Origin of the sequence: Treponema zioleckii (assembly GCF_014737315.1) — a bacterium.
Taxonomy (GTDB): domain Bacteria; phylum Spirochaetota; class Spirochaetia; order Treponematales; family Treponemataceae; genus Treponema_D; species Treponema_D zioleckii.
In genome coordinates this window covers 1-48,452 of sequence record NZ_JPUF01000027.1, presented here as the reverse complement: position 1 = coordinate 48,452, position 48,452 = coordinate 1, and the positions used below count along the sequence as shown (strand labels likewise).

Here is a 48,452-nt window from a genome sequence, read left to right as displayed (position 1 = left end):
GGTCGATTTTAACGAATGAAGCACCGAGCGATTTAACCTGCTCTTCAACGACCGGGCGAGTATCGAATGCGTCAACGCGTGCGCCCAAACGTTTTGCAGTAGCGATTGCCTGAAGACCGGCAACGCCAACACCAATAATAAAAACACGAGCCGGATTAATTGTACCAGCCGGAGTAACCATCATAGGAAGGATTTTTGGGAGTTTTGCAGCCGCATTTACAACTGCAACGTAACCCGCAAGAGAAGTCTGAGATGACTGAACGTCCATCTTCTGAGCGAGGGTTGTTCGAGGAATCATTTCCAAAGAAACTGCCTGCAAGCCCTGCGAAGCAAATTTGTTCAAAAGCTCTTTTTCATTGAACGGATCAAGGTAGCTCAAATGAAGCGTGCCTTCTTTTATACCGTCAATCGACTCAGGTTTCATAATGCGCACGATGATTTCTGAATCAGCATAAGCATCTTCTTCTTTTGAAACAATTGTAGCTCCAGCCTTTTTGTAGGCTTCATCGCTAAAACCACTTTTCACACCTGCACCCGAAACGACTTTTATTTCAAAGCCCATCGAGGTAAGTTTCTTCGCGTCATCAGGAATCAAGGCAACACGTGTCTCGCGTTCGTCTTTTTCCTTGCAGACAAGAACCTTTTTCATATTCATCTCCTCTATAAAATTAATAATAGTTCTTTCTATAATAAAGTTAAAAAGACGGATAGGGAATATCTTTTGAGTGCAAAAAGACATCGGTAACTTGAAAATTTGCATAAAAATACAAAAATTCCGACTTTAACACCGTTAATCTCAAAATCAACCTAAAAGCGTCTTAAAAAAAACTTGTCTTAAAATAAATAATCAATCTATAATATTATTTACAAAAAAATTCAAAGAGACTCAAAATCCAAATTATTCGAGTCTCGCAAAAGTAAAAAAATTGTAGGATTTTTATGAAAAAATCAATCACACATGTGGCAAGCATTATCCTCATCGTATTTTCACTCTTGATATGCATAATCCATTATTTTTTTACAAAAAATCAACACAAAAAACAGGAATTAGTCGAGACACTTCTTGCAGATAAAATCTACAACGAACTTTTTGCAGAGCTACAAAACCCAGTCACAGTTTCTAAAACAATGGCAAATGATGAATTCCTGTACAACTTCCTCGAACAAGAATCCGATGACTTAAAAGCCGACGAAGCGGCAATAAAGCCTTATCTCTCACGCCTAAAAGACGGACTCGGCTATGCGCAGGTAACTTTTATCTCAAACAAGACGCGCCGCTACTATCGCGACGACGAAATGCACAAAATCGTTGACCCGTACAAAAATCCGCATGACATTTGGTACGCAAACTTCTCGGACAGCAACGCGAACTTTTTTATCGGAGTTTACAGGCACGCAACAGCTCCAGAAAAATCGACTATGTATCTAAATGTCGCCCTCCGCGATTTCCAAGGTAAATTACTGGGAGTCGCAAGTCCCTCGTTATACGTAACCAACGTAATCAACCGCATAAGAGAATATGAAAGAACTTTCAATGTTAAAATCTGCTTTACAAAAACTGAAGGCCTTGTAGAGCTAACCAGCAATTACAACGACATAGAAACCGCATCGCTCGCCTATCTGCTTCCTTCAACCCCATCGGCCGAATTCCGGCACATCAATTTGTCTTTGATGAATTTTGCGGTAACAAAATATATTGAAGATTTCGGTTGGTATTTTATTCTGACCGGAACTCATCCGCAAACCGAATTCCCAAGTCACCTTTTTTACATTTTGATAATCGTTCTCCTTGCCGCAAGCCTTTGCACGTTGCATTACGCACGCAAGCAATTCCAGGCAAAGAAACCAGTCTTCTATGCGAGCGCCGCACAAAAAGACCCGCTTACAGGACTTCCGAACAGGAATTTCTTTAAGGACATGTTCGGGGAACGAGGTGTATTCAACACGACACGCTACCGCTATCTTGCAGTATTCGACATCGACTTTTTTAAAGAGGCAAACGATACGATGAACGGAGACGAAATCATCGTTTCAGTCGTGAGCAACATGCTCAGCCTACTCAACGAGCGTGGAATGGTTCTTCGCTGGGGCGGGGACGAATTTCTTGTTTTGTTTGAACTTCCACTTGAAAGTTCGTACGCAGTCTGCCGACAATTTGTAAAAGACGTTGAAAGAGACGGTCTCGTAACCGTTTCAGTCGGACTTACAGAAATTCGGCTTTCAGATACAATCAAAAAAAATTATTACAGAGCCGCTCAATATTGCTATCTTGTAAAAGAAATGGGCGGAAACGGTGTAAAAAAGGACTAGATTTAGAAAAACATGAAATCTTTGAAATCAAATTTCAGACTTCTGTTCCTCGGCGGAATTTTGGGAGTTTTTACATTAGCTACATTCGTCGGATTTTATTATCTGCACCAGTCCATAGAATTTCATGCAGGTCAGGCATTGAATTATCTTTCAGAAAAAAAAGTAGACTGATTTGAATATCCGTTTTTCCACAATCGAAGAAACCGCGTACACGCTTGAAGAATTCATAAAAAAAGAATTTGATGCAAATCTCGCAAAAACTGATGTTCAGTATGCAAATTCATTTATGAACAAACTTTCGGAATTCATAAAATACTCAAATTCCATGCATAAATATGCAAAAACAATTTATTTTGTCCTAGACCCAGAAAAATATCCAGAGGCGAACTCCGTTTATTTTATGCAGGCAGGAGTATCGCCGGACTCAAAATACGTGCATAAAACCTGGCTTTTGAACATAAATTTTGACATAAAACAATACAAAAAAGATGATGTCGGGCATGCAGCTTGGTTTTACGAAGCAAAGAGCGCAGGCAAGCCAAAATGGTCAGCTCCTCACCAAAATCATAATATCGAACATGCCGTAGACACGATCTCGTACACGATTCCGATTTTTATAGACCACATGTTTGTCGGCGTTGTGGGACTTGATATGAGCATGGCGGAACTCCGTCTTGTAATCGACAATATCGGCCTTGATGCAAGTTTTGGCTTTTTAATCAGCGATGACGGAAAAACCCTTTTCTATCATAAGGATATTCCCGGAGGCAGGCTCGTAAAATCCCAATTCAATCTGTTCACAAACCTTACGGATTTAACGCCATATTTTTCAGATGAATACATAGGCACTGGCAAAAACTACAAATACGACTGGAAAGGAGTTCACCAGCGACTGATTCTTGACAGACTCAGTTCCGGCATGATTCTTGCAATTTCGGTACCAGAAATGGAACTTTTAAAATTGCAAACACAGATGACAACCAGAATGGTTTATCTTCTCGTCCTGATTTTAATTAGCGCACTCGTTCTCTCGAACATTTTGATTTCAAAAATTGTCGAACCGCTACTTACGCTAACGGAAGAAGCTTCAAGAATCGCACGGGGAGAGCTGAACACAACGATTACTTTTCATTCAAACAACGAAATCGGAAAACTCTCCAATTCGATTCAGAAAATCGCAATCGAATTAAAAGAATACATAGATTACATAAACGCACAAGCCTATTCGGACAGAATGACCGGATGCAAGAACAAATCTGCCTACATCGACAAAGTAAAAATGCTTGAACAGCGTATGCGCGAAAAACTTTCTGATTTTACGGTTTATGTTTTTGATGTTAACGGGCTAAAAAAAATGAACGACACGCTCGGTCACGAATACGGTGACATGCTCATAAAAGACGCGGCGGGAATAATCCGAAGCGTATTCCCGGAAGATTGCATTTACCGTACCGGCGGCGACGAATTTGTTGTAATCGATGAAAAGGTTTCTGACGCAACAATTGCAAAACAATTCGCAACATTCGACAAAAACCTTGAAAAATTCAACAAAGAAAATGAAAACTACACAGTTGAGCTTGCAATCTCAAAAGGTGCGACAAGCTCCGACAGCAACACCGAAAACTCTTACAAAGAAATTTTTGCGCGTGCCGACAAAGCCATGTACGCAAACAAAGAAGAATATTACAAAAAGCACGAAGACTGTCGCCGTCAGTAAATTGAATTTTAAATAATTAGTTTGCTTTATTCAAAATACTTTGCAGGAACACAAATCGCCGGCACAATGCCAACTTCTCCAGAATATGCGCCTGCGGCAAGTGCTGCGTCCCCGTCATCTGAAATATTTCGGGCATCAGTCGCAACGTAAGCCGGAGAGCGAAGCCACCACCAGCCGCCTAATTTTGCTTCTTCATCGCAATTTTCATAGGCACTGCTAGATTTTGCAAAATCTGTTGCCTTGCGGATTCGGCTGTTTGCTTCACCGTATATTTCGTAGGAATCAAAGCCAAAATTCTCGTCAGTAACTTCTTTTTCGCTCAAAAGAAAAACTTTGTCCGTCGTATTCTCACAGGCAAATTCAGGATTTGAATCCAACAAGACAAAAGAATCAACAGCACTCGTCACGCTGTTGTCTATCAAACTATCCGCAATTTTTGAAAGAGCTTTTTTTGTAAATGCAGACTGCAAAAATCCCATGTTCGTGTACACAGAAGATTTTTTGTTCTGCTCGTCAAAATAATCAAGGCCATTCAAGAACGCCCGAATCTGACTGTATTTATAATTATTCTGAAGGATTTTTTCCTCACCGTCGATTGAACGAGTTTTGTCATCATCATCATATTCAAAATACGGTATGCCCGCCGCAATAATATTCTCCGCAAGCAAAAGTACGTTCCCTGAATTATTGTAGTTCATGGTCAAAATCCGCCATTTTATCGGTTCAACCTTAAAAAAGCTCTCTTTCTTTTCGAAATCCGCGGCAGGAACTTCACCGTTGGAATATTTTACTTCTGGAGAATAGCCTTCTTCAAGGCGTTTAACGTAATAATTTTTATCGCTTCCAAGATAGTAAGTGAGCGAGCCGACTTTTTATTTTTTTTGACTCATCGATTTTTACGTCATTTTTTTTGATTGTCTGGGGCCAGTCGCCAAAATAAACGTAACGTGCATTTTTTCCGGCAGAACCGTCCGTTCCGGCTTCAAGGATTTCTATTTCGTTATGAAAAGCAAAAGATTCGTTTGTTTTTTCATCAGAAAGATTTTTTAAAGTGTCAGTTTGACTTGAATTTGATGCACAACCATAAAATCCGAATCCGAACGTAATTGCAAAAACCGATGCCAATCCAAATATTTTTTTCATAATTCATCTCCAAAATGGTATCGTAAACTCCGAGCTGAGTTCACCATAATATAACTGAGCATATTAAAATTAGTTATACTCAAAAATCACAAATAAGCGTAAATAACCGTTTTTTCTTGCAAAAAGGTCTCTAGTATGGAGTTTTTGAAGATTTTTTTCTAGCATTTTTTACAAAAAAATTAGAAAAATTTACTTACATTAAATTTTATAATTCTGTAGAATAGTTGCACTCAATTCGGAATTGCCCATCTTATAGTCACATCTATATGCTCATACGCAAATCTGCGTAGTAAAATCAATTTCCAATTTTTCAATTTCACTTTTTTTTAAGGAGCTAATGATGCCAAAATCATTATTTCAGGAAATCGTCTTTACCATTATGATGGTATTTGTAATGGTCTATGCCATGATTTGCTACAATATTGCGCTTGCAGAAGGCGCTTTAACAAACAGCGTATTCTTAAAGGCATTTCGTGAACTCGTAATCATGGGACCAATAGCATTCATTCTTGATTTTGTGCTTGTCGGTCACATTGCAAAAAAAATCACGTTCAAAATTTTTAATCCACAAAAGGACAATCCGATTTTTATCATCCTCGGAATTTCAATTTGCTCAATCTGGTTTATGTGCCCGCTTATGAGTTTTGCCGCAACTTTGCTTTTTAAAGGCGGATTCCAGACAGAAATGATTTCAATCTGGCTAGAGACAACTGCAAAAAACTACCCGATGGCAACATTCTGGCAACTTTTGTTCGCAGGTCCAATCGTAAGAAAAGTTTTCGGTTTGATTTTCTCAAGAAACTAAAGTAGAATGACCGTTTAAAAAGTCCGAACCAGAATAAACAATAAAACTATCTGCGGTGGTTTCGACAAGATCAACCACCGCATTTTTTATTGAAAGCTAATTGTTGCTTGCAGAAAATACCTGTTCCGTTGCAAGAACGGCATTTTTTACACAGTCGTGGCATTCGCAAAGAACTTTTCCGGTTGTAATTCCCTTTAAATCTTTGCAGGCTACGGCTCCGCACATTTCCTTAAACTTAGCAAGTATTTCGCGGGTATAGCGAGGCGTGCCTTTTCCGTCGGTACGCAAACCTGCAATCATTCCGGCACCAATAAGAGAACCGCAAGTAGCTTCCATGCACCCCATTCCTACGGCAAAGCCCGCCGACATTTTCATCAAAGTTTCTTCATCAACACCGACTGTATCTGCAAATGCACGTGTAACTGCCTGACAACAATTGCACGCTCCGGAAAGTTTTAATTGCGCAGCGTTTTCAGCTCTTTCTTCTACTGTCATTTTTAAACCTCTTTTGTATTTTTATTTTCATTGTACTTTAATTTGCAGATTCCCTGTGTCATCGTTCCCATCGGGCAGAAAGTGCACCAAGAACGAGGTTTGTACAACGCCATTACAATCAAGCCTATCAAAGTTGACGTGAGCATAAGACTGTAAAAACCGTAACTGAACTGAGCAATCCATGCAAGCCCCTCGCCCAAAAAAGCCGGATTGTAAGCCCATTTCCACGGCACTTTGAACGACCAAAAAAGTTTTACGGCTTGCCTCAAATTTTCAGCACCGCTTGCAACCAAATACGTCTGAAAAACCATAGTTCCGAACATCGTCAAGAAAAAAATCAAAAATCCGTATCGGAACCATTTTGAACTTATTGCACGCGGAGTAGTTTTGTTGCGCGAAAGTTTTAGCGAATTTCCAAGAAGATTAAAAAGCTGGCCACGACCGCACATGTTGTTGCAGAACCATTTGTTTCCGCCAAAAATCGCAAAAATCAGCGGGAGCAAAAAGTCTATCATTCCGAGCCATGCAAAAAGAATGTTAAAAAATCCAAGGGCAAAATATAAAATTGACCAAATCCAAAGATAATTGTACCACTTTTTAGCTTTAGCCATTTTCGCCCTCCCTGTTCAAAACCGAAATGCATCCAACAGGACACGTTCTGGCACATAAACCACAACCGACACACAAATCAGTGTTTACGCGGGCAAAACAACCTTGCACAACGCCAATCGCCCCGCGCGGACAAACATTCGCGCACGCGCCGCAGGCAACGCACCGACTCTCTTCAACATGAGCAATTTTTTTTGATTTCATAGTACCTCGTTCAAGAATGCAGCAAACCTGCCCGGAAAGCTAAAGGGCATCTCTAAAAAATGAAGTTTTTAGCGGTCCCTTAAAGTTTTCGAACAGGTAATTTTTGCACCCCATCTGTACATATAAAATACCCCAAGCCACACGACTTGTATGTGACTTTATCACATTAAAAAAAGATTTTGGGTGTCTCGAAAAACTGAAGTTTTTAGAAGTTTCCTTTTTAAAGTCCTCGCGCCCACGGATAAGTGCTCAAATATGGATCAGGCTTGATTGCCGAAGGCGTTGCCCAAATTTCATGAATAAGGCCGTCTTCATTGATTTTTCCAATTCTAACCCGTTTGTAAAGATGCTGATTTCCGCCGTCAATCGTAACGGTTCCTTCCGGAGCCTCAAAGCTAAGTCCTTTCGCCGCCATTCGCACCGATTCAACATCAAAAGTACCAGCTTTTTTGCAAGCTTCAGCCCACAGATAAACAGCGTTATACCCAGCCTCAACAGGATCGCCAGTCATACGTTCGTTGCCATAAGCCGCCTTATAAGCAGAAACAAATTTTTTGTTCTGGGGACTCTCAGTAGTTTCAAAATAATTCCAAGAAACAAGATGACCTTCAAGATTCTTCAAATTCATCTTAGCAATTTCTTCCTCTGAAATCGAAAAACTCATAACAGGAATCACTTCGCTCGTAATTCCGTTTTTTGTAAGTTCCTCAAAAAAAGCCAAATTTGAGTCTCCGTTCAGCGAATTCAAAATGACATCAGGATTCAGTTTTTTTATTTTTCTTACAATCGACGAATAATCAGAGTGGCCCATCGGAGTGTATTCCTCGCCCAAACAAACTCCTCCAATCTCTGCAAGCTGGGCTTTGATTATTCGGTTTGCACTGTGCGGAAAAACATAGTCACTTCCAATCAAAAACATATTCGTTCCGATGTTTTGTGCGCAATATTCAACCGCCGGAATTATCTGCTGATTCGGGGCAGCTCCCATATACATGATGTTAGGGCTTGCTTCCATTCCTTCATACTGAACGGGATACCACAAAAGCCCGAAAAGTTCCTCAAAAATCGGCTTTACAGCCTTTCTCGAATCGCTGGTCCAACAACCAAACACGGTTGCAACTTTATCTTCCTGCAAAAGTTTTCGAGCCTTTTCCGCAAAAATCTGGGCTTTACTTGCCCCATCCTCTTTTACGACTTCAATCTGCTTTCCGAGTACGCCACCAGCTTCATTAATTTCTTTTATTGCCAAAAGTTCCGAATCGTAAACAGAAGTCTCACTTATTGCCATCGTACCAGTAAAAGAATGCAAAAGTCCGACTCGTACCGTTTTATCCTCTGAACTTTTTTCTTTGCAGCCAATAAAAAAAGCACAAAAAACAGCTGCCGTAAATCCAAGACTGATTCTTACGGATTTTCTCATATATTTTGTCCTCCAATTCTCTTAAAACTCGTAGAAAAACTCTGACAGTTTTCTGAAATTCCCTTTATGCCTGACCTTTGTTCCAGACAATTTCATAAGTCGTCATTTCGCCTTTGCCTTTTATGTTGCACAAAATTGATTCTGTAAAAGTTATTCCAGAATCTTTCAAGTGGTCGTGCACAGCTTTCGTAACACGGATTCCGCCAGGAGTGCAGGCAGATTCCATTCGGCTTGCAGTGTTAACGGTGTCGCCCCAAACATCATAAATGAATTTCGTCTTTCCGATTACACCCGCAGTCACAGGACCGCAGTTCAAACCAATTCTGATGTTGAATTTGATTTTGCTTGTCGCGTTGTAATTCGCCAAATCCTCATACATTCCTTTTGCAAATTCCACCATAATTTTGGCATGGTCTTTGTTAGGCGCTGGAAGTCCGCAAGCCGCCATGTACGCGTCTCCAATCGTTTTGATTTTTTCTACGCCTGAACGGCTCGCACGCTCGTCAAATCGGCTGAACAAATCGTTAAGGGCATCAACAATCTCAGACGCCGAATGCTGGCTAGAAGTGTTGGTAAAGCCAACTATGTCAGAGAAAAGCAAAGTCACGTCTTCAAAAGCTTCACCAATCGAATGAACATCGTCCCTAAGTTCATCAGCGATTTTGTCTGGCAAAATTGAACGCAAAAGTCTGTCCGACTTATTTTTTTCTTCGTTAAGTTCAGAAGTTCGCAATTTTACCATGCTTTCAAGTCGCATGTTTTCGAGGTACATCGCACGCTGTTTCATGTAAACAATAAAAATCGTCGTTCCGAGAATAAAGATTCCGCAGGCAATCCAGAACAACGGCATTTGATAAAAATGAGGCTTTTGCACAAAAAGCACCGCCGAAGCCTCTTCGCTTTCAACTCCGTTCGCATTGATTGCTTTTACCAAAAAAGTATGCTTTCCGGGTTTAATGTTCGTGTACGAAACTATACGCCCTTTACTCGGCTCGCTGTATTCATCCTCAAAATTCGTAAGATTGTGAATGAATTGGATTCTTTCAGGAGCATCGTAGCTCAAACCAGTGTATTTTATGTCAACACGCTTCGTTCCAGGTTTTAGGACAATCGGCTCGTCCAGTTTGTTGTATTCAATATTGTCAATTTTTACAGACTCAATATGAACAAGCGGCGTAACAGCATTTTCACTAAGTTTTACAGGGTCGTAAATCGCAACGCCGTCAACCATCGGGAACCAAATTCGGTTGTGCCTGTCGAGAGTCGAAAGAGCCGTAGAAGTTGGGCCGTCCGAATCAAGACCGTCGTTTCGTCCGTAGAACTGAACGTCAATATTTTCCCGATTTCCTACAAGCGTTTCTTTTACGTCTTCAAATTTTGCAGAAGAAATTCCGTAATTGCTCACGAACCAAACCGTTCCGGCTCCGTCTGGAATCAACTGAAAAACGCTGTCCGTTCCGATTCCGTTGTCTGAATTTATGCTAGAAAATCCCGACGGCCGTTCGTGCACAGAATCAAACGGCGGGCAAACAGTAACTCCGCCGCCCGTACAAATCCAATACATTCCGTCCTTATCCTGAAAAATCTTAAAGATTACGTTTCCGCTAAGACCGTCATCCGAAGTGACGTGCGAGATTATAGTCTGATTTTTCATCAGATAGATTCCGCCGCCATCGGTTCCAATCCAAACTATATCGTTCGAATCCTTAAAAAGACACATTATGTATTCGTTTTCAAGACCGTCAATTTGCTTAAAATTCTTAACTTCGCCAGCTTTGTTGATAACGCTAAGTCCTGTCGTTGTTCCAACATACAGCTCGCCAGGCGACGTTTCGATTGCAACACGAACTTTGTTTCCAGAAAGACCGTTATCCATCGTCCAGCTTTCCACACCGCCTGTTTTAGTGTCATACCTAAGCTGACCTGGTTTCGTATAACAACTCACAAGAATTTTTCCGTCATGTGTAACTCCAATATGCCGAATTCTCACACCCAGCGTAAACTCCGTAAGTCCGTTAAAAATTTCAGTGTAATCGTCAAAACAGCGAACGCCAGTGTCCGTTCCCACCCAAATTCGCCCGTCCAAATCCTCGGCAATTGCATTTGCAGTAATTCCAAATTTTTTTACCTTGAATTTTCCGTGATTCAACTTGCCAACTCCGAATCGGTCTGTAGCAAGCCAAATATTTCCTTCGCGGTCAGCAGTAATCTTATTTATGTTCGACGTTCCTAAATCGTTACCGTTGTATTCGTAAAAATTTCCGTTGGACTGCACGGCAAGCCCACGCTCCGTACCAAACCAAATCGTTCCATCTGGAGCCGAGTAAATTGAAGAAGTTGGAACCCTATCGAGAATAGTTCCTGTATGAACTTGCTGAACATTGCCATTTCGCATGCGAAGAATACCGTCATTTCCGAGTCCAATCCAAAAATTTCCCTGCAAATCTTGCGCGATTGCGGTCACAAAATAATTTCCGAATTTTTCGAGTTCTGGCAACGTGTGAAAGATTCCGTCTCTAAAAACAAAAAGGCCCTTTTCGCTCGCAGTAATAAGCCAAATCCGTCCGCCAGTGTCGCAATAAAGCTTTGAGGCAATAATTCCTTTTGAAACCGTTCCAGATTCAAACTGAGGCGTAAAGAGCTGACCTTTTGGGCTAAGATAAACAATTCCAGAAGCAGTGCCAATCCAAATGTTTCCGTCCCGGTCTTCGGCAAGCGCACGCACGGAATTGTTCGGAAGCCCGTTCTGCATAGTATAAACTTTATTTCCGTCCGGACTGATTTTTTGAAGACCTTCGTCATTTGAGCCGAGCCACAAATTCTTTTTGGAATCCTCAAGAATTGCACGCACGGAAGAAAATTTTAAATCATTGTCATGCCGGCCTTTTATTGTCTTAAAATCAATTCCGTCAAAACGGACAAGACCTTCATAAGTGCCAATATTCAAATAACCATCATTCGTCTGCACTATGTCAGTTGCAGTTGTTCCTGTAAGTCCTCCAAAGGAACTCCACATACGACAAATATAATTATCAAAAAAAATTTGCCTGCGCAAAAGCCATAGAAAATGAAAATAAAAAAATAGCAATCAAGAAAAACTTTTTTTTCATTCCATAATTATAAAGGATGTTTTAAGTAAAATAAACTTTAAAATCAAAATCTTGCAATTTTGCAAAGAAAACATCAAACTCTCTATCATGCTTTGGATTTTACTTGTTTTGGCATACGGACTTTTAAAAGGCTTCCGCGAAATCGCAAAGAAAAAAGCCATGATAAAAAATACCGTCATGGAAGTCCTTGTTGCCTATACCGCTCTTTCTTTTGTTTTTGTGCTTCCGCAGGCACCAAAAGCAACTGGTCTTGAATCAAGATTTTACTTTTATATCGCCTTAAAATCGCTCGCAGTTTTTCTCGCATGGATTTGCAGTTTTCATTCATTAAAAAAGCTGCCTGTAAGCGTTTTTGGAATCCTTGACCTCTCGCGAGTCCTTTTTGCTACCGCGTTCGGACTTTTTCTTCTCGGCGAAACGTTAAATCTTACCCAATTTGCGGGACTTGCAACAGTTTGTGCAGGTCTGCTTCTTCTAAAATTCAGATTGCCGTTTTTTGATAAAATCTTCCATAAAAATAAGATTGATAAAAAAGATTCAGATGATTCAACTGATTCAAAAAATTCAGAAATCGCTCATCCGCAAACAGAATCGATTGGAACGATTTACGTAATTCTTGCGCTCGCATCCTGCCTTCTGAACGCAATTTCTGGATACATGGACAAAGTTCTGATGCGGGACATCACAAGTTCCCAGCTGCAATTTTGGTACACATTGTTTATGATGGGCTATTATGCCCTTTACGTTCTTTTTACCCGCACAAAAATCGGTCTTTCGGTCTGGAAAAACAAATGGATTTGGCTTTTGGCAATAATGTTCATCATCGGTGACAAAGCCCTTTTTATTGCGAACGGAATTCCAGAAAGTCGCATTACAGTTATGACGCTCATAAAACAAAGCGGTTGCCTAGTGACTATTTTGGGCGGTCATTTTATTTTTAAGGAAAAAGACACAGCCTACCGACTTTTCTGTGCAACGATTATTATCTTAGGAATTTTAATCGGACTTCTGTAAAAAAATTCTGTCATGCCAAACTCCTTTCGACTCTACGATTCGGCATGACAATTTAAAAATTTATCCTCTTGGAATCTCTAATCAAAAACGAGCAAAAATCTAAATTTTAGATAGTTATAAAAAAATCCTTAATTTATCTTAATTTATTACAAAAAAAACTATTGAAAAATAACACGATAACTATAAAATATTAGCGATGAGCGTATCTTTACTTCTGATTGACCCACAAAATGATTTTTGTTCTCCAGGCGGTGCACTTTATATAAAAGATGCTGACAAAGATTTAGACAGATTATCTAATTTTGTAAAAAACAATATTTCAAAAATAGATGATGTTCATGTCACATTGGATTGCCATCCCTTTTTTCATATTGCCCATCCATGTTTTTGGAAAGATGCAAACGGAAATGACGTTCCTTTGTACACCACCATTTCTTATGCAGACTTCGCCGAAGGAAAATACACCCCATCAGTTTTGGCGTTGCGCCCGCGCGTCGAAGAATATCTGATTGCACTCGAAAATCAGGGGAAATATCAGCTCAGAATTTGGCCGCCTCATTGTATTTTAGGCACATCCGGATTCAGTGTTTATGATGCCCTGTGGCAGTCTTTAAATGACTGGGAACGCTTTCGCCCAGGAAATATGGTTGATTATGTCGTAAAGTCAAAAAATCCGCTCACAGAACATTACAGCGCAATTCGGGCCGAAGTTCCAGACCCGTCCGATGTCTCAACAAGAACAAATTTTACGCTCATCGACAAGCTCAAACAAGCGGATACCATTTACGTTGCAGGCGAAGCGCTTTCGCACTGCGTCGCAAATACGCTCAGAGATTTGTTCATTTATATTTCGCCAAGAAAAATAACGCTTCTCAGAGATTGCACTTCAACATTAAAACCTTTTGAGCAGCAAGCAGAAGATTTTATTCAGGAATTCACAGCCAAAGGCATGAATGTTATCGATTCCAATAGCAAAATAATCTAATTTTCATCTTTAAATAGCACAAAATTGCACGGATTTTCTTGCGGTTGACAGCTAATATTTATTAGCCTAAAATATACGCATTTCTATCGGAGTTTATTTTTTTAATGCGTAAGATTATATCCTTTATAGCTTTATCCCTTTTTTTATTCAGTATTTACGGGCAAGAAATCAAATCCGAAGAAACAGAATTTGAATCAAAAGAAGAAAAACTTTCTCCTGCAGAAGGGGCATCAGAAAGCACCGAAAATGAATATTTCTTTGAAAAAGCAAAAGCTAACGTCCGTAACGTAGCAATAACAACAGGTGTCGTTTTTTTGCAAAATGTTTTTGTGAACCAAATGGACCGCTTCGTTTTAGGAAAAGAATACGCAATCGTAGGCCCTGCCTCGTTTTACGCAAATTTGACTGGTGACTGGTGGTGGGACATTGACGATTTTCCTACGAACCAATTCGGGCACCCGTACCAAGGCTCAATGTACTTTACCGCCGGCCGTGCAAACGGTCTTGATTTCTGGCACTCATTTTTAGTAGCAGGAATCGGCTCGCTTTTATGGGAAGAATTCGGCGAAATTGACGCTCCATCAAAAAACGACATACTCACTACCCCGTTTTGCGGCTCAATTTTTGGAGAAGTTTTTCACAGGCTTTACCTTGACGCAATGCAGGTTTGCAGCCCAATCGCTTGGATTATAAGCCCTATTGACGCACTTTCGAGAATTTTTTATGACGAGTTGCCAACAGTCAGCGGTCAGACGCAGGAAATAGATTTTATTTTTCATGGCGGCGCAGAATTTTTTAACATGAATTACGATGACTCAACACCTTCAGCCGATTCAAAAAATTTTTTGGGCGGAACGTCAGTGCATATTCAATACGGAAAACCTTACGCACACAAAACCGTTGAACCATACGATTTATTCACTGTTGATTTTAACGCAAATTTGATGTCAGAACTGGACTATGAAATCAGTTTTTTGGTTGACGGATATTTGCATTCAAACCCGACTTATTTTGAACTCAGCAAAGGAACTTACGGAATCAATTTGCTTTACGAAGCTTCTTATTCCGAAGACAAATGCTTTTCAAATCTCGGAGTGGGATTTAAATATCAGCAAGAAACTCCTTTTTCTGAAAGCGACAAAAGATTAACTTTCTACACCACTTTTGACGGTATTCTGCTAGGAACTCGGAGCCTGTACCCGCTCTTTTACAAATATTCCCAGAACCGGTCATGGGTAAGCCCATCCCGAAAGTACAACTTTGGCTACGGTCTGCTTTCAAAATTCGGACTTTCATTTGAACATCCAAAACTCGGTGATTTTTATCTCGACACTTCGGCAAGCACACTTTTCGTACTCGAAGAATCACAAATTACTTCTGCCGAATGGACGAAAAATTTCATGCTTAACGCAAAACTTCGATACGAAAAAAGGCTCGCAAAAAACTTTAAGCTCGGAGTGCAAGACGAACTATTATGGGAAAAGGACTTTTATAATCACGACTCAAACCCGGTTCAATTTACGAACCGCATGAGTCTGTACACAAAATTCGATTTTTCACGTAATTAGTTCGTTTTGACTGATTCCCCGTTTCCCTTAAAGCGCAGAACTATGGCAGTAAGGTCGTCTTTTACTTCGGTCCCTCCAAGGAATTTCTTAAAATCCTTGATTATATATTCAAGAATCAATTTTGAATCTTTAATCGGAGAAAGAGCAAATGCCCGCTGAATCCGCTCAAAACCATAGTCATCGCCCTGAACGTTTCTGGACTCGTTAAGACAATCCGTGTACAAAAGAATGCAATCATCTTTTTGCATGTTAAAATTAATAGTCTTGAACTCAGGGTTAAGCCCGTCAATCCCTATGATTCCGCTGCTCCCCTCCCCGCCTTTTAAGGCAATAGGAGCAACTTTTCCGGTTCGGGCGTTCCTAAAGTACACCGCAGGATGACCTGCATTTATGAACTTGACTTTGTTCCCCTCCATGCGCATAAGAACGCCGGTAAGATAATTTTCAATGTCGCCTTTTTCCGCGATAAGCTGACTGTTAATCTCCGAAAAAACCTGACTAAAAGGCTTACTACGCCCATCTCTGAATTTTCTGTCAATCACAGCCTTTGCAAGCATCGTAACAAGCCCGGACGCGATTCCGTGCCCAGAAACATCAAAAAGCCCAACAACTTCCAAAACATTGCCTTCGTAAAAAAAGTCGTACAAATCACCGGAAACTCCGGCAGCCGGCTGAAAAATATACGCCACATCCCAGTCCTTAAATTTAGGAATCATTCCGCTGTAAAAACTTTTTTGAACCGAAACTGCAAGTCTCATATCCCGCTCAGATTTTTTCTGGGCCTCCGCAAGAAGCACGTTTTTTTCTTCAAGAGCTGAATTCATAACAGAAAGCTTGTCATTGGCCTCTTTTAAACTTGCCGTGCGTTTTTCAACCTTGCTTTCAAGATTTTTATTCAAATCCTCTACTTGCTGCTTTGAATTTACGAACCGGTTCGCCATTATAAAAAGAAAAACGACAATAACGACCTGCCAGCCCGACGACGAAAGATACGGAAAATCATAAACCGCAAAAACTTCATGAATCAGCAAATCCAGGAGAACAAAACCAACGAGCGGAGAAAATCCCAAAAGAAGGATTTTTGCATCGTTTTTTCCCTTTGCCATCGCACGGACCAAAACAAAAATTATGTAAAACAACGGCGGAACCAAGAAAATCTGAATCCAGCGCATTGAGCGCAAAACGAGATAAGATGGCGAAAGCATTACAAGCACAATCGGAAGCACTAAAAACGCAAGCCGAACATAAAAAATCCAGCGAGTCTGTTTTTCTTTCAAGAAAGTTTTTATAAAAAGTGCAATCAGGAACGGAAAAACAAACGGCAATCCGCTCGAAAAAACTTTCTGAAATGTAAGGAACGACATAAAATTGCCAAGACAAAAAGGCAAATCCGAATAAAAGAAAACTGAAAGATAAAATACCGAAAGCAAATTTATGAGCGCAAAAGTAAGATTTTCTGTCTCGGCCCGGCTTTTTATCCAAATCATAAAATGATAGCCAGCGATAATCAGCATAAGGAACGCGAACAAAAGATTCAGCCTGCTGTTCCAAAAATTTTCTCTGTCCGCGGCATTTTTCGCATCTGCATCAATTCCTATAAAAGGATTCGAAACGATAGAACCTTCGCCGTCAACCCAAATTTTTACGAGCAAAACATTCTCGCCATTTTTTAGCAAACTTTTTGGCATGCGGTAATATCTTGCAGAGTTCCATGCACTGAATTCTTCAGGAGGAAAGCGCCCTTCCCCGCCGATAAAATTGCCATTCAAAAACGTTTCGTCCACAAGCGTTATGCGGCCCAAATAAATTGCCAGCGTTTCATCGCACAGTTTTTCGTTTAACTCAAAAGTTTTTTTTAGCCAAATAAATCCGCGACCGTTTTCAACAAGCGGCATAAAATTCAATAAATAAGAATCGTCGAGAACCTTAAAGTTTCCAGAACTGGCATCATCCTCGCTGAGCGCATACTCCCATCCGCTTGAAAGACTTATCCTGCCGTCAGAAACAGAACCGTTCGTGCATACCAAAAAAAAACAAAAAATACAAAGTCGACCAAAAAAAGAACGGTCTTGCACTTTTTTTTCATAAGAACCCCCTACTTTTTTACTTACAATTGATAGTATATCTATCACTATGATATCATAACTTTCACTGATAGACAAAATTTTTTCTTTCTTAAAAATGGGGAAAATAAAAATAAATGTGATAAAAAATAAGGGAATTTCTTAGAAATAAATGTAAAAACAAATTTTTAATTTGAAAAAAAATTAGTTTGGCAGTATTATCCTTCTAGCTTGTAAAAAGCAGAAAAACTCTCTCCGATTGCCGTAGCTCAGTTTGGGCTACGGCTTTTTTTATAGAAAAATTTTATTCTTTTACTTCAATCTCACAGTTCTCAACGTCTGCATCATCAATCTCTATGGATTCAATTTTTTTCTCAAAATATTCAGTGAACAAATCATAATATTTTGAAACTGCGTCGAGAGTTTTAAAATGCATAACAAGATTGTGAGTTCCAAAAATAAATCGCAGGCACATTGGCGTGTTTCTTGCCATGTACATACAATTTCTCAGATTAAAGCAATATTGATCAGCTTCGCCATAAGGGTCATCAACAAACATCGAAAAAGTGTTGTTAATAGTCATAAGAATCCTCCAGAGTATTTGTTGTGAATTAAGACACTAGAGGCATCTCAAAAAACTTTTAAATTTTTAGAGATACCCTAGATATTATACACCACTTTTTTAAAATGTGCTGATTTAATGCATTCAGAACATAACAGTGTTTCTGAACAAGTTATGCTACAATTGACACTCCAGATGAAGTTCCGATTCTTGACGCACCAGCTTCAACCATCTTTACGGCTTCATCATAGCTTCTAACGCCACCGCTCGCCTTTACGCCAAGTCTGTCACCAACAGTTTTGCGCATAAGGGCTACGGCATGCTCTGTAGCTCCGTTCGGGAGAAGTTTTCCGTCCTTGTCTTTAAGAATTGCAAATCCTGTTGAAGTTTTAACAAAATCCGCACCAGCCTTTTCTGCACACTCGCAGCATTTTACGATTTCTTCGTCATTAAGATAGCAAGTCTCAAGGATTACCTTTATTATAACTTCGCGGTCAGGGTTCTGTTTGTCAGCAGCGGCAGTTTCGCGCGAAGCCTCAACAACAGCATAAATATCCTCAAACACATCGTCCCATTCGCCATCTTTTACAAGCCCAAGATTTACGACCATATCAATTTCGTCGGCTCCTTCATCAACCGCAACAGCGGCACTGGCAGCCTTGTTGTCAATTGTGTCAGCACCCAACGGGAATCCGATTACGGTGCAAACTTTAACGTCGCTGTCTTTGAGCTGCTCGTAAGCAAAGCTTACATAAGACGGATTTACACAAACGGATGCAAATGAATATTTTTTAGCCTCGTCACAAAGTTTCTGAATGTCCTTTTTTGTCGCACACGCATTCAAATTTGTGTGGTCAATCATTTTTCCGATTTCTTGTTTTGTCATTTTATCCTCCATAAAAAGCCTTATTTAATTAGGGCACCTGAAAACTCACATTTTCGAATGCCCGTCAGACAATTTTTTAATATCTTACTGCATTGGAATCAGAATAATCTTTAAAAAGCTTGAGACAGTCTTCCCTTCCGTATTCTTCTTGCTTCAGAATGTCTGTCTTGCCATGAAAGAAATCATAGAATTTTTCGTCCCTAAAGCCAATCGAATCTGTATCACGCTGATTACAGCCATAATAAACATGATTTATGTTTGACCAAAGGATTCCGCCAAGACACATAGGACAAGGTTCCGCAGTGGTGTAAAGCTCACAGCCCGACAAATCATGCGTGCCAAGATTTTTACATGCGTCACGGATAGCTTCCATTTCGCCGTGGCAAGTCGGGTCTTTATTCAGAAGAACTCTGTTATGTCCCCTGCCGACTACAACGCCATCTTTGACGACCACCGAGCCAAACGGACCACCTTCCTTATTTTTGATTCCGTCATAGGCTTCGCCAATCGCCTGCTTCATAAAATCCATATAAATTTTAACCTCTTAGAATTTTTATTTTTTCTCTAAGCTCTGCCTTGAATTCGGCCGTTGTAAAAGCCGCATCCACAGAATTCAAAAGCATTCGCTTTTCATCATCTTCATTTATCCCAAACTTTTCCTTGACGTATTTTAGCTCATTTTGCAAATCAGTTCTGCAAATCGCAGGGTCATCCGTATTCAGGGTGACTTTTACGCCAGCTTCCAGAAATTTTTTTATCGGATACTCGTCCATATTTTTTACGGCACGAGTCTGCCTGTTGCTGGTAGGACAAACTTCAAGCGTAACACCGTTCTTAACGACCAAATCGACGATTGAAGGATAATCCGCAATGCGCACCCCGTGACCAATCCTCTTTATGCCGTTTTCGACCGCAAAACGCACGTTTTCGGCACTGCCAGCTTCCCCAGCATGAACAGTCATAGGAATATTGAATCCACGGATTTTTTTCATTTCCTCTGCAAACATTTCTGTCGGATACGGGAATTCGTCGCCAGCCAAATCAACAGCCACAATTCCCTCGTCCGCGACGAGATATTTTTCGGCAAGTTCTATAGTTTCCATGTTACGCGAGATTTGGGCTTTTGTCCGCTCGCCTCGCATAAGACACAAAATCAAGTTCGTATGCAAATCATCTTTTTCAAGACCATCCAAAGCCGCAAGAACAACGTCTTCCTGCGAAAGACCTTTCTGGCAATGGAGCTGAGGGGCAAACCTTAACTCAAGATACAAAATTCCCTGTTTTTTCATGTGTTCCTGAACAAGCTTTACGGCCGCAGAAATCGATTCTTTTGTCTGCAAGAGCGAAAGCGGGAATTCAAAACAACGCAAAAATTCGTTTAAATCAGAACAGTCACCGTCAAGCGAAATCAGATTATCAAATTCTTCGTCAGTATAATTTGAAACATCAATGTCCTGCATCGACGCAAGTTTTTTCGCAATATCCTTTGTAATGGCACCGTCCAAATGGCAATGTAAATCAATCATAAAAACCTCTCAAAAAATTTGCTGATTTCCCATGTAATATAATAGAATCAAATTGGAAAAAACTCTACAGTGTAGCTTGCAGAAAAAATCACCGTAAAGCTGTAAAAAGCACAATCAATTGGAGAAAATATGATTTTTAACATTTTGGCACAGACGCTGGGCTTTATAGGAGCACTCTGTCTACTCCTCTTCGGAATGAGTATGCTTTCCGACGGAATTCAAAAAGGTGCGGGAAAAGAACTCCAGCGGCTTCTCGGAAAAATCGCAGGAAACCGTTTTACGGCACTTCTTACCGGAATCGGCATTACTGCAATCGTCCAGTCTTCTGGTGCAACAACTGTAATGGTAGTAAGTTTCGTAAACGCGGAAATTCTTACACTTAATCAGGCGATAGGCGTAATTTTCGGCGCGAATATCGGAACCACGGTAACAGCGTGGATTGTGTCCTTCTTTGGATTTTCGTTCTCGATTTCTGCCGCCGCAATCCCGATTTTTGGAATCGGATATCTAATAAAAAAATTCAAGCGACTGAAAATTCATAACTTTGCAGATTGTTTTATGGGCTTTGCCCTCCTTTTTATGGGACTCGACCTTCTAAAAGCTTCACTTTCGTTAAATCCTTCTTCCGCAGAAATTCTAAAAAATCTTTCATCACTAAAAACTTTTGGACTTTTTGTTGGCGTATTAATCGGTGCTTTCATAACCGCATTAATCCATTCATCATCCGCAACTACGGCAATCGTACTCACAATGGCGGCAAACGGCTCGCTTAGCTGGGAACTGTCCGCCTCGCTCGTGCTCGGAAGCAACATCGGCTCAACGATTGATGCCGTAATGTCCGCAATAGGGGCCTCTACAAACGCAAAACGCACCGCCCTTGTCCATGTTGGATTCAACACGGCAGGCACGTTTATTATCCTGTGCTTCTTTAAACCGTTTTTGGCCCTCGTTGACTCAATCGTTCCAGGCACGCCAGAAACTGCCATCACGACGCACATTGCAATGCTGCACACGATTTTCAATTTCCTTGCAACGCTGATTTTTCTTCCGTTCGTTAACCAGATTGCAAGTCTTAACAAAAAAAATAATAAAAGATTCGGAAAAAGAAGCGGACGCACACTACACGCTTCCAGCCATTTTGCCATCAAATCGCGCAAACGCAGAAATTTACACCTTCCAGATTCAGAAGGAGATTTCAAAAATGAGCGTGCGCGTAATGGAAATGATGGACATGATAAGCATTCCTTTTGCTTCGCAAGACAATGCCGGCGAAAAAACACTGGAAGTCGTGGACAAAATAAAAGCCTCGGAAAATTATATAGATGAAATGAATGAATCAATCACAAACTTTCTTCAAAAAGTTTACAATCTTCCGAACGCAACTTCCGAAGAACGCAAGAAATTCTCAAATCTTATAGCCATAACAGACACGCTCGAAAACTTGAGCGACGAATGTGATGCCATCATGCACAATCTTACAAAATATCTCTCAAAAGCTTCTCAAAAAGATTCTGCGATGCGACTCACCGAGGTTTCTGAATATTTTGCCAGCGTAAAACTTTTCTTTGAACAAGTCTGCATTTATTACGCAACGGGAATTAGCGAAAGCCAAAAAGATCACGGCAAAGACTTTGAAAGCAAAATCAACAAAAACAAGAAAAGCCTCAAAAAAGCTTCGAGAAAGCGCATAGAAAGTGGTTCTGACGTAAAAGCGGAGCTTGCCTACATTGATTTGGTTCGTAAAATCGAAAAAGCCGGTGACTGCGTTTACACTCTGATTCGAGAACTTTAATTTTAAGTAACAGATTTTCAACGCAATTTGATTTTTTCTATTCAAAAACTGACGCGCGTTGAAAATCTGTTACTCACTTAAGCAAAAATATTCAAAATTCTAAAAATTATCTAAATCTATCCAAAAATTCTTCCGATAAAGCACAAATCTTTCGTTGTGCAAGTTTTCTTGAAATTCTGTGGAAAACTAAGTAACATTTATTCAACGATTCTTATTTTTGGTAACAAGATTGCAACGTTTTTTCACAAAGTCACATTTTTACAACGCTTGTCAACAATTTTTTGTGGAAAACATCGATTTTAGGTAACAAAAAAACAACAACGTGGATAATTATATTTCCTTATTCTATAAGGACTTACATAGTTCTCAAAATATAGCGTCACATTTTCTCAACGACTAAGTAACACTTTTCTTACTTTCTTCTATATAAACAAATAGAATTCAAATAGTTTTTAAAACCAAATAGTAAGTCCGAAACAAATGATGATAAACGTTGTCTTTCTGTTACTCACTTGTTTCAGACTTTTGAATTTAGAGTGTTGAAGTTACAAGAACATATCTTGTATCATTCTCCAAAATTACAGGCTCAGACTTTGAAATTGTAATTCCAGAATTGTCCTGGGCAATTGAAACATTAAGATTCTGATAATACTTCTTTTTTATAAGATTTATTTGTTCTTTTATTGTGTTCCAATTAACTCGCTCTTCTGACTCATAATTGTTTTCTTTTAGTGGCAAAAACTGATTCACCAATGCACTTCGCTGAATAAAAACAGGTTCATCGGTAAGCGAATTGTTTTTGTAAACGAACCAAGCATACAAATCCTTTCCGACTGCGCTGCTAATTTCTTTGTAAGCGGTGTAATCAATTGGTACTGAATGGACTTGAGAAAGCTGCCTGAATTTTTCAGAAAGAATTATTGTAATTCCAACGCTCTTTCGGTCACGGCCCTTTTCCTTCAAATCAATGTATTGCATTGACTCAAAAAAAGGTACGATTCCCGTAGTGAACTGAGTTGCAGTCACTTCACCGTCCATTTTTTCGCCGTCCTCATAAAAATCTTTGAACAAAAGTTTTTGAGTCACTTTAGTTCGCTTTTCCTTAAAGACGAACGATGCTCCGGCAAAACATTCTAGCTGCTCTTTTATATCTTTTCCGCGCTGCTTTGGAAGCTGCAATTCATCAAGAAGTTCCTGGAGTGTTCTGTACGTCAAAGTTACAGGTCCGTCATTCTTGGAATTTTTTTCGATTACTGCGTGAGTCGTCAGAATCGAAAGCAAAAGCCTTCCATACCGCCCAAAAGGAACTTTTGAGTCGCTTGTGAGACGAAGGATGATATTGTTGTATTTTCGCTCAAAAACAGGTTTATTAACGTCTTTGAGCGGAAGTGCCGCCGCAATAAACGGGCTTGCAAGATAACCCCGGAATCTTGGTTTTACTTCCTCGTGCTGTTCCATAAGTTCTGGGAACAGTGTGTTTTCTGTACTCATAAAAATCCGCCTTAGTTGCTCTGCCGCTTGTAGCCGTGAGGCGTTAGTACAACATTGCCGTTTTCCACTTCTTCTTTAAAATAATCCATCGCGCAGATAACAAAGTGGTTCATCGAAACTTGCTTTAGAGCGCAGAAAGATTTGAACAATGCTCGTTCACCTTTTGCCATCGTAATGATGAATCGTTCTTTTGTGTCCTTTACGTTGTCTTTTGGAAGCTCTTTTGAATTTTGCGTTGTCTGGGCGGAAGTTGCAGAAACTTTTTTTGGCGTTTCCACGGCTGCCGCAGGTTGACTCGTTTCTTCACGCTTGAAGTTTCCGCTGATTGCGTCTGCTAAAGGGTCTTTTTTTGTTGCGCCGGTATTAAAATTTAATGGTGCTTTCATTTAGTCATTTCCTGAATAATGATATTTAAAGAATCTTGGGTTTCTTTTCTAGGCGGCATGTCCTGTACGCTCTTTTTTAGAATTTGAGCTTTTACGAATGCCGTATCGGTCGGTACCGTAAGGAACTGAGTGTCGTCAAAATTCTTCATGAAATTCTCTGCGAAGAGAGACTGAAATTTCATTCGTTTGTCCTGCTGGTTCAAAATGACGAACGAGATTTTTTCGAGAAGGTCGTCGCATCGAATGTCTTTTGTGGTTGTCATAAGATTTTCGATGAGTGTCTGGAATCCGTCTGCCGAGAACTGGTCAAGTTTTAGTACAGGGATGATTACGCTCGCACTGTTTGCGATTCCCTTTTACAAAATCACCGAAGGCCGGCGACGTGTCAAAAATTACGAATTCAAAGTCATTCAGTTTCGGAAAGATTTCGTCAACGAAGGCGTAGTAATTTCGCGTGTTTGAGGCATAGCCCTGCAAGCTTCCGTTGATTGCGAAAGTTGGCATTACAAAAAGATTTTCTGTGATTGACGGAGTGATGCAGTCTTCTACACTCACCTTTTTGTTAAGAACGTCTGCGATTTCATATTTAAAATCCTTTGCAAGCCAAGCTGAAGAATTTCCCTGTGGGTCACAGTCTATCAACAAAGTTTTGTGACCTTTTTTTGCAAGTTCAATGGCGCAAGAAACACTTATAGAAGTTTTTCCGGTTCCGCCTTTTCGATTAAGAAAAACGAAAGATTTTCTCATAGTTTTCTCCTTTTTGAAAAAAATGTCATTTTTTAATTTTAGGATTTGAACATTTTTCCATAATGATATAAAGATATTTTGATATTGAAAATGATGTAAAATATAATATCAATATATCATAAATTATATCGTAAATTATATCAAATATGATGTTTAATTAGATATATATATATCAATATGTGTAAAATGATATAATGATATATAGAAAATCGATTTTAAGCGATTTTCTAATTTTTTGCCATGATGTATGTCGGGGAAGTCGTTTTGCATCGATTCTGGGCAATTTTTGAATTTTTTTTAGGTTTTTGAGACCTTTATTGGTAGACAGAATAAAATCGATGATTTTGAAGTTTTTTTAGCCGAATTGTTATTCTGTCTACCGTTGAAAAACTGTTACTTTATGTTTTTGGAGGCGGAGTTTAGGCACACTTTACGTTGAAAAAGTGTTACTCAAATTTTGGGGTGTTCTCAAAAACTCTTTTATATCGGCTCGACGGAAAAATTCTTTCGGCATCATTTTTGTCACCGTTTATGATTTTTTGGCTACCGTCGGAAAAATCGATTTTGCAGCTTGGACTTCCGTCATCATTTTTAATTTCTTCTATATTTATGATAGATTTTTTGCTTGGACGTCCGCCTTTTTTTCCGTTCTCCCGGACTGCCGAAACTTTTGCTGCACTTTTTGATTGGCCGCCGAATTTTTGTCCAATATATGCCATGTTTGAAGCCGAGTCGATTTTGTAGGCAACGTCTGAAATCGAGTTTGCGATTTGAAGAAGATTTTCTTTTAGGTTTTCAGGATTTTTACTTACGGCTATCGCATGGATTTTTGTTACTGCGTCATCAAGAATTGATTTGCATTCTTCGAGTGTCGGTGTTATTTTCATGAATGCATTATAACCTATCTGCTTTGGTTGTGATAGATTTCGATGTTACTGAAATCCGAATGAGGACAATTTAAAAATCTGTTCAGTATGATTATAATGTTTTTGGGCGGTAAAGCTTTTGAAGTTTATATTTATATCAAAAGTGATATAAATATATCATTTTTGATATGTTTGCAATGAGGTGTGATATGACTCAGGACGAAAACGTAAAAATCCCGGCAGAAATGCGAGATAAAATTATTATCCAAACTAGTTTGGTTGGTATTGCCATGAATGTCTTTTTGGCAGGTTTTAAAGCCGCGGTCGGATTTTTTTCTAATTCAATTGCGGTGATTCTTGATGCGGTGAATAATTTTTCTGATGCGCTTTCTTCGCTCGTGACTATAATCGGAACAAAACTTTCTTCAAAGGCTCCTGATAAAAAACATCCTTTGGGATATGGCCGAATCGAATATCTTAGCGCGATGATTGTTTCTGCAATCGTGCTTTATGCGGGAATTACGAGCGCGGTTGAATCTGTAAAAAAAATCATACATCCTGAAACTGCCTCATATTCAGTTTCATCACTAATCATAATTGCCGCCGCAGTTTTTGTAAAAATCTTTCTTGGACTTTTTGTAAAATCCCGGGGAAAGAAAACTTCTTCGGGTGCGCTCGTCGCTTCTGGCGCGGACGCTCTTTTTGACGCGATTCTTTCGGCTTCTGTTCTTGCCTCTGCGTTGGTTTATAAATTCGCTTCAATTTCGCTTGAATCGTACGTTGGCGTTTTGATTTCGGTTTTTATCATTAAGTCTGGTTTTGAGATGATGATTGAAACGCTGGATGATATTTTGGGACGGCGTGCGGACAAAGCGACTGTTCTGAAAATCAAAAAATTGATTGCCTCGGAAGAGGGCGTGCGCGGTGCTTTTGATTTGATTTTGAATAATTACGGACCTGACAAAAATTATGCCTCGGTTCACATTGAGCTTCCAGATTCTATGACTGTAAGCGAGGTTGACGTTCTTACCCGAAAAATAGAGGCGAAGGTTTATAGGGAAACGGGTGTGATTCTTACTGGCGTGGGAGTTTATTCCTATAACACAAAAAATGATTTTTGTGCGTCAATCAGAAATGATGTCCAAAAAATCGTTCTTTCGCATGACTGGGCTTTGCAGATGCACGGATTTTTTATTGACCAGGAACAAAAATCAATGCGTTTTGATGTAGTTTTTAGTTTTTCTATTGAGGCGGGGGAGGGGCTAAAAATTCTAAAAGCTGCTCTCAAAGAAAAATTCCCTGATTATCAGTTTGAAATTGCGGCTGACGTTGACATTTCCGATTAACCCGCTTAAAAGATGAATAAAATTTATTTTCGTTGAAAAAGTGTTACCTAAATTTTGTAGCACTTTTTTATACGCTTGATTTTAAGTAACAGAAAATCAACGAAAAAAAACTCTTGTTGAAAATGTGGAGAGTTTTCTTGTTTGTTTGTAAAAAATATTTCTGTTGATGAATGTATTATAGAAGAAAATATTGAGCTTTGTGTGCAAGGGGCTGAACATGGCTTTTCAGTAAAAAGCGATTTTGAATTGAAAAAAATAAAAAAAATTAGTTTTTTTTCAATTTTTTATTGACAATAATTTGTTTGTTCTATAATATAAATCTCACCTTCTAACGAGAGGTTGTGAATGTCTCCTTCGTCTAGTGGTTAGGACATCGGGTTTTCATCCCGACAACAGCAGTTCAATTCTGCTAGGAGATGTAAAGGCTTGAGCCAAAAATTGGTTCAAGCCTTTTTTTTGTCTGCCTGTATTTTTATTGTTAGAATATGCTAACTTCTTTTCTTTATTTAGACTATATGATATATTGAATTTATATTTAAAACTTCCAGGGGGAATTTTATGAACAAAAATTATTTTGATTTGAAAGGCCAGGTAGCTTTGGTAACTGGCTGTTCTACAGGTCTTGGCGTTCAAATGGCAAAAGCCCTTGCAAGTCAGGGGGCGAAAATTGTTGCGCTGGCCCGACGAAAAGAAAAAATTGATGCCGTTGCAGCTGAAATCACAAAAGATTATGGAGTTGAGACTCTTGCTGTTCAGTGCGACATTACAGATACAGAGCGTGTAAATGCCGCTGTTGATGAAGTTATGGCAAAGTTCGGAAGAATTGACATTCTTATAAACAATGCTGGAACTGGTGCGGTTGCTCCTGCAGAAGACATTACCGACGAGCAGTTCAACGGCGAGATGAACGTTGATCTTGCAGGAACGTTCAAGGTTGCACGGGCAGTTGCAAAAAAGGCAATGATTCCTGCAAAATACGGAAGAGTTATCAACATTGCGTCAATGTATGGTCTTGTCGGAAATAAAATCGCGGGGTCTGCGCCGTATCATGCTGCGAAGGGCGGTGTAGTAAATCTTACGCGTGCGCTTGCTGCTGAATGGGGAAAATATAAAATCACTGTAAATTCCATTTGTCCTGGATATTTCTACACTCCGCTTACAAAAGAAACGTTGGATTCAGATTTCTTCCAGCAGAATGCGCGCACGATGATTCCTATGGAGAGATACGGCAATGAAGGGGAACTTGACAGCGCTGCAATTTTCCTTGCAAGTCCGGCTTCAAGCTATGTTACTGGCGTAAACTTGCCGGTTGATGGCGGATACACTTGCATGTAATTTTTTATAATTTTCTTGAATAAAGATTTTAGGCACGGAAAGTTGATTCTTATCTTCTTCCGTGTCTTTTTTTTAAATTTTCATTGTTTTTTTGTAAGCGGATATTAACAAAAGTTAGAATAAAATATAGAATAGTTCCCGAAAATAATAAAAGTTAAATATAGCTAATAAAAGTTGTTTATCTATTATTTACAAGGAGTTGGGTTTGATTCCGTTGGTATTTTCGAAGATTGGGGAAGACCAAATTATAAGAAAAATCGGAGGAAATGCAGATGTCAAAAGGCATTTGGAAAATCTCGGATTTGTGGTAGGAGGGACCGTTACGGTCATAAATTCTCTTGCAGGAAACGTAATCGTAAAAGTAAAAGAAAGCCGTGTTGCCATTAATGAGGATATGGCGCGTCACATAATGGTTTGAAAAATAATATGGAGGTACAAAATAAATGAAAACATTGCGTGAATCAAAGATTGGCGAGACTGTCAAAGTTGTGAAAATTCACGGTGAAGGTGCTGTAAAACGCCGCATTATGGATATGGGCGTTACAAAAGGTGTTGAGATTTATGTGCGAAAAGTGGCTCCTCTCGGTGACCCGATTGAGGTTACTGTTCGCGGTTATGAGCTTTCTCTTCGCAAGGCTGATTCAGAAATAATTGAGGTGGAATAGGAAAAACTGTCCTTCCGAATTCGAGTCGGAATCTATGCTTTGACTTCGTTCAGCAACCAAAATGGTGAGATAAAGTCAGCATGACTAAAATTATAGGAGAATAAAAAAATAATGTCAGAAAATATTCGTATTGCACTTGCAGGAAATCCGAATGCAGGAAAAACCACGCTTTTTAATGCGCTTACAGGCTCGAATCAGTTTGTTGGAAACTGGCCTGGAGTTACTGTAGAAAAAAAAGAAGGCAAACTCAAAAAACATGACGGAGTAGTCGTAACTGACTTGCCAGGAATCTATTCGCTTTCGCCATACACGCTCGAAGAAGTTGTTGCGCGAAATTATTTGGTTGGTGAGCGACCTGACGTAATTTTGAATATAGTTGACGCTACGAATCTCGAAAGAAACTTGTATCTTACGACGCAACTCGTGGAACTTGGAATTCCTGTTGTAATCGCGCTGAATATGATGGATTTGGTAAAAAAGTCGGGCGATAAAATCAACACCGAGGAACTTTCTCGTCAGCTTGGCTGTAAAATTGTAGAGATTTCGGCTCTTAAAGGAACTGGTGTAATGGAAGCTGCCGAAGAGGCGATTAAGGCTGCGGGCGAGATAAAAACTGTTCCTCAGCACACGTTCTCTGGTCCTGTTGAGCACGCGATTGCTCACATTGAAGAAGCTGTGGTTCATTCTCTTCCAGACGAACAGCAGCGCTGGTACGCGATTAAGGTTTTTGAGCGCGATGACAAGGTTCTTGAATCGCTCAAACTTGACAAGGCTTCGCTTGAACACATTGAGACTGATATAAAATCTGCTGAGAAAGAACTTGATGATGATGCCGAAAGCATTATCACTAATGAGCGATATGTTTACATTGCGGGAATATTGAAGTCAAGTTACAAAAAACATGATTCGGGTATTCTTTCACAGTCAGATAAAATTGACCGAATCGTAACGAACCGCTGGCTTGGTCTTCCGATTTTTGCGGTGATTATGTTCTTTGTTTATTGGCTTTCGATGGTTGGAATTGGTGCTAGTGCAACAGATTGGGCTAACGACGGACTTTTTGGTGATGGCTGGCATTTGTTTGGAATAGGTTCTTCAGCTTACGAGGAGGCCGCTGAAGAATACGGCGACACACCTGCTATTCTTGAAGCTCTTGAAGCTGGCGAAAAAACTTATGTTACCGTTGATGATGAAACACTTGAGACTTCTGACCCGATTGAAATTACCGACGAAGTTGCAGCTGAAGCAAAATCGATGGCAGAAAAATATGGCGAAGAAGGACCGGATCCTGCTTCTTACGGTGTGTGGGTTCCAGGAATTCCGGTTTTGGTTGGAAATCTTCTTGAAAAACTTGGAACTTCTGAATGGCTGAGCGGACTTATCCTTGACGGAATTGTTGCCGGCGTTGGTGCGGTTTTGGGATTCGTTCCTCAAATGCTCGTTTTGTTCCTTTTGCTTGCGTTCCTTGAAGCTTGTGGTTACATGGCTCGAATCGCTTTCGTCCTTGACCGAATCTTTAGAAAATTTGGATTGTCTGGAAAATCATTCATTCCGATGCTCGTTGGCACTGGTTGTGGCGTTCCTGGAATTATGGCGAGCCGAACAATCGAAAATGAGCGTGACCGCCGAATGACTATTATGACGACTACATTCATTCCGTGCGGTGCTAAGGTTCCGTTCATTGCAATGATTTCTGGTGCGATTTTTGGAGGCTCTGCTTGGGTTTCAACATCAGCGTATTTTATTGGAATGGCTGCGATTATTATTTCTGGAATCATGCTCAAAAAAACAAAGATGTTCTCTGGAAATCCAGCGCCGTTCGTAATGGAATTGCCTAGCTATCACTTGCCGACAGTTGGAAATGTTCTTCGTTCAATGTGGGAACGTGGTTGGTCGTTCATCAAAAAGGCGGGATCAATCATTCTTCTTTCGACAATCGTTGTTTGGTTCACAAGTTTCTTTGGATGGACTGAAGAAGGATTTGGAATGCTTGCAGAAGACCAGCTTGATTCATCAATCCTTGCAAAAATCGGTTCTTGCATTGCATGGATTTTTGCTCCGTTGGGCTGGGGAAACTGGCAGGCAGCTGTAGCTTCGATTACAGGTCTTGTTGCAAAAGAGAATATTGTTGGTACGATGGGTATTTTGTACGGAAGCGGCGAACTTACTGCTTATCAGGCATTGGCTCAGGCATTCACAACTGTTACAGGATTCTCGTTCCTTGTATTCAATCTTTTGTGTGCACCTTGTTTTGCTGCAATTGGTGCGATTAAACGCGAGATGAACAACGCAAAGTGGACTTGGTTTGCAATCTGCTATCAGTGTGGTTTTGCATATTTGATTTCGCTCATTGTGACTCAGTTCGGAAATCTTTTTGCCGGAAACGTAAATGTTGTGGGATTGGTTTTTGCAATCGCTTCTGTTTGTGTGATTTTTTACATGCTTTTCTTTAAGAAATACAGCGAGGCTACAAAACTTACTGCGAATGTCGTAAAATAACTTTAGGAGGGAAAAATGGGAAATATCATTGTTGGAGCCATTTTGTTGGCTGTTGTTTGTGCCATCATCTTTAGGCTTGTAAAGAACAAGAAGACCGGAAAGTCGTCTTGTGGTTGCGGTTGTTCAGACTGTGGTTCGGCATGTAATTGCCACAAGGACTAATGTGATTGTGAAGATTATCGGGGAAGCCCCCGATAATGACATTTTTTAGATGACAGTGCAAAACAGACTTTTTGTGTGATCATTGAACCTGTTGAAATGACATTATTCGCTAAAAATAGTGGTTTCGACAGGCTCAACCATCTTTGTTAAAAGTTCCTTTTGCTCTGACTTTCAAAAATTGGATGCTCTGTGCAGACAATAAAATGCCTTCTTAAATCCGTAGCAGTGCTTGTTGCTGCGGATTTAAAAGCGCCTGCAAGATGCCCCACCAAAGGATAGTTTTTCTTCCGGAAAAAATTGCAGGGAACGCTAAAATAAAATTTGAAGCTTCAAAGTTGCATTGTGGCATTCCTGAACGTTTTTTTTAGTGAAGCGCGAGGTTTTTCGATAGAAAAAATCGCGGGAAACGCTAAAATAAAATTTGAAGCTTCAAAAGGTGCTTTGTAGCGTTCCTGACGTTTTTTAGTGAAGCGCGAGGTTTTTCGATAGAAAAAATCGTGGGAAACGCTAAAATAAAATTAAAACTTTCAAAGTTGACTTATAGCGTTTCCCTTAGTTCCCTTTCGCAGGGAATTCTGCTTGAATCTTTGCGATGTCTGCTTCGGTTGCTTTTACCCAATACTGAAAAACTTTGATTGGACCGAATGTTCCTGCCATTGCGAGGGTAGGTGCTTTGGCGGTGAATCCTTTGTTTTTCTGCCCTGGAGCCAAATATTTTATGATGCAGCCGTAATCTTTTCCGCTGCCTGGGTCAATAATTGTTCCCTTGCTCCAGTTTCCGTCTGATTCTTTTTTCATGTTGTAAATCCATGGGGTTCCGACAGTCTTCATTTTGCTTACATCTCCGGCAACAGGAAAGCCCTTGTAGCTTTTTTTGCAAGCCCACGCGGTTACGTCTTGCGGATTGTCAACAACGGCGGCGATTGTTCCGTAGAGAACGTTGTTTTTTTCGTAGATTCTCCAAACGGCCGTGGTTTTTCCAGTTTTGTCGTCAACGCTCTTCCAAAGACCAGTTGCAGGGTCTGCGGCAAAAATGCATCCCATCGTAACGAATAATGCAGCTACTGCTGCCAAAAACTTTTTCATAAAAGCCTCCATAGTTTTATTTGATAGTATCACTATCAGTATGGTATAGCTTATATCATCTGTCAATGTTTTTTTCCTTTTCATACCACCTGCTTGTCGTTTTGTAAGTGACAATTTCTCTGGCAAACTGTGCTATAATTTTCATATTGACATATCTAAATAAAAAAAGGGGATTTTATGGGAAGAATAGAAAATATTGCGGTTTTTGAGGATTCTGTAAATTTGTGCGAAAAGACTCCGCGGCTTATTGAAAGCATAAAAAATTCTAGAAAAAGTCAAATTTTTATTGGCGAAAATGACTCCGTGCCGGACGGAAGCAATACTGCTCGTTTTGAAAGCGAAGCAAAAATCATTGTGAGTAAAAAACGCACTTTTGAGGCGGCTCAGAATTATGCAGGCAAGGGCGACAAAGTCTGCGTCTTGAATTTTGCGTCCGCTTCGAATCCTGGTGGTGGGGTTGTGAACGGTTCTGGTGCGCAAGAAGAATGTCTTTGCCGTGTTTCAACTCTTTACTTTACGCTTGATACCGACGAAAACTGGAAGCGATTTTACATGCCACACAGGCAGAGCCGAAATCCGCTTCACAACGACGACATTCTTTACACGAGCGACGTTATTGTTTTTAAGACTGACGAGCGGGAGCCTGAGACAATGGATGAAAGCGATTGGTACGATGTTGATGTTCTTACCTGCGCGGCACCGAATCTTCGCGAGCGGCCGAGCAATTCATTCAATTCGGGCGATGGCGACGTGCATTTGATTCTTAATGATTCTGAACTTGAAAAACTGCACGAAAAACGCGATTCAAGGATTTTTGACGTTGCCGTTCAGCAAGGCGTGGACGTGCTTGTTTTGGGAGCGTTCGGCTGCGGTGCGTTCTGCAACAACCCGGCTGTAGTTGCCCGCGTGATGATGGCACTCTCAAAAAAATACTCCCGCGCGTTCAAGGTGATTGAATTCGCCGTGTACTGCCCACCTTACGACGACTCGAATTACAAAGAATTCGCAAAACAGGAATAGAATTTTTTGGATGGATTTTGCGGAGAGTTAAAGTGTGATTTGAAATAATCAAGAACAGCTTTTGTACAAACCAATTTATATGTTGCCTTTTGTTTTTGAGGATTTTTTATAATGAACAATGAAAACTTTCACCTATTTTTTTGACATCGACTGCGTGTTGAGCGTAAACGGCGAGTGAGCCAAAAAAAACGGTGGCTTTTGCCACCGTGCAAATGTTAGAAATTTGTTTTTGAGACTTCAAAGAAACTCTGCGGATGCTTGCAGACTGGGCAGACATTCGGAGCTTTCTTTCCGATTACGATGTGACCGCAGTTTCGGCATTCCCAGATTGTGTCGCCGTCTTTGCTGAATACCAAATCCTTTGTTACGTTGTCAAGGAGTTTTCGGTAACGTTCTTCGTGACGTTTTTCAATGGCTGCGACCATTTTGAAAAGCCCTGCGATTCGGTCAAAACCTTCTTCTTTTGCGACTTTTGCAAAATTTTCGTACATGTCTGTCCATTCGTAATTCTCGCCGTCGGCTGCATCTTTTAGGTTGTCAGCGGTAGAAGGAACTTCTCCGCCGTGCAGTTCTTTGAACCAAAGTTTTGCATGTTCTTTTTCGTTTGCAGCAGTTTCTTCAAAAATTGCTGCGATTTGTTCAAATCCATCTTTTCGGGCTTTGCTAGCATAGTAAGTGTATTTGTTTCTAGCCTGAGATTCTCCAGCAAATGCTGCTAGCAAGTTTTTTTCTGTTTGAGTACCTTTCAATTCCTTTTCCATTGACAGCTCCTTGAAATAATCTTATTCAAGCATATTGGGGTAAAATTAAAAAAGCAAATAAAAAATTGTTACCGAAGGAAGACGTTAGATTTTTTATTGACTCAAAATATAAATTACGGTAAATTAACTTTCGATGACAACGAGGTCACAGAAAATCCTAGGTTTCTGTGACCTTTTTTTATTCTCGAATAATGGCAAAGGCGTCAATTTTTAGGTGCGGTGGTTTCCGTGTCTAGAGTTGACGCCTTTTTATTTTTGCGGAGGTTTATATGAAAAATGTGCCGGAACTTTTTGGAAGTATGGTTTTTAATCAGAGCGTAATGAAAGAAAGACTTCCAAAAGAAACTTTTAAAGCTCTCAAAAAAACACTCGACGACGGAGAGCCGCTTAAAATCGATGTTGCGAACGTTGTTGCCCACGCAATGAAGGAATGGGCAATCGAAAAGGGCGCAACGCATTACACTCATTGGTTCCAGCCGCTTACGGGAATCACTGCCGAAAAACATGATTCATTCATAAATCCGCAGGATGACGGAACTGTTATTATGAGTTTTAGCGGAAAAGAGCTTGTAAAAGGTGAGCCGGACGCTTCTTCATTCCCTTCGGGCGGACATAGAGCGACTTTTGAGGCGCGCGGATATACTGTCTGGGATCCAACATCATATCCGTTCATCAAAGAGCACACTCTCTGTATTCCGACTGCATTCTGCTCGTACACGGGCGAAGCTCTGGACAAAAAGACTCCGCTTTTGCGTTCAATGGAAGCGCTCGACTTTCAGGCAAAGAGAATCCTAAAACTTTTCGGAAAGACCGTTAGCCACGTTGCAACGACGGTTGGCCCGGAGCAGGAATATTTTATTGTTGACCATGATTTGTGGGCACAGCGAAAAGACCTTAGAATGACCGGAAGAACCCTTTTTGGTGCAAAACCGCCAAAAGGTCAGGAGATGGACGACCAGTATTTTGCGGCATTGAATCCGAGAATCGTAAAATACATGGAAGATTTGAACGATACACTCTGGAAGTACGGAATTCTTTCTAAGACAGAACACAACGAAGTTGCTCCTGCACAGCACGAGATGGCTCCGATTTTCTCTACGACAAACCTTGCCGTTGACCAGAATCAGCTCACCATGGAAGTTATGAAGAAAGTTGCTAAGCGCCACGGTCTTGAATGCCTTCTTCACGAAAAACCATTTGCCGGACTCAACGGAAGCGGAAAGCACAACAACTGGTCAATGAGCACGAATGCCGGCGAGAACCTCTTGGAGCCTGGAAAAACCCCTGAGTCTAACGCACAGTTCCTTTTGTTCCTCACCGCAATTTTGAAGGCAGTTGACGAGAATCAGGATTTGCTCCGAATTTCTGTAGCTTCTGCAGGAAACGACCACCGACTCGGAGCAAACGAAGCACCGCCTGCAATTATTTCTGTTTACTTGGGAGACGAACTTTTTAAAGTCCTGGAATCTATTAAAGACGGAACACCTTACGCTGCCGAGAAAAAAGAAAAAATGACAATCGGCGCGGACGTTCTTCCGCCAATTCCGAAGGATTCAACAGACCGAAACAGAACTTCGCCTTTTGCATTCACAGGAAACAAATTTGAATTCCGCTCATGCGGTTCTGCGCTCTCAATCGCGACTCCAAACACCACGCTCGACGCAATCGTTGCAGATGTTTTGAAGACTTTTGCAGACGAACTTGAAAAGGCAAGTGATTTTGAATCTGCATTGAATTCGCTCATCGCGCGCGAAGTAAAAGCTCACTGGCGAATCGTATTCAACGGAAACGGTTACGACGAGTCTTGGAAGACAGAAGCTCACAAACGTGGACTTTTGGAACTTAAAACTACTCCAGACGCAGTCGCTCATTATCTTGACGAAAAGAACGTTCGGCTCTTTACAGAACTTGGCGTTTACACAAAAGAGGAGATGGAAGCTCACTACGAAATCAAGCTCGAAAAATACTCGCAGATGCTGAACATTGAAGTGAACACAATGGTGGAGATGATTTACAAAGATATTCTTCCAGCAAGCTACAAGTACATCGGCAAGGTTTCAAAGACCGTTATGGATTTGAAGGCTGTTGTTCCGTCTGCAAGCGGATATGCGCAGGGCGTTGTTCTTGCAAAACTCGACTCGCTCACCGAAAGCCTTTCTAAGAAGACTGACGAACTTGCAAAAGTTCATGCGGAGGCTGAAAATGCCGGAGATGCAATGGCAGTTGCAAAGGCTTATGCCGACAAAGTGATTCCGGTTATGGAAGAGGCAAGAAAAATCGCGGATGAGATTGAGCCACTTTTGGGCGAGGAATACAAACCATTCCCGTCTTACGAGGATTTGTTGTTTAAAGTTTAATTCCCTAAAAATTAGATAAAACCTATTTCAGTATTTTGGAGGAAAAAATTCATGCCATCACTTTATTCACCGACATTCGAGCACGATTCATGCGGAATCGGGGCTGTGGTCAGCATTGACGGAAAAAGGACTCATCGCGTCGTAGACAACGCTTTAAGCATCGTTGAAAAACTTGAGCACAGGGCGGGAAAAGACGCGACCGGCGAAACTGGCGACGGGGTGGGAATTCTCGTTCAGATAAGCCATGAGTTTTTTACCAAAGCTGCCAGAGAATGTGGAATCACCCTTTTTGAGGAAGGTGATTATGGTGTTGGCATGTTTTTTCTCCCTCGCGAAAAAAATTTGCAGAATCTTGCAAAGGAACTTTTTGAGAAAAAATGCGAGGACCACAATCTTACGTTCCTTGGCTGGCGAAGCGTTCCTGTAAACGAAAAAGTTCTCGGAAAAAAAGCCCTTGAGTGTATGCCTAAAATTGAGCAGGCTTTCGTTCAGCGACCAGAAAACGTTCAAAAAGGAATTGATTTTGACAAAAAACTTTACGTTCTGAGGCGAGATTTTGAAAAAGAATCAGAAAAAATCGTAAAGAATTACGTGGCTTCCCTTTCGAGCAGAACGATTGTTTACAAAGGAATGTTCCTTGTTCATCAGCTCAGGACTTTTTACAAGGATTTGACTTCTGAGGATTACAGTTCGGCTCTCGCAATCGTGCACTCGCGATTCTCCACGAACACGAACCCAAGCTGGGAGCGCGCTCACCCGAACAGGCTCATCGCGCACAACGGCGAGATAAACACAATCCGCGGAAACGCAGACCGAATGACCGGCAGAGCGGTGGAAATCAATCTTTTGGGCTCGGATTCCGCAATGCTCGACAACACTCTCGAATATCTTATGATGAACGGACTTCCGCTTCCGCTCGCGATTATGATTTGTATTCCTGAGCCGTGGAAGCACAACGAGGCAATGGAAAGCTCCAAGCGGGATTTTTATCATTATTGGGCAACGATGATGGAAGAATGGGACGGTCCTGCCGCGATTCTGTTCAGTGACGGCGAACTTTTTGGCGCGACTCTCGACCGCAACGGTTTGCGCCCGTGCCGATATTACGTTACGGACGACAACATGCTCATTCTTTCAAGCGAAGTTGGCGTTTTGGAAATCGACGAAAAATCAATCGTCAAAAAAAGCAGGCTTGAACCTGGAAAAATTCTTCTTGTAGACACAAAAGAAAAACGAATAATCAGCGACGAAGAATGCAAGTCATTTTATGCAAAGCAGTACCCTTACGGCGAATGGCTTGATTTGAATCTTCTTCACCTTGCGGACATAAAAGTTCCGAACAAGAAAATTGACGTGAGCACACAGGAAGAGCGGGACAAACTTTACCGTTCCTTCGGATGGGCACTTGAAGACGTGAATGACATGATTCTTCCGATGGCAAAAAACGGTGTTGAGCCGACTGCCTCAATGGGAATCGACACGCCTCTTGCAATCCTTTCAGAAAAGCATCCGCCTCTTTATTCATATTTTAAGCAGCTTTTCGCTCAGGTTACGAATCCGCCGATAGATTCGCTTCGCGAAAAAATCATTACCGACCCGACGGTTTACGTTGGTACTGACGGAAATCTTCTTGAACCGAAAAGCTCAAACTGCAAAATCCTCGAAATTAACAACCCTGTTCTTACGGGCGTTGACGTTTTAAAAATAAAGTCACTGGACAAAGACGGATTCAGGGCAAGAACGATTCCGCTTGTATTTGAACTTTTTGCCGAAGAGAAAAAAAAGATTGACTTGAAGGCCGAACTTGACTCGCTCTTCAAAAAAATTGATTTGGCTTACGAAGAAAAATGCAATATTCTGATTCTTTCTGACCGTGGAGTTGATGAAAAACACGCGGCAATCCCGTCGCTTCTGGCGGTGTCTGCCGTTGAGCAGTATCTTATCCGCACGCACAGACGCACTCAAATTTCAATAATCATCGAAAGCGGCGAGATTCGTGATGTTCATCAGGTGGCGATGTGTCTGGGCTATGGTGCGCGTGCCGTAAATCCGTATCTTGCTCACGAGTGCATTGCGGAGCTTATCGACAAAAAACTTCTCGACAAGGATTATCACACTGCAATCGACGACTACAACAAGGCTCTTTTGAACGGCGTTATAAAAGTTGCGGCCAAAATGGGAATTTCTACGATTCAGTCGTATCAGTCCGCACAGATTTTTGAAGCTGTTGGAATTTCAAAGGAACTTATTGACGAATATTTTACGAACACCACGAGCCGAGTTGGCGGAATCACGCTCAAAGAAATTGAAGAAGACATTGCTTATCATCACGAGGAAGCATATTCAAAGCAGCAGAAAAAACTTTCGACTGCCATAAAACTTGAGCCGAACGGATTCCACAAATTCAAACCGAACGAGCAGAGCGAAGACCACATCATAACTCCAAAAGTGATTGCGGCTTTGCAGGATTCAACCCAGAGCGGAAATTACGAAAAGTTCAAAGAATATGCGGCCTTGGTCGATGATTTTGACCATCCGCACACTTTGCGCGCTCTTCTTGATTTTGACTACGAGAACGCAAAGGCAATTCCGATTTCTGAAGTTGAGAGCGAAGAAAGCATTGTTCAGCGATTCAAAACTGGTGCGATGAGTTACGGTTCAATTTCGGAAGAAGCCCATAAATGCCTTGCCGAAGCGATGAATCATCTTCACGCAAAATCAAATTCTGGTGAGGGCGGCGAAAACCCGGAGAGATTCGGAACAAAATTCAACAGCGCAATAAAACAGGTTGCTTCTGGACGATTTGGTGTGACGGAAGAATATCTTTTGAGCGCGAAAGAAATTCAGATTAAGCTCGCGCAAGGAGCGAAACCGGGCGAGGGCGGCCATCTTCCGGGCAAAAAAGTTCATCCGTGGATTGCAAAGGAGCGTTACAGCCAGCCGGGCGTTTCGCTAATTTCTCCTCCACCGCATCACGATATTTATTCTATAGAAGATTTGGCACAGTTGATTTACGACTTAAAAAACGCGAACCGCGATGCAGATATTTCCGTTAAGCTTGTAAGCGAAGCCGGAGTCGGAACGATTGCGGCGGGTGTTGCAAAAGCCGACGCGCAAACGATTTTGATTTCTGGTCATGACGGCGGAACTGGCGCGGCACCGATAAGCTCGATTCATCACGCGGGACTTCCGTGGGAACTTGGTCTTACTGAGACGCATCAGACGCTCGTGATGAACGGACTTCGTTCTAGAGTGCGGCTTGAAACCGACGGAAAACTTATGACGGGACGCGACGTTGCTATTGCGGCGATTTTGGGAGCCGAGGAATTCGGATTTGCCACCGCGCCTCTGATTTCTATGGGCTGCCGAATGCTCAGAGTTTGTAACCTTGACACTTGTCCTTTTGGAATTGCAACGCAGAATCCGGATTTGCGTAAAAAATTCCCGGGAAAGCCTGAATACGTTGAGAATTTTATGATTTTTACGGCAAGGAATTTGCGTGAAATTATGGCAAAACTTGGAATCAGGACGCTGGACGAGATGATTGGAAAAACCGAGCTTTTAAAACTCAAAAAAGAGCCTCCGTCTTCTCGTGCGAGCCTTTTGGACGTTAGCGGGCTGATTGGATTCAAATTGCCAAAAAATGCTAAAACTCGATTTGACAAAAATGATGTCTTTAATTTTTCGCTCAATCAAAAAAAAGACATTCAGGATTTGCTCCCGCTTTTTGGCACCGTTCCTTTGCAGGCTGCGAACGAAATTTCTTGCGAATTCAGAAATGAATTCAAAATTGACTGTACCGACAGAACTCTCGGAACGATTTTGGGAAGCGAAATTCAAAAAACTTACGGCTCAAAACTTCAAGATGATTCCTTTGCGGTGCACTTTAAAGGCGGGGCAGGGCAGTCTTTTGGTGCGTTTGCTCCGAAGGGGCTCTCACTTATTCTTGAAGGCGACGCGAACGATTACGTTGGAAAAGGCTTGAGCGGCGGAAAAATCGTTATCTTCCGACCAAAAAAGGCACAGTATGCAGCTGAAGAAAATATAATCGTCGGAAACGTGGCTCTTTACGGCGCGACCAGCGGAAAGATTTTTATAAACGGCAAAGCCGGCGAACGATTCTGCGTAAGAAATTCTGGAGCAACTGCCGTTGTTGAAGGCTGCGGCGACCACGGACTTGAATACATGACTGGCGGAACTGCCGTGATTCTCGGTTCGACTGGCAAAAATCTTTGTGCCGGCATGAGCGGCGGAAAAGCTTTCGTTTTGGACAGCGAACACACTCTTTACAAAAAGCTCAACAAGGAACTTGTGGAAATGCACGAACTTGAGAGCGAGGAAGACAAGACCGAACTCAAAAATCTGATTTTCCAGCACGAGCGCGAAACTGACAGCGCAAAGGCGAAAGTGCTGCTTGCCGACTTTGAATCCCACGTAAAGGATTTTAAGGTCATCACTGCAAGAAAAGCCTAACTTCTTTGGTTTTAAATGCCACCGGCGGCATTTAATATATTGCCCCATTCTGCACTCAGTAACTCCGCAGAATGGGGTTTTTTTATTAATTCAGCACGAAAGCGGTGTATTCTAGAATAATAACGGAATTTTTGATTAAAATAGAATAAAAATTGAAACTGCATTCTGACAGGATAAAACGGAGTTTTTATGTTTAAGACAATTATTATTTTTATTTTGCTTGGGATAATTTTTTACCTGATTTTGGACAAAAAGAACGTAAAAAAGAATGATGTAAAATCTTTTTTGAATATGTTGGCTAGAAAAATTAAAGATGTGATAAACAGTTTTTGTGATTCACTAGACTCGCTGTTAAACTCCATAAAAGAAAGGACGCGGCGACTTAAAATTGCAAGAAGTTCAGCTGGTGAAAATAAGAATCAAAACAATTCATTTGCTTCTAGAAAAAAAATTTAAATTACACGACGGATTTTTAACAGGATTTTTGATTGCAATTTTTGTTGGCTGTTTTGAACTTATAGGCTTTGTCGTAAAACTTCTTGCCAAGTTGATTTTTTTGATTTTAATCATTGTCATTGCCGCTTTTGCATATAAAAAGATGATGCTGGATTTTGACGGAACTTATGCGAGTGAGAGAATCGTTTATACTCAAAAATATGGATTTTGCAAGTTGATAACCTACTATCCGGATTATCAGACAGGAAATGCGAAAGGATTCGCAATAACAAATATTTCGTTTGGGGCGTTGTTTACAGAAAAAGTTCAGGCGAATAAAAACGGAACTGACCCTGCCGATTCAAAAGAAATGCTGGACGCATATCAACTGCGGGCAACTTTGGGCGATAATATTTGGGTGGATTCCATTGACAAAAACTTTGCTGGACGTAAAAAAAGGCACGAAGAGTTTTAACATCGAAAATTATGGAAAATATTTTATTTTCGATGCAAAAGATGTTGGTTTTGAAAATCCGTATTACTAGTAATGACAAAAAATGGGAGAAAATGAATGAAAATCTTGGTTTTGAACGGAAGTCCGCACGAAAACGGAAATGTCGGAAATGCGATTAAAAATCTGCTTTTAAAATATGATTCGGGTGAGAACGAAATTTTCTATCACAACGTGCACGAACTCAATTTTGATTTTTGCCGGGGATGCATGGCTTGCCGAAAAACCGGAAAGTGCGTTTTGAAGGATGACGACGCACACAAAATTGCCGGCGAAATAAACTGGTGCGATATGATAATCGTCGGAACGCCAGTTTACTGGGGCAACATGAGCGGAAAACTCAAATCGCTTTTTGACAGACTTGTAGGCGTTCTTATGACAGAATCGAGCCGAGGAATCCCGAAGCCACTCCAGAAAGGCAAAAAAGCGGTAATCGTCACTTCTTGCCGGACACCGTTCCCGTTCAACTACATTTTTGGGCAATCGACCGGGGCTGAGCGAGCCTTAAAAGAAATCCTAAAATATTCAGGATTCAAAATCATAAAGAAAATTCATTTGGCGGGTCAATAGTAAGCAAGGCCTTTGCATTGTTACATGCAGACAATTTTTTGCACCAGTATCATAATCAGAATCTGCAAAGTCTGTCATTCGTTGGCGCGACTTACCGCGGTTCTGAAAATGACAGGCTTTGCAGAAAATTCGCAATTCGCTCTATTTGAATATGTAATAGAAGCTAATTGTCGTTTTGTAGGTTTGACCGTTTTTTGTGTAGACGAAAGTTGGTTTTACGATAATCGTGTCGCCTGCATTGTTGAATCCTGGAAGATGACCGTAAGTCAGTTTTGCGTTTTTTGGGTCATATTCAAAGAATACGTTGCTTTTTGCGCCCCAATTCTGAACGTAGCCATTTTTGTCGCACCAAAATCCCGTGGTCGCTGTTGGCGTTAGGTTCAAGTTGCCGTTTGGTTCGGTAAGCGCAAGGATTATTTTGCCTTCCTGAGGATAAATCGTTTTACCTGCCTGCGGCTGGATTATGCAGTTTTTTACTTCTTGTTCAGAAAGATTGAAATTTACGGCAAGTTTTTTTATCACTTCGATTGCCGAAAAATCAAGTTCGCCCAAAACGTAGTCCTTTTTTTGAGGATTGCAGTAAACTCCAAAAGCAACGTTTCCGTCATTTGGGTTTGCGAACGGGGCAGTGTTCTCAAAGTAAAGCTCGTAAGGCCATTGCAAGTCGTCGGCTTCGGTGTCGTTCCAAAAGTGGTGTGTGTAGTTTTGCGGTGAAGCGAGCACGACCAAATAGAATTCATCAAAATCTTCGGTTACGTCCATGAATGCCTGTGCCGATTTGCCTTTTGCCATTTCGCCGTAAACTGGTTTTGAATTTTTGATTCCCACGAATCCGAGTCTAAAATTTGAATCTGTGTGTTTTACACCGTTTTCAATGTTGTTGTTGTAGTTTCTGGTTGTTCCGATAACTTTTCCGTCGCTGTTAACGACTTCGCCCTTGTCGTTTGCGCAAAGCTCGCTACCGACTGCGAGTGCGTCAAGGTTTGCTGTAACGCGAGTATTTTTTGCAGGATTCTTGAGTTTTATGATGTTGAATCCAGAAGTTGAAGGGCAGCTTGAATATGCCGGGCGGAATTTTTTGTTCAACTGAATCAAATTTGTGTTGTAGGTCGCGAATCGTTTTTGGAAGTTTGCGTTGATTTTTCCAAAATCGTAAGTGACTGCATGACTTGCGTACTCGTAGTAATCATTCCATGTTCGCTCCCAGTTCCCGTTGCAGATGAGTCTTGTGTAGGCTTCGAGCGGGTCTTCCGGGAATGAGCTGTATTTCCACAAGTTGCTGAATGATTCGATTCCGTATTTGTTCGTAAAATAATACATGAACCAGAAACTTTGGTAGCGCATTGATTCGTCGTTAAAGTGACGGTGAGTGTTTTTTGTAAAAAGATAGTAGTTCTGCTCAAAAGCCTGCTGCGGGTAGAGCTGATATGCCTGGAATTGTGCCGACTGTTCCCAGAATCCGTTTCCGCCGCTTCCGTTTGGTCCGAATCCGTATCGCCAGCCATATTTATAGTTGTTTGCGGCTCCTGTTAAAAGTCGGTCGCAGTAAATCTGATACTGGAACGTGTGTCCGATTTCGTGCGCGATGGTTTTTCCCACCGGTTTGCAGGTTGACGGATTGACCCAAAGTGCGCCGATTACATTGTCGTAGCCTGAGCCTGTCGCAAGCCACTCTTTTTGGTATACAAGATAAATCTGGAGCTTGTACTTGTCGAGGTTCGAAATTCCGTAGCCTGTAGTGCACATTTTGAGCGTGTTCACGTTAAGATTGTAGAATTCCTCAGCTTTTGCAAGAAGGTCGTCAACGTCTACGCGCATTTCGTAAGGCAGGCTTGAAGAATTCGGGTTTGAGCCAAAAGGTTTTTCCCAGAATACAAAAAAATGTTCGCTCTGTTTAAAACGATGCCAAGAGTATTTTGAGTTCGCATTGAACATGTCAAAATTGAATGATGCTGGCTTGTAGTATTTGCCGTAATCTTGAATGTCTGCCGGTGAATTTACCCTTGCTGGATTTGAGTAGACTTTAAAAGATGGGGATGTGATTCCCAAATCAACTTGCGAGAGCTCTGATTCATTTTCAGATTCGTTCTCGTTCTGAATCGTAAAACTGCAGCCACAAAAAAGCACTGCTGCAAAAACAAAGTATTTAAAATTTGTAATTTTCATAGTGGCGGAATTATGATTTTAAAATCTTGCACTGTCTATCAAAATATTGTCATTTTGATGTAATTCTTTTCTGTGCCAAAAAAAAATATTTTCACATTGGAGATTTTAAATTAATTAATTTAACTTGTAATTTTGAAAATTTCTGTTTTTCGAGGTACCATAAATGCTTTTTACGAATCAGAGTTTGGCGGTATAATATTCAAAAATTAGAAAATTCAGAGAATTGAGGAGTAAAAAATGGCTTGCACAACAATTTTGGTCGGAAAAGATGCTTCTTACAACGGTGCGACTTTTATTGCGCGGAACGAGGACAGTCCTTCGGGACAGTTCTGCGAGAAGAAATTCGTCGTTGTTTTGCCGAAAGACCAGCCTTTAAAATACAAAACGATACTTTCCCATCAGGAAATCGACTTGCCTGAAAATCCGCTTCGCTACACATCCACACCGAACGCGAATAAAAAAGATGGAATTTGGGCGGCTCATGGAGTTAACTCGGCGAATGTTGGAATGACCGCGACCGAGACAATCACTTCCAACGAGCGCGTTTTGGGTGCCGACCCGCTTTTGAAAAAGGGCGGAATCGGGGAAGAAGATTTGAACGTAATCGTTCTTCCGTACATAAAAACTGCCCGCGAGGGAGTTCTGCGGTTGGGCAGCCTGCTCGAAAAATACGGAACTTACGAGATGAACGGAATCGCTTTTTCAGACGAGAACGAAATCTGGTGGCTCGAATCAATTGGCGGGCATCACTGGATGGCCAAGCGCGTGCCTGATGATTCTTACGTTGTTATGCCGAATCAGCTCGGAATCGACAGCTTTGATTTTGATGATACCTTCGGCGCGAAAAAAAATCATCTCTGCTCGGCAGATTTGAAGGAATTTATCGCGGAAAATCATCTGGATTTGACTTTGCCGGGCAAAAAATTCAACCCGCGGGAGGCGTTCGGAAGCCACGATGATGCTGACCATGTTTACAACACGCCTCGCGCGTGGTACATTGAGCGTTTTTTGAATCCGAAAACCGCAAAATGGGACGGAGATGACGCGGATTATACGCCGTCTTCCGACGATATTCCGTGGAGCATGGTTCCTGAGAGAAAAATTACCGTGGAGGACATAAAATATCTGCTTTCGTCACACTACAACGGCACAAAATACGACCCTTATGGTTCTTACGGCGAAAAGAATATGCGGGGAGCTTTCCGCTCAATCGGAATCAACCGCAACGATTCTCTTGCGATTATCGAAATCCGCAAAGAAATGCCAGCAAACTGCAAGTCAATTCAGTGGATGGCATTCGCCTCAAATGCTTTCAATGTTATTGCACCGTTTTATACGAATATCGAAAAAACTCCACGATATTTGTCCTATGTTCCGAGAAGCGTTTCAACCGAAAGTTTTTACTGGTGCGCCCGCTTGATTGCTGCCCTGAGCGATGCCGGCTACGCAAAATGCCTGAACCACATTGAGCATTATCAGTTTGCCGTCGGTTCAAAAAGTCACGAGATTCTAAAAAAATACGACAAAATCATTGCTGCCGCGGCGGAAAGCGAAGCCATATCTCTTTGCGAAAAAGCGAATGCCGAAGTTGCCCAAATGCTAAAAGAGGAAACCCAAAAGACGCTGGACAAAGTTCTTTATGAAACAAGCTGCCTGATGAAAAACTCATACGCAAGAAGCGACGCGTAAAAAACTGTTGCCATGCGGAGCAATCTGCATGGCGACTTTTTATTTGTGATAATGTGTTCCGCACTGCAAGATTTCTACATAAGACTTATCTCCGTCTTCTATAATTCTGTAGACAATGCGGTTAAAGTCATCAATTCGTCGGCTCCAATAGCCTGTAAAATCATCTTTTAGAGGTTCTGGTTTCCCGATTCCAGTGTAGCCGTTACGGTCAATATCTTTTAAAAGGGCTTCAAGTTTCTTTACAAGTCGTTTGTCAGAATGAAGGTTCAGAAAATCTTCCCATGCTTCATCAGTCCAAAGTTTATCCATCAATTAACCTCGTCGATTTCGTGCTTGGTTAGTTTTCCTTGCTTTGCGTGTTCAAGAGAGGTTCTGAGTCTTTTTTGATTTTCTTCGCTCCAAAATGGGTCTGCTTTAATTTCGAACGGAATGCGGTTTTCTCGCAGGCAGGCGTTCATAAACATGTTTACGGCAGCGGTTACACTGATTCCAATTGAGTCGCAGAATCCTTCAAAAGAATATTTGCGCTCATCATTCGTTCTAATGCTCATTGTTGCCATAAAAACACCTCCTAAAGTGTTATTTTATAACACAATGTAACACAATAGGCTGCATTCTGTCAAATTTTCAAAATTTTTCGAAAAAAAATTTGTGTAGGGTACCCTACACAAAGGGATTGACTAAAGCCCTTTGTGCGAAATCTCGCTTCGCTCGATTTCGCACAAAATATAAATTCTTTGGAGGATTTTATGAAAAAAATTCTTTCTCTTATCTCTTTTGGATTGCTCCTTGCATCAGGAACAATGGGACTCATGTCTTGCTCTGACGACGAGGACAGCGGTGAATATACCTATACGGACAACAGTTCTGTTGAGTACAAGAATGACAAAAAGTGAATCTTCTACACAAACGGATTCCAGAAGCGGCTTCCGTTGCTGTATGTAACGGCTAGGGCGGTGGCAGAAAAAACAATGCTGAAAGTGATTGTAAGATAATCGCTTTTTTTTCAGTTCTTTTGCTGAATACCATGTGCGTGTTTTGTGCTTGCCGAATCCGCGCAGTTCCATCGCATTCGTTACGGAATCAATTTTTTCCATGCTCGTGAAAACCAGCGGAAAAAGGATTGCGCCCATGTTTTTGATTCTTGAAAAAATGTTTGCCTTGGAAGACATTTCGATTCCGCGTGCTTCCTGTGCGTTTTTAATCCTGCTGAACTCCGTCTGAACGTCTGGAACGTAGCGCAGCGAGATTGCGACCGAATAGCTGGCGGTGTAGGGGAGCTTGATTCTGTTCAGGCTTGCCGCAAATTCGCTTGGGTTTGTGGAAGTGATGAACATAAAAACAGACGGAATTATGCTAAAATATTTTAGAACCACGTTCAGCTCATAAAAAAGCTGCTGCGAAGTGATTGTATATCTTTGCGAAATCCTGAACAAATCCGTGCGCGAACCATAAATCTTGCAGCCTTCGTATGGCGAGAACAAAAAGATTGCGAGCACATTTATTGAAAGAAAAACTGCAATCAGCAAGAACAGCGAGCGAACTTCTGACCATTCAGTTTTTGAAAATTTGAAAATCACAAAACTGAGCACAATCATTACGCCGAGGACTCTTGTGTCGTAGCTGAGCATTGTTGTGAGCGTACCACAAAATAAAAAAACAAGTTTGGTCAGACCGC

At 41.0% G+C, this 48,452-nt stretch carries 46 protein-coding genes and 1 tRNA gene; 23 read left to right on the top strand and 24 right to left on the bottom strand.

What is annotated here, in order from left to right; genetic code table 11:
• Positions 1-649 (bottom strand): Rossmann-fold NAD(P)-binding domain-containing protein (locus JI65_RS08745; RefSeq protein ID WP_479694089.1); only part of this gene is annotated, 649 nt, incomplete at its 3' end.
• 290 nt (positions 650-939) lie between these two features.
• Here JI65_RS08745 and JI65_RS08740 point away from each other — a divergent pair.
• From JI65_RS08740 to JI65_RS08730, 3 genes are read left to right on the top strand one after another with little or no spacing between them, the layout of a single operon-like run.
• Positions 940-2,310, top strand: coding sequence for a GGDEF domain-containing protein (locus tag JI65_RS08740; protein ID WP_191015320.1), 1,371 nt, complete (start codon positions 940-942; stop codon positions 2,308-2,310).
• Positions 2,311-2,322: 12 nt separating this feature from the next.
• A complete protein-coding gene (locus JI65_RS08735) occupies positions 2,323-2,481 on the top strand; it encodes a hypothetical protein (RefSeq protein WP_191015317.1) in 159 nt (52 codons plus the stop codon).
• A 1-nt stretch (position 2,482) separates the two neighbouring features.
• Complete coding sequence (locus JI65_RS08730; protein WP_191015316.1) at positions 2,483-4,027, top strand: sensor domain-containing diguanylate cyclase; 1,545 nt, start codon at positions 2,483-2,485, stop codon at positions 4,025-4,027.
• 26 nt (positions 4,028-4,053) lie between these two features.
• Here the strand turns inward: JI65_RS08730 and JI65_RS08725 are convergent, their stop codons facing one another.
• Positions 4,054-4,725: a DUF6273 domain-containing protein gene (locus tag JI65_RS08725; protein ID WP_191015313.1), complete on the bottom strand. Its 672-nt coding sequence runs from the start codon at positions 4,723-4,725 to the stop codon at positions 4,054-4,056.
• A gap of 136 nt (positions 4,726-4,861) precedes the next feature.
• Positions 4,862-5,170 carry a hypothetical protein gene (locus tag JI65_RS08720; protein ID WP_191015311.1) on the bottom strand — a complete coding sequence of 103 codons (309 nt, stop codon included), beginning with the start codon at positions 5,168-5,170 and terminating at the stop codon, positions 4,862-4,864.
• A gap of 340 nt (positions 5,171-5,510) precedes the next feature.
• Between JI65_RS08720 and JI65_RS08715 the strand changes: the two genes are divergently transcribed.
• Complete coding sequence (locus tag JI65_RS08715) at positions 5,511-5,975, top strand: DUF2798 domain-containing protein (protein WP_191015309.1); 465 nt, start codon at positions 5,511-5,513, stop codon at positions 5,973-5,975.
• Positions 5,976-6,071: 96 nt separating this feature from the next.
• On the opposite strand, the gene JI65_RS08710 is transcribed toward JI65_RS08715, so the two are convergent.
• From JI65_RS08710 to JI65_RS08690, 5 genes are all read right to left on the bottom strand, one after another.
• Complete coding sequence (locus JI65_RS08710) at positions 6,072-6,470, bottom strand: C-GCAxxG-C-C family protein (protein ID WP_191015307.1); 399 nt, start codon at positions 6,468-6,470, stop codon at positions 6,072-6,074.
• 2 nt (positions 6,471-6,472) lie between these two features.
• Positions 6,473-7,081: a 4Fe-4S binding protein gene (locus JI65_RS08705; protein ID WP_191015304.1), complete on the bottom strand. Its 609-nt coding sequence runs from the start codon at positions 7,079-7,081 to the stop codon at positions 6,473-6,475.
• Entirely contained in the window at positions 7,074-7,283 is a 210-nt protein-coding gene (locus JI65_RS08700; protein WP_191015302.1) for a 4Fe-4S binding protein, read from the bottom strand. Before JI65_RS08700 ends, JI65_RS08705 begins: the two co-directional genes overlap by 8 nt.
• 220 nt (positions 7,284-7,503) lie before the next feature.
• On the bottom strand, positions 7,504-8,703 hold the full coding sequence (urtA, locus tag JI65_RS08695) for an urea ABC transporter substrate-binding protein (RefSeq protein ID WP_191015300.1): 1,200 nt from the start codon (positions 8,701-8,703) through the stop codon (positions 7,504-7,506).
• Between the two features lie 64 nt (positions 8,704-8,767).
• On the bottom strand, positions 8,768-11,719 hold the full coding sequence (locus JI65_RS08690; RefSeq protein WP_191015297.1) for an adenylate/guanylate cyclase domain-containing protein: 2,952 nt from the start codon (positions 11,717-11,719) through the stop codon (positions 8,768-8,770).
• A 181-nt stretch (positions 11,720-11,900) separates the two neighbouring features.
• On the opposite strand from JI65_RS08690, the gene JI65_RS08685 reads away from it, so the two are divergent.
• From JI65_RS08685 to JI65_RS08675, 3 genes are all read left to right on the top strand, one after another.
• Complete coding sequence (locus tag JI65_RS08685; protein WP_340138435.1) at positions 11,901-12,827, top strand: EamA family transporter; 927 nt, start codon at positions 11,901-11,903, stop codon at positions 12,825-12,827.
• Between the two features lie 196 nt (positions 12,828-13,023).
• A complete protein-coding gene (locus tag JI65_RS08680) occupies positions 13,024-13,812 on the top strand; it encodes a cysteine hydrolase family protein (protein WP_191015292.1) in 789 nt (262 codons plus the stop codon).
• Between the two features lie 104 nt (positions 13,813-13,916).
• Positions 13,917-15,380: a DUF3943 domain-containing protein gene (locus tag JI65_RS08675; RefSeq protein ID WP_191015289.1), complete on the top strand. Its 1,464-nt coding sequence runs from the start codon at positions 13,917-13,919 to the stop codon at positions 15,378-15,380.
• Here JI65_RS08675 and JI65_RS08670 read toward each other — a convergent pair.
• From JI65_RS08670 to add, 5 genes are all read right to left on the bottom strand, one after another.
• The gene (locus JI65_RS08670) at positions 15,377-17,407 is read right to left on the bottom strand and encodes a PP2C family protein-serine/threonine phosphatase (RefSeq protein ID WP_191015286.1); all 2,031 of its coding nucleotides are present in this window, start codon (positions 17,405-17,407) and stop codon (positions 15,377-15,379) included. The genes JI65_RS08675 and JI65_RS08670 overlap by 4 nt on opposite strands.
• A gap of 340 nt (positions 17,408-17,747) precedes the next feature.
• Positions 17,748-18,026, bottom strand: coding sequence for a hypothetical protein (locus JI65_RS08665; RefSeq protein WP_191015284.1), 279 nt, complete (start codon positions 18,024-18,026; stop codon positions 17,748-17,750).
• A gap of 151 nt (positions 18,027-18,177) precedes the next feature.
• Positions 18,178-18,891, bottom strand: coding sequence for a deoxyribose-phosphate aldolase (gene deoC, locus JI65_RS08660; protein ID WP_191015282.1), 714 nt, complete (start codon positions 18,889-18,891; stop codon positions 18,178-18,180).
• A 76-nt stretch (positions 18,892-18,967) separates the two neighbouring features.
• A complete protein-coding gene (locus tag JI65_RS08655) occupies positions 18,968-19,420 on the bottom strand; it encodes a nucleoside deaminase (protein ID WP_197971927.1) in 453 nt (150 codons plus the stop codon).
• A gap of 7 nt (positions 19,421-19,427) precedes the next feature.
• Complete coding sequence (add, locus tag JI65_RS08650) at positions 19,428-20,417, bottom strand: adenosine deaminase (RefSeq protein ID WP_191015279.1); 990 nt, start codon at positions 20,415-20,417, stop codon at positions 19,428-19,430.
• A 129-nt stretch (positions 20,418-20,546) separates the two neighbouring features.
• Between add and JI65_RS08645 the strand changes: the two genes are divergently transcribed.
• Positions 20,547-21,743, top strand: coding sequence for a Na/Pi cotransporter family protein (locus tag JI65_RS08645; RefSeq protein WP_242457201.1), 1,197 nt, complete (start codon positions 20,547-20,549; stop codon positions 21,741-21,743).
• 1 nt (position 21,744) lies between these two features.
• Positions 21,745-22,209, top strand: coding sequence for a hypothetical protein (locus JI65_RS17380; RefSeq protein ID WP_242457200.1), 465 nt, complete (start codon positions 21,745-21,747; stop codon positions 22,207-22,209).
• A gap of 531 nt (positions 22,210-22,740) precedes the next feature.
• Here the strand turns inward: JI65_RS17380 and JI65_RS08640 are convergent.
• The 5 genes from JI65_RS08640 to JI65_RS08620 form a co-directional block, all read right to left on the bottom strand.
• On the bottom strand, positions 22,741-23,700 hold the full coding sequence (locus JI65_RS08640) for a replication protein RepA (protein WP_191015277.1): 960 nt from the start codon (positions 23,698-23,700) through the stop codon (positions 22,741-22,743).
• 11 nt (positions 23,701-23,711) lie between these two features.
• Positions 23,712-24,086: a hypothetical protein gene (locus tag JI65_RS08635; protein WP_191015275.1), complete on the bottom strand. Its 375-nt coding sequence runs from the start codon at positions 24,084-24,086 to the stop codon at positions 23,712-23,714.
• A complete protein-coding gene (locus JI65_RS08630; protein WP_191015272.1) occupies positions 24,083-24,349 on the bottom strand; it encodes a hypothetical protein in 267 nt (88 codons plus the stop codon). The genes JI65_RS08635 and JI65_RS08630 overlap by 4 nt, the downstream gene beginning before the upstream one ends.
• 43 nt (positions 24,350-24,392) lie before the next feature.
• Entirely contained in the window at positions 24,393-24,833 is a 441-nt protein-coding gene (locus JI65_RS08625; protein ID WP_191015270.1) for a ParA family protein, read from the bottom strand.
• 446 nt (positions 24,834-25,279) lie between these two features.
• Positions 25,280-25,720, bottom strand: a complete 441-nt coding sequence (locus tag JI65_RS08620; RefSeq protein WP_191015267.1) for a hypothetical protein — start codon at positions 25,718-25,720, stop codon at positions 25,280-25,282.
• A gap of 188 nt (positions 25,721-25,908) precedes the next feature.
• Between JI65_RS08620 and JI65_RS08615 the strand changes: the two genes are divergently transcribed.
• The 8 genes from JI65_RS08615 to JI65_RS08580 all read left to right on the top strand — a co-directional run bounded on the left by JI65_RS08615 (position 25,909) and on the right by JI65_RS08580 (position 31,706).
• On the top strand, positions 25,909-27,045 hold the full coding sequence (locus JI65_RS08615; RefSeq protein WP_191015265.1) for a cation diffusion facilitator family transporter: 1,137 nt from the start codon (positions 25,909-25,911) through the stop codon (positions 27,043-27,045).
• A 141-nt stretch (positions 27,046-27,186) separates the two neighbouring features.
• Entirely contained in the window at positions 27,187-27,336 is a 150-nt protein-coding gene (locus JI65_RS08610) for a hypothetical protein (RefSeq protein WP_191015262.1), read from the top strand.
• A 56-nt stretch (positions 27,337-27,392) separates the two neighbouring features.
• A tRNA-Glu gene (locus JI65_RS08605) sits at positions 27,393-27,464 on the top strand.
• Between the two features lie 139 nt (positions 27,465-27,603).
• Positions 27,604-28,380, top strand: a complete 777-nt coding sequence (locus tag JI65_RS08600; RefSeq protein ID WP_191015260.1) for an SDR family oxidoreductase — start codon at positions 27,604-27,606, stop codon at positions 28,378-28,380.
• Positions 28,381-28,585: 205 nt separating this feature from the next.
• On the top strand, positions 28,586-28,798 hold the full coding sequence (locus JI65_RS08595) for a FeoA family protein (RefSeq protein WP_191015258.1): 213 nt from the start codon (positions 28,586-28,588) through the stop codon (positions 28,796-28,798).
• Between the two features lie 25 nt (positions 28,799-28,823).
• Positions 28,824-29,045 carry a FeoA family protein gene (locus tag JI65_RS08590; protein WP_191015255.1) on the top strand — a complete coding sequence of 74 codons (222 nt, stop codon included), beginning with the start codon at positions 28,824-28,826 and terminating at the stop codon, positions 29,043-29,045.
• A gap of 111 nt (positions 29,046-29,156) precedes the next feature.
• On the top strand, positions 29,157-31,544 hold the full coding sequence (gene feoB, locus JI65_RS08585) for a ferrous iron transport protein B (protein WP_191015253.1): 2,388 nt from the start codon (positions 29,157-29,159) through the stop codon (positions 31,542-31,544).
• A gap of 15 nt (positions 31,545-31,559) precedes the next feature.
• Positions 31,560-31,706, top strand: a complete 147-nt coding sequence (locus tag JI65_RS08580) for a FeoB-associated Cys-rich membrane protein (RefSeq protein WP_191015250.1) — start codon at positions 31,560-31,562, stop codon at positions 31,704-31,706.
• A 552-nt stretch (positions 31,707-32,258) separates the two neighbouring features.
• Here the strand turns inward: JI65_RS08580 and JI65_RS08575 are convergent.
• Complete coding sequence (locus tag JI65_RS08575) at positions 32,259-32,792, bottom strand: DUF2147 domain-containing protein (protein WP_191015248.1); 534 nt, start codon at positions 32,790-32,792, stop codon at positions 32,259-32,261.
• A 177-nt stretch (positions 32,793-32,969) separates the two neighbouring features.
• On the opposite strand from JI65_RS08575, the gene JI65_RS08570 reads away from it, so the two are divergent.
• Positions 32,970-33,812, top strand: coding sequence for a TIGR02452 family protein (locus tag JI65_RS08570; protein ID WP_191015245.1), 843 nt, complete (start codon positions 32,970-32,972; stop codon positions 33,810-33,812).
• Between the two features lie 215 nt (positions 33,813-34,027).
• On the opposite strand, the gene rbr is transcribed toward JI65_RS08570, so the two are convergent.
• Entirely contained in the window at positions 34,028-34,573 is a 546-nt protein-coding gene (gene rbr / locus JI65_RS08565; RefSeq protein ID WP_191015242.1) for a rubrerythrin, read from the bottom strand.
• 269 nt (positions 34,574-34,842) lie between these two features.
• Between rbr and JI65_RS08560 the strand changes: the two genes are divergently transcribed.
• The 4 genes from JI65_RS08560 (at position 34,843) to JI65_RS08545 (ending at position 42,919) form a co-directional block, all read left to right on the top strand.
• A complete protein-coding gene (locus JI65_RS08560) occupies positions 34,843-36,930 on the top strand; it encodes a glutamine synthetase III family protein (protein WP_191015240.1) in 2,088 nt (695 codons plus the stop codon).
• 51 nt (positions 36,931-36,981) lie between these two features.
• The gene (gene gltB / locus JI65_RS08555; protein WP_191015237.1) at positions 36,982-41,403 is read left to right on the top strand and encodes a glutamate synthase large subunit; all 4,422 of its coding nucleotides are present in this window, start codon (positions 36,982-36,984) and stop codon (positions 41,401-41,403) included.
• A 484-nt stretch (positions 41,404-41,887) separates the two neighbouring features.
• The gene (locus tag JI65_RS08550) at positions 41,888-42,313 is read left to right on the top strand and encodes a hypothetical protein (protein WP_191015235.1); all 426 of its coding nucleotides are present in this window, start codon (positions 41,888-41,890) and stop codon (positions 42,311-42,313) included.
• Between the two features lie 96 nt (positions 42,314-42,409).
• On the top strand, positions 42,410-42,919 hold the full coding sequence (locus JI65_RS08545; protein ID WP_191015233.1) for a flavodoxin family protein: 510 nt from the start codon (positions 42,410-42,412) through the stop codon (positions 42,917-42,919).
• Between the two features lie 141 nt (positions 42,920-43,060).
• Here the strand turns inward: JI65_RS08545 and JI65_RS08540 are convergent, their stop codons facing one another.
• Positions 43,061-45,085, bottom strand: a complete 2,025-nt coding sequence (locus JI65_RS08540; protein ID WP_191015231.1) for a DUF6055 domain-containing protein — start codon at positions 45,083-45,085, stop codon at positions 43,061-43,063.
• Positions 45,086-45,322: 237 nt separating this feature from the next.
• Here JI65_RS08540 and JI65_RS08535 point away from each other — a divergent pair, with 237 nt between their 5' ends.
• Positions 45,323-46,774, top strand: a complete 1,452-nt coding sequence (locus tag JI65_RS08535) for a C69 family dipeptidase (protein WP_191015229.1) — start codon at positions 45,323-45,325, stop codon at positions 46,772-46,774.
• A 39-nt stretch (positions 46,775-46,813) separates the two neighbouring features.
• Here the strand turns inward: JI65_RS08535 and JI65_RS08530 are convergent, their stop codons facing one another.
• From JI65_RS08530 to JI65_RS08515, 3 genes are all read right to left on the bottom strand, one after another.
• Positions 46,814-47,083 carry a Txe/YoeB family addiction module toxin gene (locus JI65_RS08530; RefSeq protein WP_191015226.1) on the bottom strand — a complete coding sequence of 90 codons (270 nt, stop codon included), beginning with the start codon at positions 47,081-47,083 and terminating at the stop codon, positions 46,814-46,816.
• Positions 47,083-47,334 (bottom strand): type II toxin-antitoxin system RelB/DinJ family antitoxin, encoded by a 252-nt coding sequence (locus JI65_RS08525; RefSeq protein ID WP_191015224.1) that lies wholly within the window; start codon positions 47,332-47,334, stop codon positions 47,083-47,085. Before JI65_RS08525 ends, JI65_RS08530 begins: the two co-directional genes overlap by 1 nt.
• Positions 47,335-47,568: 234 nt before the next feature.
• On the bottom strand, positions 47,569-48,452 hold an 884-nt coding region (locus JI65_RS08515; RefSeq protein WP_197971926.1), incomplete at its 5' end, for an energy-coupling factor transporter transmembrane component T family protein.

Bases quoted from the DNA above. Each gene is read 5' to 3' on its own strand.
- deoC (WP_191015282.1), bottom strand. From the start codon at position 18,891: ATGACAAAACAAGAAATCGGAAAAATGATTGACCACACAAATTTGAAT.
- JI65_RS08640 (WP_191015277.1), bottom strand. From the start codon at position 23,700: ATGAGTACAGAAAACACACTGTTCCCAGAACTTATGGAACAGCACGAG.
- JI65_RS08705 (WP_191015304.1), bottom strand. From the start codon at position 7,081: ATGGCTAAAGCTAAAAAGTGGTACAATTATCTTTGGATTTGGTCAATT.
- JI65_RS08545 (WP_191015233.1), top strand. From the start codon at position 42,410: ATGAAAATCTTGGTTTTGAACGGAAGTCCGCACGAAAACGGAAATGTC.
- JI65_RS08560 (WP_191015240.1), top strand. From the start codon at position 34,843: ATGAAAAATGTGCCGGAACTTTTTGGAAGTATGGTTTTTAATCAGAGC.
- JI65_RS08600 (WP_191015260.1), top strand. From the start codon at position 27,604: ATGAACAAAAATTATTTTGATTTGAAAGGCCAGGTAGCTTTGGTAACT.
- JI65_RS08620 (WP_191015267.1), bottom strand. From the start codon at position 25,720: ATGAAAATAACACCGACACTCGAAGAATGCAAATCAATTCTTGATGAC.
- JI65_RS08690 (WP_191015297.1), bottom strand. From the start codon at position 11,719: ATGTGGAGTTCCTTTGGAGGACTTACAGGAACAACTGCAACTGACATA.
- JI65_RS08590 (WP_191015255.1), top strand. From the start codon at position 28,824: ATGAAAACATTGCGTGAATCAAAGATTGGCGAGACTGTCAAAGTTGTG.
- JI65_RS08715 (WP_191015309.1), top strand. From the start codon at position 5,511: ATGCCAAAATCATTATTTCAGGAAATCGTCTTTACCATTATGATGGTA.
- JI65_RS08685 (WP_340138435.1), top strand. From the start codon at position 11,901: ATGCTTTGGATTTTACTTGTTTTGGCATACGGACTTTTAAAAGGCTTC.
- feoB (WP_191015253.1), top strand. From the start codon at position 29,157: ATGTCAGAAAATATTCGTATTGCACTTGCAGGAAATCCGAATGCAGGA.
- JI65_RS08530 (WP_191015226.1), bottom strand. From the start codon at position 47,083: ATGGATAAACTTTGGACTGATGAAGCATGGGAAGATTTTCTGAACCTT.
- JI65_RS08580 (WP_191015250.1), top strand. From the start codon at position 31,560: ATGGGAAATATCATTGTTGGAGCCATTTTGTTGGCTGTTGTTTGTGCC.
- JI65_RS08665 (WP_191015284.1), bottom strand. From the start codon at position 18,026: ATGACTATTAACAACACTTTTTCGATGTTTGTTGATGACCCTTATGGC.
- gltB (WP_191015237.1), top strand. From the start codon at position 36,982: ATGCCATCACTTTATTCACCGACATTCGAGCACGATTCATGCGGAATC.
- JI65_RS08540 (WP_191015231.1), bottom strand. From the start codon at position 45,085: ATGAAAATTACAAATTTTAAATACTTTGTTTTTGCAGCAGTGCTTTTT.
- add (WP_191015279.1), bottom strand. From the start codon at position 20,417: ATGATTGATTTACATTGCCATTTGGACGGTGCCATTACAAAGGATATT.
- JI65_RS08655 (WP_197971927.1), bottom strand. From the start codon at position 19,420: ATGGATTTTATGAAGCAGGCGATTGGCGAAGCCTATGACGGAATCAAA.
- JI65_RS08680 (WP_191015292.1), top strand. From the start codon at position 13,024: ATGAGCGTATCTTTACTTCTGATTGACCCACAAAATGATTTTTGTTCT.
- JI65_RS08535 (WP_191015229.1), top strand. From the start codon at position 45,323: ATGGCTTGCACAACAATTTTGGTCGGAAAAGATGCTTCTTACAACGGT.
- JI65_RS08615 (WP_191015265.1), top strand. From the start codon at position 25,909: ATGACTCAGGACGAAAACGTAAAAATCCCGGCAGAAATGCGAGATAAA.
- JI65_RS08710 (WP_191015307.1), bottom strand. From the start codon at position 6,470: ATGACAGTAGAAGAAAGAGCTGAAAACGCTGCGCAATTAAAACTTTCC.
- rbr (WP_191015242.1), bottom strand. From the start codon at position 34,573: ATGGAAAAGGAATTGAAAGGTACTCAAACAGAAAAAAACTTGCTAGCA.
- JI65_RS08625 (WP_191015270.1), bottom strand. From the start codon at position 24,833: ATGAGAAAATCTTTCGTTTTTCTTAATCGAAAAGGCGGAACCGGAAAA.
- JI65_RS08735 (WP_191015317.1), top strand. From the start codon at position 2,323: ATGAAATCTTTGAAATCAAATTTCAGACTTCTGTTCCTCGGCGGAATT.
- JI65_RS08630 (WP_191015272.1), bottom strand. From the start codon at position 24,349: ATGACAACCACAAAAGACATTCGATGCGACGACCTTCTCGAAAAAATC.
- JI65_RS08570 (WP_191015245.1), top strand. From the start codon at position 32,970: ATGGGAAGAATAGAAAATATTGCGGTTTTTGAGGATTCTGTAAATTTG.
- JI65_RS08635 (WP_191015275.1), bottom strand. From the start codon at position 24,086: ATGAAAGCACCATTAAATTTTAATACCGGCGCAACAAAAAAAGACCCT.
- JI65_RS08645 (WP_242457201.1), top strand. From the start codon at position 20,547: ATGATTTTTAACATTTTGGCACAGACGCTGGGCTTTATAGGAGCACTC.
- JI65_RS08575 (WP_191015248.1), bottom strand. From the start codon at position 32,792: ATGAAAAAGTTTTTGGCAGCAGTAGCTGCATTATTCGTTACGATGGGA.
- urtA (WP_191015300.1), bottom strand. From the start codon at position 8,703: ATGAGAAAATCCGTAAGAATCAGTCTTGGATTTACGGCAGCTGTTTTT.
- JI65_RS08675 (WP_191015289.1), top strand. From the start codon at position 13,917: ATGCGTAAGATTATATCCTTTATAGCTTTATCCCTTTTTTTATTCAGT.
- JI65_RS08740 (WP_191015320.1), top strand. From the start codon at position 940: ATGAAAAAATCAATCACACATGTGGCAAGCATTATCCTCATCGTATTT.
- JI65_RS08725 (WP_191015313.1), bottom strand. From the start codon at position 4,725: ATGAACTACAATAATTCAGGGAACGTACTTTTGCTTGCGGAGAATATT.
- JI65_RS08720 (WP_191015311.1), bottom strand. From the start codon at position 5,170: ATGAAAAAAATATTTGGATTGGCATCGGTTTTTGCAATTACGTTCGGA.
- JI65_RS17380 (WP_242457200.1), top strand. From the start codon at position 21,745: ATGAATGAATCAATCACAAACTTTCTTCAAAAAGTTTACAATCTTCCG.
- JI65_RS08525 (WP_191015224.1), bottom strand. From the start codon at position 47,334: ATGGCAACAATGAGCATTAGAACGAATGATGAGCGCAAATATTCTTTT.
- JI65_RS08700 (WP_191015302.1), bottom strand. From the start codon at position 7,283: ATGAAATCAAAAAAAATTGCTCATGTTGAAGAGAGTCGGTGCGTTGCC.